Below are 57,671 nucleotides of genomic sequence, written 5' to 3'. Positions count from 1 at the left end.
TGTTCGCTTAGTTGATTTACGACCAAGGTCGGTTCAGTGCTGTCATTCACGTAAACCTTGACCTGCGGGTACGCAATTTCAATTTTTACATGAAACCAATCTTCTACCGATTCCGGTGTGGGTTTGAATTCACTTTCATAGGTGCCCGGGGAATTCTCCCGAAGCGTAAACCATTCGCCGCCGGGAATCGAAATGTACTGCACCGCGTTGGCTTTTTTTTCTGGATTTTTAAAGTTAAAGGGTCGGAAGTAGACCGCATCAAAGGTTTCATTGCCCTGCCCATGAAAGGCTAGCCCCACAAAACTTCGGCCTGGGGCATTTTTTCCCTTGACATCAAATTCAAGGGTACCATTGGTAAATTCAGAATCGTTCAGCCAGGCCATGCCGTCTTGTTCTTGGGCGTTTAAATGGATGTTGTTGTTTTCAAAGGTGCCTTCACGGTTATGAATCGTCCAATGGTCTTGGTCGGCTTCAAGAGGTTCAGTGGTTTGTGCTAGTGCGGTACCGCTCAATTGTATGGCAATGATAACCGCCAGTAATCGTAATTTTTTCATGTTTTTTGATTTTGTATAAAATTATGGGAGACTTCCTGTAAAATACGATCTAAAAAGGTTCGAAATAGGGTCAAACTTCGGTCATTCTCTGGCCAGTGCTGATTTTTTAGGCTTTTGAACTACCTTAGAGGAAGCATGTCAACTTCAGAAAAAGCGTTTTTAGAAATCTGCAAAAGGCAATTGGAGCAAAAGTTCTCCTTTGGCAATGGCAATGGGCATACCCAAAAGGACTTGGAGTTGTTATCGAACTATATCGAGGCAGAAAAGGGAGTCTACATCAGCCTTTCGACCTTAAAACGCCTTTGGAAAAACGATTTTAAACAAGGCCCACAATTGGCGACCTTGAATGCACTGGCCAGTGTTTTGGACTATGAAAATTGGCAAGACTTTAAACTGTCTAACAAAGAAGGGGCAGCTAGCCTACCTATAAAAATGGAACCCACTGGCAAAGCGGGTAGACGCCTAAAGGTATTGCTGCTGGTTGTGGTGCCCGTGGTATTGGCGTTACTGGTCTTCAATAGTTTTAAGGACAAGGGCCGGGGGGTCTTTATCAAAGGGCCAGTGTTGTTTACGGTCGATAAAACGGTCGCGAAGGGCGTACCGAACACCGCTATTTTTGAATATGACCTGAGCAATGTGGTGGCCGACAGCTTTTTTATTCAACAATCATGGAATACCTGGCGTAGGGAAGCCATACAACCCAACCAGACCGTATTTTCAAGTGTGTATTACGAATCTGGCTATCATCGGGCCAAGCTTATTGCCAACGATAGCATCATTGCCATGCAGCCAGTTCATATTTTAAGCGACGGATGGGAACCTCATGTCTATTACAGCGAAAGCGATAGTCGATTTATAGGTTTTCAAGGGGAGACCTTTGTGGGCGATGGCCAATTGCAGCTGCCCATGGAACTCTTGGAAAAGAAAAAGGTCGACACCGAACGGGACTTTGTTACCCGGGTTATCCAAAGTCGTGATTTTGGGGTGTCTTCAAATACGTTTGAATTTAAAACGAGCATGAAGCTGAACCCCATGACCAAAAACAACTGCCCTTGGATGATCATACAACTGGTTACCGAGAAGCATATCTTTTATGTAAAACTAGTACAGAACGGCTGCGAAACCTTTGCCGCCTATAAGCTTGGTGAGATTGTCAAACGGGGCAAAAGCGAAGACCTTACCCATTTGGGGGAAGACCTTTACAAATGGCAAGACATCGGCATCTCCGTAGAAGATAAAACCGCCGAAATACGCATTAACGATAGCCTAGTATATACCGAACGGTTTAAAGAAGATTTTGGAGACATCAAGGCGCTCTCCTATGTGTTTGATGGTACTGGTAGTATTGATTTTGCCGAACTCTCTGCTAGTAATGGGGAGGTGAGGAATCGGGAAGATTTTGAGAGATAATCTTTTCTAAAACAGCGACTGTTGCTTTACAGGACTTTCATGTTCCAATAGCCATTTTTTACGATGTAGGCCACCGGCATAGCCGGTTAAATCGCCATTACTACCAATAACCCGGTGGCAGGGTACGACAATCCATAAGGGGTTTTTGCCATTTGCAGCAGCTACTGCTCGAATTGCTTTTACATCACCTAATTCTTTTGAAAGTTGGAGGTAGGAGGTTGTTTTTCCAAAAGGGATGTTCAATAAGGCATCCCAAACGCGTTTCTGAAAATCCGTTCCTTGCGGGTTTAGATTTAAATCGAACTCTTGGCGTTTTCCCTCAAAATATTCTTGGAGCTGATGAACGGCGTCTTCGAGAACTTCGGGTATGATATCTTCTGACCGCTCTTCATCAAAAACGGTGATAGAGGCAATACCGTTTTCATCACCACAGATTTCAGCGAAGCCCAAAGGTGTTTTCACCACGGCAGTTTCCATTACTCTTCGTCGGGTATTTGTTCTGAGATGATGCCCAAGCGCTTGGCACGGGTTTCCCAATTTTTACGGGCCAATACCTGCAGGTCTTCGACATTGTCACTCTCATCCATGATTTCAAGTCCCAATAAGGTTTCGATAACATCTTCCATAGTGACCAAACCACTTACCGAGCCGTATTCATCAACGACCAGCGAAACATGTTCCCGTTTTTCTACGAACTTTTCAAAGAGTTCCGGTATGGGTTTGGTGCGATTGGTGACCAAAATCTCACGCCGTATGGTTGCTAATGGATTTTTACCTTCTTTATTGATGATGGCTTCCAGCATTTCGTCCTTCAAAAAGAAACCGGTAATGTTATCGGCCCGATCCTTAAAAACTGGGATACGCGAAAAGCGTAACGGTCTATTGGCCTCAAAAAATTCTTGAATGGTCATTTCTTCTGAAGCAATTTTCATCACCGTACGTGGGGTCATGATATCCTTTGCCTGTATTTCATCAAAGGTCAATAGGTTTTTAATGACTTTAGACTCCGATTCTTCAAAAACACCTTCTTCTTCTGCGATTTCGGTCATGGCCGAAAAGTCTTCACGGCTTAAAACGCTACCATGTTCGCCCTTGGCCCCAATGAGTTTGGTAAACAATTGTAAAATCCAGAGTAGGCCGGTCCATTTCATAAAAAACACCATGGCCTTCAAAGCCTTTGCAGTAAAATTTGCCAGTTGTTTCCAATAGGTGGCCCCAATGGTTTTGGGAATAATTTCGGAAGCCACCAAAATCAAAATGGTCATAATGGTTGAGACCACCCCCACCATAAGGTCTTCGGTAAATTCAATGCCAAAAACAGTTCGCGTCTGCGTGCCATAGAGTTCCGCATAGGCCACCTTGGCCTGCACCCCCACCAAAATGGCACCCACGGTGTGGGCAATGGTATTGAGGGTAAGTATGGCAATCAACGGCTTGTCGACGTCTTTTTTTAGGTTTTCCAATTCAGCAGCATACGCCTTGCCCTCGCTCTTCTTTACATTGACAAAGGTGGGCGTAATGCTCAGCAACACGGCCTCTAAAATGGAGCAGAGAAATGAAAAGAAAATTGAAATTACGGCGTAGAAAATGAGTAGGCCCATATCGGATTGATTGGGCTAAAAATAGCCAAAATTTACCTAGTTCGTTGTGCTATTTTTATGAACATAGGCCTCATAGAACAATTGCTGCAGTTTTGGACGGATGTTCAACTCGTACAGATTTCGATTTTCACGGGTTGGATAGACCCGATTCGACAGAAAAATAAAGGTGAGTTGATGTTGGGGGTCCGCCCAGACAAAAGTTCCCGTAAAACCGGCATGACCAAAGCTACTGGCACTTGCAGCTGGCGCTGGATAAGCTTGATTGATGGCCAAGGTATCATTACCGATAAGTGGCTTATCAAAACCAAGTCCACGACGGTTTTCGTTTTCGGGGTATTGAATGGTGCTAAATTCTGAAACGACCTCCTTTGATAGAAGTTGCTTGCCTTGGTGGGTACCAAAGTTTTGATATAGCGAGAGTAATTTGAACAGGTCATTAGCTGTGCCGAAGAGTCCGGCATTGCCTGATATTCCACCAAGCAGGGCGGCATTTTCATCGTGCACCCACCCTTTGGTCAGCGTATTTCTAAAAAGGGTGTCATTTTCAGTGGGTACAATCTTGTTCGGAAAACCCTTTTCGCTGGGTAAAAAACCAAGGGTGTTCGCCCCAATCGGTTGATAAAAGGTATTCTCAAGATATTGTTCATAAGCTTGACCCGTCAATTGTTCAATCAGTTTTGGGAAAATCAGAAAGGTCAAACCAGAATACCGATAGGTTTTTTCTTGTGAGACCTTTGACCTATTGATGATGCGGTACATTTTACGATTGAAGTTGCTCTTGACAAACAAATTTTCATAAGCACGTTTTTGGAACCTCAGATTGGATGTTGAGCGCACAAATCGCCTTTTGAGTTCGCCATTCTTTTTGGTGACCTTGTTTAAAAAAACAATGTAAGGCGTGAGTCCAGCCTGATGGGCCAAAATTTCACGAAGGGTGAGGGCTTTTTTATCCTTTTTCTTTTTCCAAGGCTTCCAATAATTTGAAAAAGGAGCATCCAAGTCCAGTTTTCCTTCTTCCACTAATTTCATCAAAGCTGGAAGCGGCGCGGATATTTTAGTCACTGAGGCCAAATCATAGATATCATCCTTGGCAACTTTAACCAAACTGTCATAGGTGTGAAAGCCATAGGTTTCATGAAAAACCACACTGTCTCTAAAAGCCACCAATACCTGCGTGCCTGGGAAGGCTTCATTAGTTATACCGTTCGTTATAATCGAATCAACCTTTTGATGAAGCGACTTCTCAGCCATTTGGGCATTCGAAAACTGCCCAACTAAAAGTGCAATACAGATTTGAAGTACGAATCGATTCATCTAGGTTGTTAGTTGTTGTTTTTGTTCTTCCAATAGTTGTAGTACTCTATTTTTTAGTTCTTGGGGTTCGATGATTCTGGCATAATCGCCGAACATAATGTACCAACGTGCGAAATGGTTTTGAATATCTTCGATAAGAAAGGTCATTTCAACCTCATCTTCGAAAATTTTTTCTTCTATAAAACCATAGCCTTTTCTACTGCCCTTTAAAAATTTGGAAATCTTTTTATCCACCAAAATCTTGACCTTGGTTTTTTCTCTCGGTTCCTTTTTTCGCAGTTCTTCAATAGATGGGTGCTTTTGTTCAAAAGGCGCTGAGGTTCTTGAGATTTTCTGGATTCTATCCGCTCGAAACTGTCGGTACGCTTTTCGGAGGTGGCAATAACCCATCACATACCAAAAGTTGTTTTCATTGAAAATGCCCACCGGTTCAATTGTCCGGTTTGAAGGTTTGTCTGCTTCTATAGCTTCATACAATAAGACCACTTGGGTCTTTTCGGCCATACTCTCAAACAAGACCTCCAAGGCATTTGGCACTTTATCATTAAAGATTTCCTGTGAAGGAAAAATTCGGACTTGATTCTCTAAGGTTTCTACCCAATCTTTTTCTGAACCCCGTAATACGGATTTTAGTTTTATCATGGCCGATTCATAATGCCCACCCAATGATTTATCGGTAAAGCTTTGCATCAATTTTTCAGCCGCCACAAAACTGCCCGCTTCTTCTTTGGTAAACATTACCGGAGGTAATCGGTAGCCTTCCATAATGGAATAGCCGATACCCGCCTCGCTGGCAATGGGCACTCCAGCTGCTTCCAAGGTTCGAATATCGCGATAGATGGTTCGTAGACTGACTTCAAATCGGTCTGACAATTCTTGCGCTTTCACAATGCGCTTCGACTGTAGCTGAATTAATATGGCTACAATGCGGTCAAATCGTTTTACGGTATCCATTCCCATAAGCAATCGGCTTATATTCCAAAGATAGGATTTCAAGCTAAGGTCAAAACGTCTCTTAAAATTCATCTATTGGTTCTATTAGACTTCAAAGTTCTTTAGGAAGACTGACAACCCTATGTCAACTGAAAATTTTTTTGGGTTTGAAATTTACTACTGACATAGGGCTGTCACTACCCCCATTTAATTTTACCAACAGAAACAAAATATAAAGCAACAAATCATGGAAAAAACGATTGAACAAGCAAAGGGAATACTAAGTAGAGCCGAACTTTTAGAGGGGTGGCAAGGGCACCGCAGATTGACAAGAAGGGTAATTGAAGCCTTTCCTGAAAAAGAATTTTTTGAGTTCCGAATTGGGGGCATGCGGCCTTTTGCCGATATGGTCAAGGAACTTTTGGCGATAGCTGAACCTGGTCTTCGAGAACTGGTCGAGGGCGAAAAGCAGGAATTTGACGAACATCGGGACTACGGGAATAAAAAGGCCGACTTATTGACCCAATGGGATGCTTCAACCGAAGCTATCGATACCCTTTGGGAAAAGTTGACCGATGAAAAGTTTTCGGAAACCGTAGTCTTATTTGGGCAGTATGAATTTCCCGTGTTATGGCACATCTTTTACTTTATCGATAATGAAATTCACCATCGGGGGCAGGGTTATGTATACCTACGGGCCTTGGGCATAGAACCACCATTATTTTATGAACGATAAGATGAAAACGGTTCTGGTTTTTAAAACTTCGGTTTCGAACAATGGAAAGGTGCAGGGCCTTGCGCCTTTCCTTAATCGATTGATCAACACAAACGGACGGTGGAATTTTGACTTGGAGGATTGTGACAACATCCTCCGGGTTGAAACGGAAAGTCCCGATGTGATTGCTATTGCATCCTTGTTGCAAAAGCAAGGATTCTTATGTGAGGAACTCCATTAATCATCAAAAAGCTACAACATGAGAAATTGGATATGGCAAAATACTCCTAGAGCTTCTAGACTGGCTGAGCGCTTATCGAGAAAAACGTCTTTGCCGGCTTTTTCGCCCTATTTGCCCTTGAAAAAGGAGCTTGGTTCGAATCATAACAGGCAAGAGAACAGATGCAATACTATTTAAGTCACATCCTTATCTCAGGAATGCTCTTGGTTACCAATTAAGCAATTTGGTAGCTTCTTTGGCGAAATAGGTTGCAATAATACTTGCACCCGCCCTTTTAAAGGCCATAAGTTGTTCAAGCATCACAGCATCATGGTCTAACCAACCCTTTTCGGCTGCCGCTTTGAGCATGGCGTATTCACCGGAAACTTGATACGCCGCTACGGGCACTTCAACGGCATCTTTTACTTCGCGAACAATATCCAAGTACGAAAGTCCTGGTTTTACCATAACGATATCGGCACCTTCAGCAACGTCCATTTCAGTTTCTTTCAGGGCCGCCAAGCGATTCGCTGGGTCCATTTGATAGGTCTTTTTGTCTTTGGGTACGTCTTTTATATCCACAGGCGCAGAATCTAAGGCATCTCGAAATGGTCCATAAAAAGCACTTGCATATTTTGCCGCATAGCTCATGATTCCGGTATCGGTGAACCCTTCTTTTTCTAAAGCCTCACGGATGGTTAAAATCCGACCGTCCATCATATCACTGGGTGCCACAAAATCGGCTCCCGCCTGTGCATGGGAACTACTCATTTTGGCTAGAGTAAGGGCGGTTTCATCATTCAAAATCGTTCCATCGGCGACAATGCCATCATGCCCAAAGGAAGAGTAGGGGTCAAGGGCGACATCGGTCATGACCAACATATCTGCGCATGCATTTTTTACGGTCTTGATGGCCCGTTGCATCAATCCATCAGGGTTTAAGGCTTCGGTACCTGCATTGTCTTTTAAGTTATCCGGTACCTTGACAAAAAGTAGTACGGCACAGAGGCCCATATTCCACAATTCTTTCACCTCCTTTTCTAGATTATCAAGGCTTAAGCGATAGTAATTGGGCATTGAGGCAATCTCTTCTTTGACGCCTTTTCCTTCAACAACAAACAAGGGCACCAAAAAATCGTCTGGTGTAAGTACTGTTTCACGAACCAACCTTCTTATGGATTCTGAGGCTCTAAGTCTTCTGTTTCGGATCAGTGGGTACATGTACTTTGTTTTAAGACAAAGATAAGGAGTGCTGGCAAGCTTTAGTTTCATATAAAATGACATCTTTGTTTAAATATTCAACTAACCTGCCAATTATTTGAAAAGCGCATTAACCAATCTTCGATTTAAATATGTTTGGCGGGATTATCAGGCGAAATTCTTAGATAATTTTCAGGACCATATTGTTGACAACCACTTGCATGTTGTTGCACCCCCGGGTTCCGGAAAGACGATTTTAGGTTTGGAAGTGGCCATTCGCCTAAAGGAAAATACGCTGGTTCTTTCTCCGACTTTGACGATAAGAAATCAGTGGTTATCTAGGCTTCAAACTTTTTTTACTAAAAATGCTGATTTCAAGAACTATTCTAAGGATATCAACAAGTTACAAGCCATTAATTTTTGCACTTATCAGTCTTTGTATGCTTTACATAAAAAGACAAAATCTGAATCTGCTGAGAGTTTAATTGAACATTTTACCCAAGCAAATATCAAGACCATTGTCCTTGATGAAGCCCACCATTTAAAAAATGAATGGTGGAAGGCCTTGTGGGAACTCAAGAAAATCGAAGGCATTACTGTTGTTGCGCTAACGGCAACACCACCCTATGATAGTTCGTTTTTAGAGCTTCAGAAATATTTCAAGTTATGCGGACCAATTGATGATGAGATCGCAGTACCTGACCTTATTAAAAATGGGGATCTATGCCCACACCAAGATTTTATACACTTTTCCTTGCCCGAGGAAACCATTTTAAGAAAAATTGTCTCGTACCGAACAAAAATCAATTCGTTTTTTACTGATTTACAAAAGGATACTGAGTTTATCGGTTTCTTATTGGCATCGGAATTTTATCAGAATCCTGATGACCATTTGGAAGATATTTATGAGATGCCTTCTTTTTTTTCGTCCATTCTGATTTTTTTAAATGCCTGTGGAATTGAAATAAGAAAAAATCATTTGGAATTACTAGGTATTTCAGACGATGAAATCAGAATACCGGCCTTGGACTACAAGTGGTGCCAAATTTTGCTCGAAAATATCTTAGTGACTCATAGAGATCGTTTTGTTGAAAATGAAGGGTTGATCAATACAATTGAGAACCGGTTAAAACAGATTGGGGTGATTTTTAGGGGCAGGTTGAACTTTGTAGGTGAAAACGTGCTTTATAAAGATTTGGCCACTAGTATAAGTAAGTTCAATAGTGTAAAGGAAATTCTTGAAAATGCCATAGAAAATCTTGGGCAACGTCTGAGGGCCGTGGTTTTACTGGATTATATCTGTAAAGAATTTCTTGATATTCCCTCAGGTCAAATTTCTAGACTTAATAAAATGGGAGCTGTTCCTCTATTTCACTATTTGCGTCAAAAGACTGAATTGAGTGATGAAATAGCCGTACTGACAGGGAGCATTGTTTTGGTTTCCGAGAGGATTCTTGAAAATTTATTTGAAATCGTACCCGAAGATGAACTGGCCATAAATGAATTGAAAAATTGTGATGGTCATGTTTCGGTCAAAATAAAAGGGGATAATCAACGGGTGGTTTCAGTATTGGGCAGCTTATTTGCTAACGGACATATTAAAATACTGATTGGTACAAAATCGTTATTGGGTGAAGGTTGGGATGCACCTTCAATTAATACACTCATATTGGCTTCATACGTGGGCTCTTTTGTTTCATCGAATCAGATGAGGGGTCGAGCAATTCGAATAGATCCCGGATTCGATGAAAAGGTTGGTAGAATTTGGCATTTGGCATGTTTAGACCCCACAGTAGAAAATGGTGGTGATGATGTTCGAATGTTAGCCAAACGTTTCAAGGCATTTAGTGGGGTTTCATTGGATGGAGAGCTGTACATCGAAAATGGAATGGATAGGATGAGGATTGACAGTGTGCTAAACGATTCTCAAAAAATCAATGAAACCAACCTGAAAATGTTTTCTGAAGCTAATAATCCAGAGAATATTAGTAACCGATGGAACAACGCAATAGTAAAAGGTAAAGTGCTAATTAATGCGCTTCATGTGCCTTTTCAAAAAGGCGAAAATTATACACAAAAAAAGCAGTTTTATGGTTTGAACGTTCTGAAGTATTTAGTTTATGAAGTTATTCTAGTAAGTCTATATTTCCTTCCAGAATTTCTAATCAAAAATTTTAAACTATTACTTAATAAAGGGTACGTTGCATTATTCTTCATCCTATGTTTTTTCTTGGGTATTCGAGTATTGCCAAAATTATTTAAGGCGATACGAATATTTTTCTTGTACGGGGATCAATACAAACGTGCAATAAAAATTGCTGAAATGTTGATAAAATTGACCTTGTCTACCGGGAAGGTGGTGCAGGGAGAGGAGGAAATAAAAGTTATTTCCGAACAGCATAAGGACGGTTGGTATTCGATAAATTTTGTTGGATTGTCATTACAAGATTCGTCCCTTTTAATAGGTTTTATGGAAGAACTGATTTTACCTATTGAAAACCCGAGATACTTGATCATTCAAAACAGGTTTAAACGATTGCTGGGATACAGGCAATTCTATGCAGTGCCTTCTGAATTTGGAAAGCGAAAGCAAGACGCCCAAGAATTTATCAAATATTGGAATAGGTATGTTGGTGGCGGAGAGTTGCAATATGTACGAACTAAAGAGGGAAGAAAGCTCTTGGTAGCTGCAAAACTTTCACATATCTTATATCAGTTTGTGGAGCCACCTGAAAGGGTAACCGTTTGGAAATAACTAATCTATCAAATTTCGATTTCCCCAATCAAATAGGTGATTGCTTTACCTGAAATTTCAACCCGTTCACCTAAATCTTCACAGATTAAATTACCACCCCGACTTGATAGTTGCCTTGCACTCAATTTTCTTTTGCCTAACGCTTTTGACCAATAAGGAATCATGGTGGTATGGGCAGAACCGGTTACAGGGTCTTCAGGAATGCCACATTGCGGAGCAAAGAACCTTGACACAAAATCCACTTCATCACCAGGAGCAGACACAATTACGCCGCGACAATCCAACTGGTCCAACAAGTGAAAATTTGGGGTAATCGCTTCAACTTCTTTTTGGGAATTGTAAATAAGGAGGTAGTCTGTCTTGCCTTTTATAGTCTTCAGGGGTTCTTTTCCAATGGCTTCGTTAATTGCAGCTACACCTTGAATTGCCACAGTTTCATCAACCGGAAAATCTAGGGTCAGCGAGCCATCCGACTCTTTTTTTACTGTGAGTTCGCCGCTTCGAGGTGAAAAAAACTTCACAAGGTTTTCTTGATACCCTAAATGTTCAAAAATTACATGAGCCGTGGCCAATGTAGCGTGGCCACAGAGGTCAACTTCAGTTTCTGGAGTAAACCAACGCAATTCAAATACCTCACCCTTTTTTACGAAAAATGCGGTTTCTGCAAGATTGTTTTCTTCTGCAATTTTCTGCATTATGGGTGCATCCAACCAAGAAGTCAATGGACAAACTGCTGCTGGATTGCCAGTGAAGACTTGGTCCGCAAAAGCATCGATTTGGTAAAGCTTTAATTTCATGGTGCAAAACTAAATTTTATGCCCAATCTTTTGGGTGTTTTAAGACTTCAAGTAATCTTTCTTCCTCGCTCCCTTTTTCGGGATGATGGTCGTATTGCCATTGCACATGAGGAGGAAGGCTCATTAAAATACTTTCAATGCGCCCATTGGTCCGCAAACCAAAAAGCGTACCCTTATCATGAACCAAATTGAACTCGACGTAACGTCCTCTTCTAATTTCTTGCCAATTGCGTTGCTCCAAGGAGTATTCCAGCTCCTTACGTTTGACAACAATAGGTACATAGGCCTGTAAAAAACTGTCACCGACTTCGGTGACAAAGTTGTACCAGTCTTCCATAGTCATCTCATCCGTTGCTTTGCAATAGTCGAAGAAAAGACCACCAAGACCTCGGGCTTCATTTCGGTGTGCGTTCCAAAAGTATTCGTCACAACGTTTCTTATATCTACTATAAAACTCGGCATGGTGCGCATCACAGGCATTTTTACAAGTGGCGTGAAAATGTTGGGCGTCTTCTTCAAAAAGGTAATACGGGGTTAAGTCTTGACCACCCCCAAACCATTGATCAACTATGTTGCCATTCTTATCATACATTTCAAAATAGCGCCAGTTCGCATGTACCGTAGGTACAAAAGGATTTTTAGGGTGGATTACAAGACTGAGTCCACAGGCAAAAAAATCCGCATCTGTTACACCGAAATAGTTTTGCATGCTTTCAGGTAACGCACCGTGAACGGCAGATATATTTACGCCTCCTTTTTCAAATACTGCCCCATTTTCAATAACACGGGTTCTCCCGCCACCGCCTTCAGGGCGTTCCCATAAGTCTTGGCGAAATTTGGCCACACCATCAAGTTCCTCAAGTTTTGTGGTAATGGTATCTTGAAGGGTCTCGATATAATTGTAAAACTTATCCTTAATGGTCATTTGTTATATATACCAATTGGTTTTTATATAGCTCAAGATTACTTTCTTTGGTAATCTGTGTGGCTTTTGCTGTTAGGACCAACAAGTTGGTTATAAATTCCTCTTTGCTGTATCTTGAATTGGTTTCAAAGAGCCACCTACCCACAGCGTTGTTATGATAGTCCATTGTCATTGGCAGCGATTTGCTAAAAAAGGCCTTTTCGTGCCAATCAGTTATTTTCTTGGTCCAATCCAATGCGTTCTTCAATTTTTCCTTTTTTCTGGCACAAGATTTGGCAATGAGCACATTCCAAAGTGCATGACGAAAGGCATTTGCCTGCCCATTTTGATAATGTTTTCTGCCAAAATGTTCTGAAGAAACTTGCATACACTCCTTGGTAGCTTCAAAAGTCGGCCATAAATAGCCTAGATGGGCAATTGATAATTTTAGCAATAACCACAAATTCGAAAAATCTAGACGTGCTATGGTTTTTACAATATTCATGGCTAATCTTGAAATTCGCTTTTTCGAAGTTCGTACAACTGCATATCGGCTATTGATCCATCTGCCATTTGATGTTCTTTTTGAAGTACGGTGATAAACTTGAAGCTATTTTTTTCAGCCACTTTCCTACTAGCCAAATTTGTATCGTGAATTATAGCTTGAAGAACGGTGATTTCCACATTTGTAAATGCCCATTTCGCGATTTCACCAACTATTTTGGCCATTAATCCCTTGTTTTCATATTGATAACTGATACAATACGCAATTTCAGCTTGTCCTTCTTTTTTGTGAAGTTCTTTGAGATAAACCAATCCGATAATAGAGCGGTTGGTATTCTCCTTTATGCTAAATAGAAATTCCTCTTTGTTGTTAAATTGTTTTTCTTTTTTCTGAACAAATAGTTCAGCCAAAGTTGGCGTAAGATTTTCTTTTAGGGTCTGAGGAAAAAAATCGGCCAATCTTTTTTCGTTGGCCACGACAAAGTTACAGACGCGCCAAGCATCTTTAGTTTTAATTGGACTTATACTGTAATTGTCGAATGTAATTTCCATGATCAGGATTTGTATTCTTTTACGGCCTCAATAAATGCTCCAGCATTTTCCAAAGGAATATTCGGCAGTATTCCATGCCCAAGATTGACAACATAATTGTCTTTGCCAAACTCATCAATCATCTGCTTGACCATTTTTTTAATTTTTGCTGGTGGTGATAACAAGCGGGAAGGATCAAAATTTCCTTGTAATGTAATTTTACCGCCAGATAAGTACCGGGCATTTCTAGGTGAGCAGGTCCAATCAACGCCTAAGGCTGAAGCACCTGAGTTTGCCATATCCTTTAAGGCAAACCAACACCCTTTACCAAAAAGGATAACTGGAGCCATCTTTTTCAATGCATCAACAATTTGTTGCATGTATTGCATTGAGAATTCTTGATAATCTGTAGGGGACAGCATACCGCCCCATGAATCAAAAACTTGAATGGCATTACAGCCGGCTTTTACCTTTTCTTTTAAATAGGCGATTGTGGTATCTGTTATCTTTTGTAATAAGTTGTGTGCGGTAACAGGGTCTGAAAAACAAAGCCCCTTGGCTAGATCAAAACTTTTACTTCCTTGCCCCTGAACACAATAACATAAAATGGTCCATGGAGAGCCTGCAAAGCCGATAAGTGGAATTTCATCCTCCAGCTTTTCTTTGGTCATTTTTATGGCATCAAGCACATAGCCCAGAGATTCATGAATATCTGGCACAACAACTGAATCCAAGTCTTTGGCATTTCTTATCGGATTCGGCAAATAAGGACCAAAATCTGGCTTCATTTGAACCTCAATATTCATCGCCTGCGGAATTACCAATATATCGCTGAATAGAATAGCTGCGTCCATTCCATAACGACGAATAGGTTGAACGGTAATTTCTGAAGCCAGTTCGGGGGTTTGACAACGCGTGAAGAAATCATACTTCTTCTTCAGCTCCATAAACTCTGGTAGATAGCGTCCTGCCTGGCGCATCATCCAAACTGGCGGTCGGTCAACTGATTCCCCCTTAAGGGCTCTTAGAAATAAGTCGTTTTTAATCATGTTTTAAGTTCTTTACGGCCTGAACAATTACATTTTCAATTGTTGGCTTCTTGGCAATTATAATCTTATCAGTAAATTTTCGGGCTTCGTTTGCGGTTGTGGCTCCAATACAAAAAGCGTTTCCAGTTAGTTTATTCGATTTGGTAAAGCTTATGACACCACTCGGACTAAAAAATAAGGTGCCGTCAAATTGTTGGTTAAATACTTTTGAATTTAGGAAGGTTTGATAACCTTCTATTTCAATATACCGAATGTTATATTTAGTCAATATCGTTGGTAAATCTTTTGTTTTCAAATTGCCAGCAATATGAAGAAAACTGTTATTTTGATACCTTTTTAGTATAATTTGAGCCAGTTTTAAAGAATTTTCAGCTATTTCTCGAACTTTTAGGCCGTTTTCCTCTAAAAGGGATTTTGTCTTTTCACCAACGCAAAAGACCTCTTTTTGTTTAAAATCAGGTTGCGCCTTGATATGGGAATTAACTGCATTTTGACTGGTGAAAATGTAAAAATCAAAGTCTTCTTCAGGCATTTCAAAATCAAGAAATGCAATTTTTATGGCATTGTAATGGGTAAACCCTAATCCAGCATTCAATAACAATTCTTGTTGGGAATGGGTTAATACCTTAGTTGACAGAACTGATTTCATTTTTTATTTTTTCCATCAGTTCAACGCCACCATTATTAAGAACATCATTGGCACATTGTTCGCCAATACCCTGAAATTCTGAAACGGGCACTTCTTTTTTAGTTTCGATTTTCTTCTGGCCGTCCAACGAGAATAACGCACCTTCAAAATGCAGGTGTCCATCACTTATTTTAGCAATGGCGCCTATTGGAGCTGTGCAGCCTCCTTCAAGTTTCCTCAAGAATTCTCGTTCAACCGAGGTAGCGATTGCCGTGTTGTCGTCGTTTAAGGCTGAAGAAGCGAATATGACCTCTTGATTTGATTCCAAAGCGACAAGCACCATTGCTCCTTGGGCTGGTGCGGGTATCATCCAATCCAATTCTATTGCATCTTTTGGCAGCAATTTTATACGTTGTAGTCCAGCCTTCGCGAAAATTCCTCCATTCCAGCCATTTTCAATTAGTTTGATAAGACGTGTATTTACGTTACCTCTTAAATCTACGACGTCATGGTTCGGGTATTTATGTAACCATTGGGCCCTCCTTCTCAGGCTTCCGGTAGCTACGGTTCCTTCACCCTCAAGAAAATCTGTACCAAGATGTACCAAAACATCTGTTGCTTCGGCTCGCTCAAGAACTGCTGTTTGCACAATTCCTTTAGGAAGGGCCGTTGGTACGTCTTTCATGGAATGTACTGCAATATCAATTTGGCCCTTCAGAAGTGCTACGTCTAAAGTCTTAGTAAATATTCCTGTAATGCCAAGTTCATAAAGTGGTTTGTCTAGCATTAAATCGCCATCGGACTTAACGGGCACCAATGTTGTGGCATGACCTAGGGCCTCCAGCTTATTTTGAACTGTTGTTGCCTGCCAAAGCGCCAATTCACTGTCGCGTGTACCTATACGTATGACCTTGCTCATTTCGAATCAATTTCAAGCTGAAAAATGCGTTGGATGAGCTGCAGGCTATCATCGGTATCAACAGCGGGATTTCGCAAATGGTTGGCAAACTGTTTCGTTATTTTTTGAATGATCCTATCCGAAATCATTTCGGCCTGCTCTTCGTTAAAGTCATTCAGTTTTTTGGAATGAAAGTCCAACTCCTCCGCTTTCATCTCTTTCAATTTGTCCTTTAGGGCACTAATAACTGGCGCAAATTTTCTGGTCTCAAGCCACTTAGTAAAATCTGCTTTGACTTGTTCAATAATTTCTTGTGCTTGAGGTACGAATTGTCTTCTTCTCTCAAGTGTTTCGTCGGCCATTTGCGAAAGTTGATCTAAATGGATAAGGTTGATATTGGCCAATTCCATTATATCATCGTTTACGTTCTTTGGTACTGAGAGGTCCAAAATCAATAGCGGTTTTTTTGTGTGTAGAATCGACTTTGATATCGTGGGAAGTTGTGAGCCCGTTGCCACCACTAGTATATCACATTTTCTTATCTCTGATTGAAGTTCGCCGAAAGCTTTGACATTTACTTGAAATTTACCTGCTACCCGTTCTGCTTTTTCTTTAGTCCGGTTTATGATTGTAATGTGTGAATTATCAGTGTGCTTAACCAGATTTTCACATGTATTACGACCAATTTTTCCAGTTCCGAACAGAAGAATGTTCTTATTCGATATTTCCGGCACATTAGCTAAGATGTACTTTACCGCAGCAAACGCCACTGAAGTAGCACCGGATGAAAGTTCAGTTTCATTTTTTATTCGCTTGCTGGCCTGAATAACAGAATTGCAAAGTCTTTCTACAAATGGGTTGGTCAGATCATGCTTCTTGGCTCGATAAAAGCTCTGTTTGATTTGGCTTATAATTTCAAAGTCACCTAGAATCTGACTGTCCAATCCTGTTCCTACCCGAAAAATGTGGCTAATTGCTTCCTGGTTTTTAAATATGTAGGCGACTTCTTGAAATTCTTCCACCGTACCTTCGGTATGCTCGCAAACCAGCTTTATCAATTGGAAGGGATGTTGGGCAAAACCATACAATTCTGTTCGGTTACATGTAGAAATAACCAGTAATCCTTCAACACCTTCTTTTTTAGCTGCTTCTGAAATAGCATCGATTTTCGGCACATCTAGACTAAATTTTCCGCGAAGCACGGCATCTGCCTTTTTGTAACTTAGTCCAACAGCGTAGAAGGAATGGTGTTTAGAAATAGGATAACCTTTCATTCGATTCTTTGACCCCACAAAAATAACGGGGAGTAAAACAAAAAAATAACGCTAGCGGTTCAAATAATATCCGCATTGATTAAATTAGATGCATTATTCGATAAAATCTTGCTAGTTAACGAAATGCAAGAATTTATTGTTATCACGGAATGATTATTTATAATGATTCCAGATAATATTGAAGTCTGGTTTATTTATGGAGAATTTAAAAAATATCGCTGAAGGTGCTTTTGAGAAATTAGTGCTCGAAAAAGGATTTTATATCCTGAAATTAAAAAATGAAGATGAGCGACCCTTGACTTGCAAACATGAGGTTGACAAATCCTTCATCCAAATGCACTTTTCGTTAAAGGGAAAATCCAGTTTGAGTTATAACCAGGGCAATTATTCGCTAGAGGTTAATGAAGAGAACTCTTTGCTCTTGTACAACACCCAAAAAGACTTACCTATTGATTTAGTGATGCAACCATATTCTTGGATGTTCTCAATCATAATATCAATTCGAAAATTCCATTCTTTGTTTTCAACGGATGCTGGACACATTCCTTTTTTGGACGCATCTTTTGGAGAAAAGAAATATTATGCCCAAGAGGTTTTGACCCCTGCTATGGCAGTTGTTATTAGTCAACTTATGGGTAACAGCCTTCATCCATCAATGGAATCACTATATGTTAAAGCAAAAGTTTACGAGTTGATATCGCTTTACTTCAATAAAGGAAACGATGCAGATTTGGAACAATGCCCATTTTTAGCTGATGAAGAAAACGTTCGCAAAATTAAGTTGGCCAAAGAAATAATAATCGAACGAATGGTTGAACCACCAACGCTTCAAGAACTTTCAGATGAAATAGGACTTTCGTTACGAAAGCTAAAAGAGGGTTTTAAGCAGATCTATGGGGATTCGGTCTATGGGTTTCTTCTCGAACACAAAATGGACTATGCTCGGAAGCTTTTAGAGAGTGGAAAATATAATGTCAATGAGGTTGGTCTGCGCGTTGGCTATAGCACTGCAAGCCATTTTATCACCTCATTTAAAAAACAATTTGGCACAACACCAAAAAAATACCTTTCATCGGTTTAAAACGTAAAATTGTAGAATAAAAAGTTGGAAAAAAATTAAGCTATATCCTATGCTAAGACGAAAATTTTATCAGACCATTGGATTGGGTACAGCGGGAGCTGCTATTGTTTCTGCATGTAAAGAAGATACTGCCCAACTAAGCCAAAATGAAGTTTATGGTTTTCAGATAACCCCTGAACTCAGTAAACGCATGTACGATAAAGCGCTGCAAATTACCAAGAGCAAGGTTAGGGGAGGTGAAACCGAACCCTTTTTTAAAAAGCCTTTTGTTGATGCAGCTTTTTCAGACAACATTTTTCTATGGGATTCTTGTTTCATCGTCTGCTTTGCAAAATATCATCTAGATGAATTACCGGTTTATCAAGCCTTGGATAACTTTTATGAACGTATGGAGGTAGATGGCTATATCTGTCGTGAATATCGCAAAAATGGAGAACCATTATGGTCAAAGAATCATCCGGTTTCGATAAATCCACCATTATTGGCTTGGGCCGAACTTGAAATTTATGGGGTGAAAAAAGACAAGGAAAGATTAAAATATGCTTATCCGATACTAAAGAAGAATTTTGAGTTTTTAGTCCGGACTTATCAAGGTGACGATATGCTATTTTGGGGTGACACCCTTGGTATGGGTATGGATAATATTCCGCGTTCACCCCATGGATGGACCACCGATGAGGGTAACGGAATGACCCATCATGAGTTAGGCGAAAAGTTGGGGAAAATGGGTGGTTCAACTGCTGAAGAACGGCTAAATCTTTTTATTTCTGATTACGTTGAAACCCTTCAAGGTATATGGAACGATGAAGGCCGTTTGGTCGATTTCACAGCTCAAATGGCCATGGTTGCCTTACAACTCAAATACATCGCCCAGGAAATTGAGATGCTTGAAGATGTGGCTATTTATGATTCTTTTCATGCAGAAGTAAAAGCCGCATTGAACAGTCTATGCTGGAATGAAGAGGACGCATTCTATTACGATTTGGGATATGGCGAGCAGGTACCTAGAAAGCATATTGGTATGTATTGGACATTGCTCGGAGAGTTGGTTCCTGAAGAACGAATGGACGATTTTTTATCACATTTGACCAACCCAGAAGAATTTTACCGTAGAACACCTTTGCCCGCCCTGTCTGCAGATGAAGAAGGTTATAAGGGTTGGGGTGATTACTGGCTTGGTGGTGTCTGGGCACCGACATCTTATATGGTAATCAAAGGATTAAGTAAAATAGGCAAGCATGAGTTGGCCCAAGATTTAGCCGAAAAGACATATGCTTCTGTAGCGGAAGTTTTTGAGGCAACCGATACCTTCTGGGAAAATTATGCACCTGATCTTATTTCCTATGGAATGCCAGCAAAGCTTGATTTTTGTGGTTGGACAGGATTGGTTCCAATTGCTATGTATCACGAATATATCAAAGGGGTCTGGCAACAATAATCCCGATGTTGTTTTTGATTTTTTTCAAGTAGTCAACCAAAGGTTCTTGCGTTATGGTGACTTCTCCTGAAATGGAAGCATGTAATAAATGAATACGGCCGTTTGGCATTCGAATGGCATATCCGGTATGGGTTACATCCAACCCCTTTATTGAGGTTGCTAAAGCTATGATATCACCGTCATTTAATTGGTTCTCAACGGAGGCAATGGCATCCTGCGGTATTATACAAAGCCTTTCTTTTGCGAGTTCTTGTTCAACTTCAAGTATATTTTGATAATTTACATCATCTGTTAAAAAGGGGTAAAGTTCTCGATGGGTTCCCATAAAATCAATAGGTTTTTCCAACTCAATTCCTCCTAAATCGGAACTGATTTCCTTTACCAACCCCTTCGTGCTATTGTTTCGAATCCAATCGGTAAAGTAATGTAAACGTGAAGAATAGCCTTCTAAAGCACCATATCTATACCGAATGGTTTTTAAATTGTCAACGAAGTTTTCAAAATTTGAGTTACCCGCATTCTGTAAAAGGTAAAAAGCCAGCACATTTTCAACAAAGGTGGTACAATCGAATCCACGAAGGTTTACCACTAATGATTCCCTTTCACCTATTTCGAGGGTTTTTTCTACATATGGTGTGCCCAGAAATGATTTCCCGATTTCTACGACCTTATTTTCAGTTGAATCCAGTTTCAGTTGCTGTAATTCAGAAATCTTAGCGGCAACTAAAAGACTGTCTTTTGGTGTGCAGGTAATTTGTGATAGCAGCTTACCCCAAACCATAAAAAAACAGAGGAGAAATAGATTTCTAAACATGGTATCAAAGTTATTTATTTCGGAATAATAAAGTTGTTTAACAGATGTCATGTCAATGCTCAACGAAATGGTACTTTTGCAATTCAAAAAATAAGCCATGTCTAAAGGTATATTGTTGGTGAATTTAGGCTCTCCTGATAGCCCGACGAAAAAAGACGTCAAACCTTATCTTGACGAATTTTTAATGGACGAACGTGTCATTGATGTTCCTTATGCTTTACGGAACTTGCTGGTACGGGGGATCATTCTTAACACGAGGCCAAAAAAATCTGCCAAGGCCTACTCTAAAATTTGGTGGGAAGAAGGTTCGCCGTTAATTGTTATCTCGGAACGGTTTAAGAAGAAAGTAGCCCAACAATTGGATTTACCTGTGGCTTTAGGTATGCGCTACGGTAGTGGCAGTATTAAGGAAGGCTTACAAGAGCTCAAAGAAAAAGGGGTTGATGAGGTACTTTTAGTTCCTTTATATCCCCATTATGCCATGAGTAGTTATGAAACAGTAGTTGCAAAAGCATTCGAGCAAAAGAAGATTTACTTTCCTGAAATGCACATAACAACAATGCCGGCATTTTATAAAAATCAGGATTACATTAAAGTCCTTTCTAAAAGTATAGCTGAAGAATTAAAAGGATTCGATTATGACCATATTCTTTTCTCTTATCATGGCATACCTGAACGACATATTCGAAAATCAGACCCAACCAAATATCATTGCCAAATTGACGGAAATTGCTGTAAGGTGAATTCGGTTGCCCACCATACCTGTTATCGACACCAATGTTATGATACTACCGAATTGGTCAAACGAGAACTGGCCTTGGATGATGATAAGGTAAGTACCTCATTTCAGTCTCGGCTAGCGGGTGATCCTTGGTTAAAACCTTACACTGATTTTGAATTTGAGCGACTGGCCAAAGAGGGCAAGACCAAATTGGCAGTTATCACGCCAGCTTTTGTTTCAGATTGCTTGGAGACCCTGGAAGAAATTGCCATGGAAGGCGAAGAAGAATTTAAGGAAGCTGGTGGTGAATCTTTTAAACACATTCCTTGTCTCAATGATCGTGATGATTGGGCCAATCTTATGGTAAAATGGATAAAGAACTGGGAAGCAACGGAAGTTTTACCCGTGTAGAAAAAGGTTATGATAAAAATTGTATTAGAACATCTAAAAGATTCTTTAGCGACATTGAACAATCATTCGGTTTATGCTGAATTGAAAAAAGTGGAAGACATTAAAATTTTTATGGAAAGCCATGTCTTCGCAGTTTGGGATTTTATGTCTTTGTTAAAGGCCTTGCAGTGTTCGTCGACCTGTGTTAGCGTGCCTTGGATTCCTGTTCAACAATCAAAAACGGCAAGATTTGTTAACGAAATTGTGTTGGAAGAAGAGACGGATGTGGATGTTACTGGAAATCCAAAAAGTCATTTTGAAATGTACTTGGATGCCATGCAAGAAGTCGGGGGCAACACAAGCAGGATAAAATCTTTTCTTAAGGAGTGCCCAACTGATATTGATTTAATGTTTAGTTACATAGAAGGGATACCTTATTTGAGTGGGGCGGAAAAGTCATTTTTAAAATTTACTTTTTCCATAATTCAGTGTAATGCACCACATAAGGTGGCGGCTGCCTTTACTTTTGGCAGGGAAGACATCATACCCGAAATGTTTATGAATTTGCTGCAGCAATCTTCAGCTACCGAACATTTTCCAAAATTAACATTCTATCTCAAGCGGCATATAGAATTGGATGGAGATGAACATGGTCCTTTGGCGTTAGAAATGATTAACGAATTATGTGGTTCCGATGAGCAGAAATGGGACGAGGTAATTGCTATTGGAAAAGAAGCAATAGACCAACGTATTCTTTTATGGGATGGAATACATGAAAAATTACGGTTACATAAATGCACCCAGAACCAGGCTGTAAATGTCTAAAACCACTTCAAGTGAACTAGGCACCGAACCCATAGGTAGCCTTTTGATCAAGCAGTCTGTACCCGCCTCCATTGGCATATTGGTAATGTCCTTAAACATTTTTGTTGACTCCATTTTTGTAGGAAATTGGATTGGGTCTATTGCCATAGCGGCCATTAATGTAGTACTGCCGGTTTCCTTCTTCATTGCTGCCTTGGGTATGGCAATTGGTATTGGAGGTTCCAGCATTATATCTAGGGCTCTAGGCTCAAGTAATAAGGAAAAAGCGTTGCTCACTTTTGGCAATCAGATTGCGTTGACCCTCTTGGTGACTACCGCAATGGTCATATTGGGGTTGTATTATACTGATAGCCTAATACCTGCTTTTGGGGGAAAGGGATCCATATTTGAACCTGCCAAAATCTATTATACCATCATTCTTTATGGTGTTCCATGCTTGGCACTATGTATGATGGGCAACTCGGTAATCCGAGCTGAGGGCAAACCAAAGTTTGCCATGTATGCCATGATTGTGCCATCAGTTGCCAATCTTCTTTTGGATTATATTTTCATTTATGTTTTTGATTGGGGTATGCATGGAGCTGCATGGGCCACAACCGCGGGTTATGTACTTTGCCTTTCGTACGTTACATACTTTTTTCTTTCTAAAAACTCCGAACTTAAAATTGGGCTTAGGCATTTTAAACTCAATGGTATAATCATAAGGGAAATAGGTTCTCTGGGTGGTGTTACCTTGGCAAGACAGGCGGTTACGAGTGTTATATACCTACTAATGAATAATATTTTATTCAATTTAGGAGGCGAACCTTTAGTGGCTGTTTATGCAATTATTGGGCGTATGCTGATGTTTGCTTTATTCCCGGTTTTTGGTGTTACACAGGGATTCATGCCCATTGCTGGCTTTAATTATGGAGCATTTAAGTATGATCGTGTAAGGGAATCCATTTACACCGCTATCAAATATGCGGCATTGGTCGCTTTTTTGGTTTTTGCCATTTTAATGGTCTTTCCAACAGATATCGCTGGGCTATTTCTGAGTGACAGCGCTGATTTGTCCATAGAGGACAAGCTGGCCAATGCCTATGTTGCAGAACACATTCCTTTAGCCATGCGATTGGTTTTTGCTGCGGTACCCATTATCGCAATCCAATTGATTGGAGCCGCCTACTTTCAAGCTGTTGGAAAAGCAATTCCGGCACTGTTGTTGACCCTGACAAGGCAAGGCTTCTTTTTTATACCGCTCATTTTAATTTTGCCAAACTTTATGGGGGAGCTTGGTGTTTGGATATCCTTTCCCATTGCAGATGTCCTATCAACAGTTGTAACAGGTCTTTATTTAAGAAGGGAAATTCAGAAAAATTTAATTGGAAATTAGCTCTTAATTTGAGCTGCAGCCTTGCTGATTATTTTCCATTCCCCAGCTATTTTTTTCAATAAAAAAATGTCAACATAGAGTAGGTCTCTTGAGGGTATTCTGATTTCTGCTTTGGCCGATGCGATATTTTCTGCATAATCAATTGTTAGTACTTTTCCTTCTCTGCCATTAAATTCTCCTTTAGTTCTATTCTGGAATAAGTCGGCATACTCCTTCGGATTAAGTACCCAAATTTCTTGATCTTTTTTGGAAAGATAGAGGTCTGCTTCTGAATAAAACGCGGATTGAATCAGGTCTGCGTCGTTGTACGAAGAGCCATTTATATAGTTCATCAGTGTTTTTTGTATTTCTTCCAGTTCAGATTGTGCTGAGGCCACAATTGTGAACGATACTAATATTATGGTTGCTAGTTTTTTCATGAAGTTTAGTTATTAGAAATTGATTTTGGTATAATTCGTACGAGTTGACCGTTTTCCAAATCAGTCAATAGATATAATTTTCCTTCTGGACTTTGGGCTACTTTTCTTGAACGGACCCTTGAATCCAAGAATAGTTCTTCGACACTCTTGATGGTGTCTCCTTCCAGTTGAAATCGCCATAAGCTTCCTCTTGACAGACCTGGAATAAAAAGATTATTTTTCCAATAGGGGAATTCACTCCCAGTATAAAAGCAGAGCCCGGTTGGGGCCACGGTATGGTGCCAAAACCAAGTAGGATTCGTTAACTCAGCCCTATCAAGTTTCGGAGGTTTATAGTCTTTACTTCGTAATTTCCCCGTTGTTACGTTAGGCCAACCATAATTGCCGCCGGCTTTCAATATGTTCAGCTCATCACCTTGAATGGTACCATGTTCTGTAAACCAAATACGATTGGTATTTGGTTGTAGGGCAATCCCCTGGGTATTTCGAATTCCTATGGCGTAAATGCTGGGAATGGAATTGGGACCCAACTTTGGATTATCCTCTGGAATACTTCCATCCAGATTAAAACGATGTATTTTTCCTCGAGGGTCGGTGACGTCTTGTGCAATTGGGATTTCTGGTTCATCATGTTCCCAAAACAAACGTTCGCCGACCGTTAGGTATAATTTTCCGTCTTCTCCAATTGCCATTCCGCCGCCATAATGATAGTTGATTTCGGTAAATGGTTCCGCAATTAAAATAGGTGTGATATCTGATAAAGAATCATTTTTGAATTTAGCCGAAACGAACTTGGTGGTTTTGCCTTTTCCTGGCTTTTTAGCGGCATATGAAAAATAGATAGTTTGGTTTTGCCCAAAATCAGGATGAAGCAAAACTTCATAGATTCCAGAATTGTCGCCTACATGAATAGTTCCTATGCTGTCTGTTAAATCATTTGGAAAACCTTTGATTCGGTTTTTGGTTTGTTTCAATAGGTCTATTCGGACTAAATCCCCATTTTTTTCCGTGACCAAGGCTTCGTCTTCAGACAAAAAGGCAATGCTCCAAGGCCTATTGAGCCCTTCAAAAATTACTTCTTTCTCTGGGAAAATGACTTTGTTGACTTCAATGGAAGGTTTATTTTGATTGCATGCCAAACAAAGGGTAAGCCCAAAAAGAACTGAATACCGCATAACACGTGCCATTTGATTACTGGTTAATTTCCTTTTTGTAAAGTGGATAAAACGGCTCTACAATTTTTGTTGGATGGTCATCAACCGTATGGCTTACCATAAATGAACCGCCCCACACCACATCGGGATTATTCAAAATCTGTCTGGTTATTTCTTGTATACCTGTATTGTTATTTCTTTCAATAGCTTCTGGAATGTCAACCCATTCTATCTTCTCAAATTCATCTTCCAAGTTGTTTTTAGGAACCTTAATTTTTCCGCTTTTGAATTGGGCCACGTAGTAGTTTCTGAATGTCATGTTGGGTTTGTAATCGTATTTAAAAGCAAATTGACCTCTAAGTTCTATATCCGCTAAACGAATTCCATGCTCCAGTGCCATACTATCAATGGCCTCTTTTAAGAATTGTCTTTTAGACAGATTTACATAGGGCATTCCCCAAGAATCATTTCCTCCAACCATTAAAATTTGGTTATCATCATTCTTAATGATAACCCTCAAAACCGTGAAGTTGTCTTTTCTCAAGTAGTGTGGAATCTCTTCCTTTTTTGTTTGCTGGCTGCAAGAAATAATGGACAGCAACGAGCAAAAAACAACGATTTTAAATGCGATTTGCCTCATAATTTTTGAATTAAAAAGTTTCTATTTGGCTTACCAAACAGATGAAACCTGCTTGCCCTTGTTTTACACTTGGACTCGTTTTTTTAGTATGGACAAAGAATCAATTATTCTATTTGAAAGACTTTAAGAATCATGATTTTAAAGACGAATTTTTAAAAATCATCCCATTTGTTCGCGGTATTGAGAGGGGGTCAGTTGGGTATTCGCTTTAAAAGCCAAATTGAAAGTGGTCACGTTGTTGAAACCAGAGTCGTAGGCTATACTGACGATTTTTTCAGCCTTGGTTTCAGATGCGACTAAGAGCTTTTTGGCTTTTTCAATTCGATAAGAATTGACGTACTCTGAAAAGTTCTTTCCAGTAGATTCATTGATGACCCTAGAAAGCACTTTCGTTGTCGTTCCGACTGAAGTAGCCACATCACCCAATGAAATTTTTGGGTTAAGGTAAACCGATTCTTTTTCAAAGAGTTCGGTAATGGATTGCATTAATTTCGATGTAGTATTCACATCAAGTGACTGCCCTTGGTATTTTTCCAATTGAAAGCTATGTTTTTTGAGCAGTAGGAAACTGAAAATATAAATTAGAAAAGTATAACAGATGGCACCTCCAATGTAAAAAGGGATGAGCCCAGAAACGTTTCCTATGTAAAACAAACCGATAAGGCTTACACCAATAACCAGATTTCGAAACCAAATTAAAACACCTTTTTGTGGATGGTTCCTTTGATTTATCATGAGGATTATAGCAAGAAGGCAATACACCAACAGATGAACAAAGACCCCATAATAGATGACTAAAGAAATGGTGTTGTTCGTATTAGGAATAAGCCAGCAAAATAGACTAAAAAAGAGGTAAGGAACAAAATGTAGTAGTTGTTGAGAGCTGAATTTGGTCTTTTTTTTAAATAAGGATTTACCATAGAACCATAGACTTGGACCAACAAGAAGAATGCCAGCGATGCCCAGATTTCGTTGCCAGGCAACAAGAAATAGGTATTCGTTTAAGATGGACTTGCCGATTCTAATTGTCAATCCTAATATGATAAGTCCCAAAAAAAGATGTGCTGCTCGATTACCTTTCTTAAGGGTGAAAAGATAGAAGCAAAGAAAAAGTGCCTGGGCAATTCCCAAACAACTTAGCACTAGAATTACGGAAGAAGAATCCATAAATTAAAGATAAAAATAGTCGGCTTGCGTCACATCTTTTATTTTTGAAAAAACCAAACCAATGAAGAACTCACGAAACCTTCTGATAATAGCCCTACTATTTTGTATAACCAGTTGTACTCAAAAAAAAGAACCTTGGATGAAACTTTATGTCGGAACCTACACTGATGGGTCAAGTGAGGGAATCTATACTTTAAAATTAAATCCCGAGACTGGTGAATTGGATTCTTTAGAGCTTAAAGCCAAATTGCCAAACCCTTCATTTTTGGCGTTATCAACGGAAAAGGACTACCTCTATGCGGTACAAGAAACAGCAGATTTTGATTCGCTGGGGGGTGGTGTTACGGCCTTTTCAATTAAAGATGGAATTTTAACTGAATTGAACAGTAAAGGCTCAGGTGGAGCACATCCTTGTCACGTTTCCCTTTCTGAGAATTCACAGCTGGCCGTATCAAATTATACCGGAGGCAATGTAGCGGTTTTTGATTTGAATGATGATGGTAGTTTAGGAGACCGACAGTTATTGAATCACAACCCAAAGGATTCAACAGGAATTGCCCATGCCCACAAGGCTGTGTTCACCGAAGATGGCCTTTTTGTAGCCGATTTGGGATTGGATGCTGTCAAAAGATATGGAAAGCAGCCTTATGGATGGATTCCAGCGCATCAAGCTTCGTTGGATTTAAAAGAAGGTGCTGGACCACGACATTTCACCTTTACTACTGATCAGTCATTTTTATATCTGATCAATGAGTTGAATTCAACCATAACAGTTTTTCAAAGAGATGATGAAGGAAGTTACAACCCCGTTCAAACAGAAAGTACTTTGGATGCCAACTTTGAAGGGGAAAGTTTTTGTGCTGATATTCACTTATCAGCGGATGGTAAATACTTGTACGGTTCCAACCGTGGGGAAAATACCATAGTCATTTTCACGGTGGATAAAACTTCTGGACAACTAAGTTTGGTAGGTCGGGAATCCGTTCAAGGCGATTGGCCACGGAATTTTACAATTTCTCCAGATGGAAATTTTGTTCTTGTTGCGAATCAAAAAAGTAATAATATTTCGGTATTTAAAAGAAATCAGGAATTGGGAACGTTAGAATTTTCCAATCAATTTGCAATTGGAGCTCCTGTTTGTTTGGTATTTAATTAACCAAAAAACAAGCCATGCAAATAACGACCAGGGGCCAAAGTAAACGCACCAGCGATACCTATAGCGCCTAAATAGAGGCAAATTAAGCTGATTTGATGCCCGCGAACGTTTCCTTTTTTGATGGCGAAATAGGCACGAGGTATCGACCATAAGGTCAATAGACTAAACAGATGAATCCATCCGAAATGATTGAATAATCGGCTGCCCACATAGGCTGGCATAAATAGGGTAACTACTGCTGTAAACAGCATTAAAACCATATAAATTTTACCGAGAGACCTGTGCAACGGAGTTCCCTTTTTGGCCAATAAACCATAGGCTCCCAAAAAGATACAGGGCACAATGGTGTAAAGGTGAATGAACATTAATGTTCTGTAGTCCATAGGAAGCTGCTTGTTTAATCAGTACTAGCTGAGGTATCTGCAATAATTTTCCATTCGCCATCAATCTTTTTCAGTACCAACATAAAAATTCCATTGGCATTGCCTACGGTTCGGGTGAGGTGAAATTCTCCCATTACATAATACGAGACTTCGGTAATCGGTGTAATTGCGTTAAATACAAAATCCAAAGTGCCAAAATGGGCTTCTGAAGGGTAGCTTTTTTTATAGCGTTCTAATGTGGCCTGCCAACCCTTGATGACACCTCCGCTGCCGTAAAAGGCCAAATCTTCGGATTTCCAGTAGCCTTCCATAAAGGTTTCGATATCGTAATTGTTCCAAGCGTCTTTTTGGGCAATCAATAGCGCTTTTATTGCAGCTTTATCTTGTTCTATCTGGGGTTCTTGGGCAATTATTGAAACTGGAATGATTAGAAATAAGAGTAAAAGTCTTTTCATGGTTTATCAAAATGGAATATCCCTAAAAATACTAAAAGTGAAGCTTCAGTTCTTACTTATTAAAAACTACGAGTAATCCGATTACTGCTAGAACCAAAAGAACTGTAAAGAAGATTTTCCAAAAACTATAGGGTCTAGTACCCGAAATGGTTCCATTCTCACCATTTACAAAGAAGTTGTATTCCTTACCATTATAGCGATAAGAACTTATGTAGACTGGTAATAAGATGTGCTTGAACGTTTCTTCGGACAGGTTCATCTTCATGCTGGTCACTCGTTGTGTATCACCGCCGATATCTTGACGGCACCAGCGACGCGCAATTTGTTCCGCTTCCCCTTTGGCAGCCAAATGACCTTGTTTTAAAGGAATGGTATATTTTTCAGTAACAAATCCCCTCAAAAAACTTGAGTTGAACGGCTGCAGTAATTTTAAGTTCCAACGGGCGATTTTTGATGGGACTTTGCCTTTTCGCTGCTTGGAAGCCTTGACCAAAGTATCATCAACAAATCCGGATACATTGCCAGATGCAGGGTACCATCTCGTTTTACGGACCCTTTGATTGACCATTTTGCCATTGGAATTTCGAACCCTCTTGTTTTCATAATAGTATTCACCACGTTGACCTGAATACGCAGCGCTCAATTGAGCATCAAAGGTCCAATAAGGTAAATAAAGCCCTTTGGTAAACTGGGGGTCCAAAGCTGCTTTTTTTAGATTGTTTGGCGCAAACCATAGGCTTTTGACCCACTGCTGAAATATTTGAAATGATTTCTTCTGGTCTAGCTGAAATGGGAGCACGGCCCCGGGTAGAATCCATTCCTCCTTATACTGATCTTCGAGAACCAATGGCATGCTACAATAGACACAATGCAGCGATTTGTAATTTTCTTCAATATGTTGTGTTGCCCCACAGTTTTTGCAATTTAACATTGCAATTTCTTCGCTATGCCGTTGAGCACCCATTTCTTTGAGATATGGATAAAGCTCCAACTCTTCAAAACCATTTTCATCGATTGAAATGGTTTCTTGATGTCCGCAATATTCACAAGAGATGTTTTTGGTACCTGGTAGGTACTTCATCTCAGCACCACAATTGATGCAAGGTTTTTTAAGCTCGGTCTGTTGGGTCTTTTGATTCATTAATTGCGAACACGGTGAAGCAATCTGTTCAATCTTTACCAGAGTTGAACAGTTGACTTCGTAAATATATTCCTGTTGATTACGCTCCCGGCAAAGGTGGCGGTGTATTACCTCCTAAAAAGGACTTTAATTCTTCAACTTCCTGCAAAGCAGCCCAATTTGCCATGCCCTGTTTCCAAACCAAACTGTCACGATTGATGGTTCGATTGGCAAATAACGCTTGTAGCTGTTCGAAGGAAACAGGACCTTGTTGTGCGCCGTTTACCGCATAGAAATATTGAACTGCTGTTGGCATTGGTGGTGGAACCGCGGTTCCTCCCGCCTGTGGAAAGCTCTGTGCTTGTCCCATATTGCCTCCCATCATTCCACCCATTTGTTGGGCCAAAACAAAACCCATACCCATGCCCATTCCGGCACCAGCAGTACCACCTTCGTTTTTGGCCGCTGCTTCCATGGCTTTTGCGGCTTTAAACTGGGCGAGTTTTTGCATATCAAGCTTGTCCAATCGGCTGTATTCGAAGATTTCCTTTTTTAAATCTTCAGGCATCGAGACATTTTCGATATAAAATTTTTCCAATCCAATACCAACGGATTCGAATTCAGGAGCCATCACCTCTTTACAGGTTTCTGATAATTCGGAGGTATTGGCCGCGTATAATTCAATGGGCAAGTTGGCTTCGCCAACTGTATCCGTAAATCGCGTCGCGATTAAACTTTTCAAGTGCTCGTTGATTTCAAAGTTGGTGAAGTTATTATCCGTACCAACGATATCAATAATGAATTTTCCAGCATCGGATATACGAAACGCGTAGGTGCCAAAAGCGCGAATTTCAACCAATCCGAAACGTTCGTCGCTGAGTGTAATTGGATTTTTGGTTCCCCATTTTTCATCAGTGAACAGGTGCGTATTTACAAAGTAAACTTCCGCTTTGAATGGGGAGTTAAAACCGTATTTCCATCCTTTTAATGTAGCTAAGATGGGAAGGTTTTGAGTGGTTAAATCGTATGTTCCTGGTGTGAAGACATCAGCAAGTTGGCCTTCATTCACAAAAACAGCGGTTTGCCCCTCGCGAACAATCAACTTCGCTCCGTTTTTAATTTCGTTTTGATAGCGTTCAAAGCGATGGGCAATCGTGTCATCAGTGTAGTCGAGCCATTCGACTATATCAATAAACTCATGACTGAGTTTTTCCTTTATTTTTCCAAAAATATCCATGTGTTCAGTGTTTTCTTAGTTAGAAATCTAAAGCTAACAAAAAAGCGGTTAGCCCGTAATTGATTAGTGCAAAATCAAGTCGTTTTGTTACATTGCTTCTCCATCATATTTTTTTTCAAAATGAAAAGCTATCGATTTTATCTTATATCTCTTTTTTCCCTTTTAGCAGTTGGGTGTGTTATTTCTGTTGATAAAGAAAAAGAGAAGATTGAGCAGGAAGAAGAAAAGAATTCTGCTATTGAGAACATTGATTTGACCTTAGAGCAGGCAGATATTCTCATCGCTTTACCCTTAGAATGTGTTGAACAGGAATACCCCAATAAATTGGGTCAGACTTTAGGTAGTGGTGATGATTTGGCCGAACCTAAGACTTTAAGACCTGCTTTTTACGGCTGTTTTGATTGGCATTCGGCCGTTCACGGCCACTGGTCGATGGTACGCTTGCTCAAACAGTTTCCGAATTTAAACCGCGCTGAAGAAGCAAGGGCTATTTTAAAACGTCATTTATCTGCTGAAAATATTGCCACTGAAATCGCCTTTTTTGAAGGGAAGCACAACAGAAATTTTGAACGAACATACGGCTGGGGCTGGCTACTAAAACTGATGGAAGAATTGCATACATGGGACGACCCCTTGGCAAAAGAGCTTGCCGCAAACCTAAAACCCTTGGCTGATTTGATTGCCCAAAAGTTTGTGGAATACCTTCCTAAATTGCAATATCCGGTTCGGGTTGGAACCCATACGAATACCGCTTTTGGTTTGGCGTTTGCTTGGGATTATGCAGAGACCTTAGACGACAAAGCATTACTTGAAGCCATAAAAAATAGGGCGCTACATTTCTATAAGGATGATGTCAATTGTCCACTCACTTGGGAACCTAGTGGAGCGGACTTTCTATCACCCTGTTTTGAGGAGTTGGATTTGATGCGCCGAATTTTGTCCAAAGAGGAATTTTTAACCTGGATGGACCAGTTTCTTCCACAGCTAGAAAGTGCTGATTTTAAATTGGATGTTGCTTTGGTTGGTGACCGTGAAGATGGTCAATTAGTACATTTAGATGGATTGAACTTTAGTCGGGCATGGGTATTATTTGGATTGGCCAATCAATATCCGGATGAATTTGGGCACTTAGTTTCTTTGGCCCAAGAACATGTGGCCTATTCCTTTCCAAATTTGATGGGAGATAGCTATGAAGGGGGTCATTGGTTGGGTTCCTTTGCGATTTATGCTTTACAACAACAATAATTAAATTTTCCCTGCCTTTTTCAAGAGTTCAAGAACCTCTTTTTTGGGCAATGCGTCAATGGTTCTCCCTTTATGCCCTGTTATTTTTTCTGCAGCAAAAAGAGAGTTCAAAATAGCCTCTTCTGTGGCCTCAATCGTCGCTAAAAACAAAGGTGTCATTGCTTCATTTCGTAAAGTTGGAACCGATTGAATAGGGTTGTCACTTTGATATGGAATACGACACTCCTTTGCGGTAGATAGGGCAATCACATAATCACCGCTCCCATTGCTTGCAATACCTCCGGTTCTTGCCAAACCAAGCATCGCCCGTTTGGCCAAACGTTCTAAATTTCGGGAATCTAACGGGGCATTGGTCATCACGACCATCATGCACGAACCATCAGGCGAATATTTAAAACTATCGGAATAGTGTCCCAGTTGTTTGCCCACATCAACACCCGCAATTTTCAGGATACCACCGAAATTACTTTGAACCAAAACACCAACGGTATACCCTCCCGATTTTGAAGGAAGCACCCTAGAAGATGTCCCGATGCCACCCTTGAAACCAAAACAAATCGTTCCAGTTCCGGCTCCGACATTCCCTTCTTCTACTTCGCCTGTTTGGGCATTTTCTATGGCTTGTAAAACATGGGTTCCTGTAATATGCCGGCCACGGATATCGTTTAAATAACCATCATTCGTTTCGCCAACCACAGCATTAACCGAACGAACATTCTCATTACCATTTTGATTTAAAGTATACCCTACAATAGCGTTGACTGCTGTGGCTACGCTTAGAGTATTCGTCAAAATAATAGGTGTTTCAAGGTTTCCCAATTCCTTTACTTGGGTATAACCAGCCAACTTTCCGAAACCATTACCGATGTAAATGGCGGCTGGTACTTTTTCTTGAAAAATATTTCCTGAATGGGGCAGAATGGCCGTGACACCAGTCCGTACAGAATCTCCCTGAATTATGGTGGTATGGCCTACCTTGGTTCCTAGAACATCGGTTAAGGCATTCAAAGGACCAGTTTTTAAAACCCCGATTTCCATGCCATAATCACGTAGACGGTTTTGAGCGTTTGAAATCGATACGAATAAAAATAGGCCAATCAGTATGTTCTTCATGTTTACAAAAGTTGAATTACTAAAAAACCGAGATAGGTTCCCAAGGCATTACCCAGTGTGCCCACGAGAATGGCAGGGAGCATCAGTTCTTTTCTTTCAAAAGTTTCGGCTAACGCCAGAGCAGTTGCGCCACCTCCCACATTGGCTTGACTTGCAATGGCTATCATGCTCCAATCCCTGTAAATCAATCCTCCAAGAATTATAATGACCGCCCCATGTACCAAAACGGCTAAAGCGGTGAATAAAAACAAGGTCAAACCAATTTCTTTTAGTTCGATTACAGCATTGATTTCGCAATAAGCACCAATTACTGCTAAAAAAAGAAATACCATGTACAGACCTAACGTATGGGCTCCTTTTAATTGGGATACGAATCCAGTTTGCGCCAATAGTATCCCTAGGGTAGTTAAGGTTAGAATACTAGGTATGGAGGGCAGGAATTCAGAAATGGTTTCTGCCACAAAATAGGACACCAAGCCCAGAACTAGTAACCAAGCTAAAGAAGCTAAATCGATTCCTTCAGTTTTAACTTCTTGTGCAGCTGCTGAGGTAGAATTCCTTTTTCGGTTTTCGCTCCAGAGCGGTCGAAGTACTCTTGGTAAGGCCAAGGTCACAATTATCCAAACAGTCGTTACCACGTTGTCAACAGCAATTGTTCCGGCGTACAACACACCTTGTTCTTGAAAATTATACTCTAAGGCAATGGCATTAAAATTTACGCTACCGCCTGTATACGTTCCTGTGAGCATGCCGGCCAAAATCTTAGCATTTTCTCCAAGGGTAGTTTCAGGTGTAATTACAACCCAAGCTAATAGTATTCCAGCCACAGTAGCTAACGAACCCAATACAAAAAGACCGATCATTGGCAATCCGGCTTTTTTTATGGCATTGAGGTTGACCCCCAACATCAAATAAAAAATAGAAATGGGGGCAACATACGTAAAGATTCCATCGTATAAGGGAATACTATTGGATGCTGAAGGTAACAGACCTAAATTGGCAATTACTGCTGTAAAAACAATGGCCAATAATGCCGCACCCAATTGCTTTCCCCACTTTGTCTTTTCGGCAAAAATTCCGAGGAGCACCATTAGGGCAAGCATGGACAAAACATAAACGGGGTTTTCTAAGAATGTCATTGGGCTAAAGATAGCAGAAATTGGTATTGACCATTTTTACCAATGTCCGGTGCCTGGTTCTCCCTTAAACGGGCCTACCAATTCTTTGGTAATCCAACCGGCGTAAAACCCGCCAGGCTGGGGAATAACTTTTTCTCCTCCTAGATAACAATCCAAATATTGAGGATAGAATGCCATATAGTTTGCAAGGGGTTCAAATGGAGTAAACGGATTTGGATACGACCAGGCGATGGCTCTATTTGGTGCCTTCTTCAATGCCCAATAACGAGACGAACCCTTCCATTCACATAGCGAAGTTTTTCCATCCAATTCAACTAAAACATCAAAATTTACAGCTGAGGGAGGTACATAATAGGTAGGTGGACTTGCAGTCTCTTGCACGGCTAAGGCGTTTTCAGTTCGTGCTAAGGTTTGTCCATCTGATTTTACCTCCAATAGTCGTGTTTCAGTTACCAATGCCGGTGGCCTTGGGTAATCCCATACCGAAATTTCTCCTTCTTTTGGTGGTACTGAAAAATCAGGTCTTTTTTTACCGTTGAACTGCCATTTGTTTCTGGATTGTAATAACCAGTCCGGTATTCTTTTTTTCATAGTGTTGAACTCATTTAGATTTTTCCAATTGGCTAAAAAATCGCCCTTTTTCACCCGCTCTTTGCCTTTTTTTCTTTCAATAGCGCTGCTATGCAACTCAAAAAAAACTTCGACCGAATAAAAAATGACTGATTATCGCCTAAATTCAAAAAGTCTAATTGAGTTCATTTTAAAGATAAGGTTGATTCCCACTAATTTTGTGTGAAAGACAAGTGATTTTGGAGAAGAATGTACTAGGAACTGAATTGGAGGCCTGTTGTTTTGAACCTAAAACCGGCTTTTATCGTGACGGGTTTTGTAAAACAGGCATTGATGATGTGGGGACCCATGTGGTTTGCTCCATCATGACCGAAGAATTCTTACGATTTTCAAATTCTAGGGGCAATGACCTTAGTACTCCAATTCCGTACTATCAATTTCCTGGTTTAAAACCAGGGGACAAATGGTGTTTGTGTGTTTCTCGTTGGAAGGAAGCCTATGAGGCCGGTCTGGCCCCTTTTGTCATTTTGGAAGCTACCCATGAGAAAGCCCTGAATTATGTGACTTTTGAGATGCTTCTAGAACACAAATATGTTCCCTTATAAACCTTGTAATGAAAATAAGCAAAGTCGACTACACCTAAGATGATGCAATTTCCTTTTAGTAAGAAAATAAGTTGGAGCGATGTTCTTTTTGGAATTTTCGTGGTGCTATTGCTCATTCCTCAAACCAGAAAACCAATTCAAGTTGGTCTAAATAGAGCCAAAATCTTGGTTTGGAATCCAACGATTAAACACGAATCTAAAATCGATATGGTGAAACCTTTCAATTATGACCTAAAACAATTGAATGGTGAACGAACGAGGATTAAGATAAGTCAAGGCCAACCAGTGTTCTTGAGTTATTGGGCAACATGGTGCCCGCCTTGTGTAGCTGAATTACCGAGTATTCAGAAGTTACATTCTGACTATGGAAATCGAGCCATTTTTCTATTGGTTACCAGTGAAGAACCCGAAGTTGTAAACAAATTTATGGCGCAAAATTCCTTCGATATGCCTGTCTATTTTACCTTAAATGAAGCTCCAGAAATCTTGCAATCTTCTGTCTTGCCCACCAATTATCTCATAGACGGAGATGGCAATATTCTTATCAAAGAAACTGGTGCAGCCAATTGGAATAGCAAAAAAGTACGGGATTTGCTCGATAAGTTAACTCGTGAATAATCAATTTGAGAGAAACTTGATAACCTCACCTGCTGCCATTTCCCCTGAAGCCATTGCAGCATTTAAAGAACCATTTGCCAAGTAATCACCGGCTAAAAAAATAGTATCTCCCTGACGTATTTTTTTTGGAACTTGGGAGATGTCGCTTTTGTTCGGTAACGCTTTTTTAATATTGAACTTGTGGATTAATTTACCTAGGTCAATACCACATTGTGTTTCCAATTCATAGCGCAAACGTTGCTCAAGCTCCAATTCAGTTAGCTCATGTTTTTTAACCACCGTAATTGAAATCAAGTCGTCTTGACCTTCAATCTGATGAATGTTGATGTTATTTGCCAAATCATCTTTCTCGGTCAACAAGCCGATTAAATTTACTGGAAGTTTACCGCCATTAAACTCAAAATAAAAATTCTCACATGATTTCCATGACAGGCTTTCATCGAGTTTACCATCTTCAGTTAATGGCACCGTGGAAATAATTGCCTCGGCTTTTAACCGTTCACCACTTTTCAATAAAACAAAACCATTCTGCACCTGAACTACCTCATGCTGAAATTTAAATGAGGTATTGTTCAATTGGTCCTTCAATTGATTTGAAATGGCCCCAATACCTGTATTTGGTATAGCTGCTGAACCTTGGGCAAACATTTTAAAGACGAACTCAAACATACGTGATGAGGTCTTTAATTGATGTTCTAAAAATATTCCAGCGAAAAAAGGGCGTAAAAAATTACGGGTTACCACATCTGAAAAACCATAATTCTCGATGTATTCGGCAGTTGTGGATTCAGGTTCCGCAAAGATTGATTTTAGCGATTTTCGTTTTAACCTTGAGGTGAGTTTAAAGATTTTCCATTTATCGGAAAAACTCGCTGCAACACTTGTAATCGTTGGGATAAATGAAGTGATATCACGTAGTGGGTCACCTATAAATGACCTTAATTTGTGACTGAACAATAAAGCTCCAGGCCTAAAATACCTTAAGTTGAGCGCATCATAATCCAGGTGTTTCCGTGCCATTGGATAAGCCGTCAATAATACCTGAAAACCGTGGTCCAGTTTAAAACCATTTATGCTACTGGTTTTGACCCTTCCGCCAACTGTTTCCGAAGCTTCCAACACTACAGGGGAATATCCTTTTTCTTCTAAGGTTTTTGCGGCGATAAGTCCGCTTATTCCTGCACCTATAATGATAACTTGAGCTGCTTTTTCCGGCATATTTTCCTGACTATTATGGAGTGTTCGTTTTGATCTAAAATCAACCCTTTATTCTTGTAGTAGCTTCTTAGAATACAAACTACTTCCTCTTTTTGTTGAATGTTTAAGTGTTTATGGGCAGGTCGTGCGATACGTAAATCCCATTTGGTATTGAACATATGGTCCAATGCCATTCGTAAATAGCAATGGTTCTTAAAATTTAATTCAGGATACTTTTCTTCAAGAAGTTCCGGCAAACCGGCATAAGTCTCGATGTATCCTTTAGAAAATTTCATTTGCAAAAATACACCGAACAAAAACTATTTGGAAGGAACCACGGCAATTGCTTCGATTTCTACGCCCCATTCAGGTAAGCCAAGTGCTTCTACCCCAACCAAGGTACTGGCAGGCATGTCTTCGTCACCCAAAAGTTGTTTTCGAATCATTCGAAATGTATCTAAGTGGGCCGGCTGGTAATCAACGATATAGGTATTGTACTTGACTACGTTTTTAAAGGAAGCTCCAGAGACTTCAAGTGTTTTAAAGAGGTTGTTCAAGGCATCTCTAAATTGGGATTCAAAATTCTGACCGGTTCCAACTTGACCTGAAATATGAATGGTTTTGACTCCATTGACTTCTACAGCTACTGCTTGGGAATAACCGGGGCCAGGATCAATAAAGGTCTTTGTAATTTTAGTTTTGGTAGTTCTTGAGGAGGTTTCCGAGTAAGAAATGCATCCAACAAAGGACAGTAAGATACCGGCTAGAATTAATTTTTTCATTGCGTTTTCTTTTAATTTTAGGATATAGCTTTTACGATGATTTCAGGGTTACAAATAGAATCCAATAAATATATTTTCTTTTATCAATTGACATTCGCATCTTTTTTTGAAAAGTACAATGGTTTATCTTTAATGTAACAACCTGATTCATGACCTTTTTCCTTTTTCAAGGTTTTCCAGAGTTTAATAGCTACAGTACCCCATTATTGATTTTGGGGCTTCAAGGATTATTGCTTGCTATTCTTTTGTACCGAAGGTTTTTGAACAAACGATTGTTACCTGATATTTTTTTGGCGGCCATATTGTTGATTATGTGCTATCACCGTACTACCTATACTATAGGTTTTATGGGTTGGTATGACACCTTCAGAAACACCAAAATAAATTACTATTTGGTAGCTATGGATTTGTTGATGGCACCTTTACTTTTCTTCTATGTCAAAAGTATTTTAAACCCAAAATTTAAGTTGCTTCGCAAACACATTTGGCATGCAATGCCTTGGATACTATTCTTTTTAACCAAACTGTTCATTTTAATTTACGACTCACAACAACCCGGCTTTGATGAAAATCAAAATGGCTATCTAGTTGTCAATTTTCAATGGCCCTACCTAAACACCATTGTATCCATTTTTTCATCGGCCCAAATGTTGTTGTACCTCGCTTTTTCATTTCAATTGTATTTTCAATACAAAAAGGAAATCAAGCAGTTTTTTTCCAATACCACTAAAAAGGAATTGAATTGGGTATTGACTTTTTTACTCTTGTACTCTTTTATATTTCTTTATGGAATTGTACAGGTATTTATTGATTCGTTCGTTTTTGAAATGAGTTGGACCCAAAAATGGTGGATTCAGTTTTTTTCTGCCTTGGTTCTCTTATATTTTGGAGTGAAAGGGTACTTCACTGATTTTAGTTTTCTTAAGGATTTTCATCCAACTGAAAATCAAAATGAAAAGTCAAATCTTAAAGAGCTTAAAGGCGGATTCGATGATAAAAAGGCAGAAATAAGTGCTTTATTTCAAAAAGAACAGTTATACCTCGATCCAGAATTGAATCTGGCCCAACTATCCAAACGAATGTCTTTGAATAGAATTGAAGTATCCGAATTGATAAACAATGGCTTCGGGAAAAACTTCAACGATTTTGTAAATCATTATCGTATTGAACAATTTAAAGAACGTTTAAAAAAAGGAGATCACCAACAAATGTCATTGGTAGGTATCGCCTTTGATTGTGGATTTAACAGCAAGGCTACGTTTAATCGTGTCTTCAAAAAAGTAGTGCAACTTACACCAACTCAATACCTGGAATCCCTTTCATAGCAAGGTCTTAAATAATTTGAGACGCCTAATTATAGAATGAGTCGTCAGCCGGTTTCAAAAGTTCCACATTTGCTGCATGAATCATTTAAAACTTAAAATCATGAGAAAAACAACAGTAGTTTTCGTAGCACTTTTAGTATTAATCGTTGGATTGGGCTATGCTCAAAAATCAGACCTTCAAATTCCACCCAAGTCATCTTTAGAGTTGGATTATGCAGATTATGAAATGTATGAATTACAACTTAAGAACAAGATGAGCAAAGGCCTCGAAATAAAAGTCGTTGATAAACAAAGTGGGGAATTTGTTCGAGGCTTCGGTCTTGGTCCTGTCGGTAAAGTAGAAGTAATGGTAGAAGGGTCATCAAAAATCATCTTTACCAATACCTCTAACAAAATGGCGAATCTTTCCATTTCGTTTCGGGAGATGGATGCCAAAATGGTTGAAAAAGGCCAACAAGGGCTAATCAGCTTTACCTTGGTCAATAGCAGTTCTGAGTCTATTCCTTTGATTATTCCAAATGTGATGAATCCGAATTTATCTCCAAATTCCAACAGCGGTGTTGATTTGGGAATCGGTCAGGAATTGATTTTCAGAAATAAAGGAAAGCGATATGTGTTATTTACGGTTGACGAAACCATTAAAAATGGAGATAAAATCGACGTTTATAAATTACTTCAAGAGCGTAAAAAGGAATTGGGATTGAAGTAAAAGTCCGTGCATTTAAAAAAGCCCTTGATTTGAACGTCAAGGGCTTTTTTTAATTCCTTATTCTTGATAATATCTTCTAGGAATACCTTCATTTCTCTCTTCTACTCCCATTTTCAAAATAGAAAGACCAACAACCACCGAGAAAATCAAAACTAAAAATTGTAAAAGCTTAATTTTTTTGTTCTTCTCTTTAATTATCAAAATCAAGTTAAAAATAACCATGCCTAAAAAGAATAGCAGTATCACGATTCCAATAAATGGATTGAGACCACTAAAGAACTTTGCAAAGAATCCTATAATAGTTCCAATTAGAATTGATAGTAATGTTGGGATGAACTTCAAACCAGGGTTTGGTTTTAACTTCTTTAGAAATCCCTGTACATTCCAGATAAATACTTGTTCGCTTCCTCTTCGGAAAATTTGGCATTGGAAGCGTCCCAATGCAAGGTTTGATTCGGAAAACGACCCGCAATTACTCCAAGTAAGATTGTCTCTGTCAATCGGGCAGCATATGAAAATGGTGCTGAACATTTCCCCTTGCCCAAACACGCATCAACAAATTGGTGATAGTGCTTAGGAGCATCTGCAGCATAATTTCGCGAAGGTTCACTGAGATTGAACTGCTTGGTCAATTTTTCAATATCCTTCGAAATATCAACGTATTTGCCTTTTTTGATTTTGCGTGGTAATTGCATGAAATGCGGTAGGAGCAATCTTCCTTTGGTTCCAACAAACATTGCCCCTTGTTCTGGCAGCTGACCTTCTGCTGCTACTTTGGCATCAAGAGATATATCGGTTTTGGTGTTTTTCCCATTTTTATCGGCCATAGTCTTTTGACCAGGTAGCATTAAATCTTTATGGGCATTTGGCATTCCAGGGCCATCGTACCAAATCCATTTAAGGGTTTTTCCGGTGTATTCCGTACCTGGAAATTCATAGGTTACCACATTGTTTTCTGGATAACCAAATCCATTGGGTTCACGACATTCATTTTTAATAGTCATCGGTACATCAAGTTGAAGTGCATTGTAAGGGGTATCCATTATATGCACACCCATATCACCCAAAGTGCCACAACCGTAATCCATCAGTTTTCGCCAATTTCCGGGATGGTAATAGCCTTCTTTATAGGGTCGTTTGTTGGATGTGCCCAACCAAAGATTCCAGTCCAACTGAGCGGGCACTTCATCTTCCCCTTCTGGTACTGCTCCATTGTAACCCCATGATTTAGGGCTCCAAGCATGCACGGTATGCACTTTGCCTATAATCCCATCTTGAATTAACAGGGTGGCCAGCATGTAGTCATAAAATGAATGAACTTGAATACCCATTTGAGTAACCAAGCCCTTATCTCGAGCAACCTTGTCCATTTCACGAGATTCAGAAACATAGTGTGTTAATGGCTTTTGGCAATACACATGCTTTCCTTTATTCATTGCGAATAATGAGGCTGGTGCATGTGTGTGATCTGGTGTCGAAACGATTACTGCATCGATTTCATCTGCCATCTCATCTAACATGACACGATAATCAAAAAATACCCTAGCACCAGGGTGTTTTTTTCTTGCTGAAGAAAGGTTTATGGCATCGACATCGCATAGGGCGACAACTTCAACTTCAGGGTGCGATGCAATATCCCTTAAATCTTCACCACCCATATTTCCAACACCAATATGTGCGGTACGTAATTTTCCTTCAGGTGATTTTGAAACCGTTTGTGCATTTAATATGGAAGGTGCTGCCAACATACCAAAGGCGCCTATTCCACTTTTCTTTAAAAAATCTCGTTTGTTCATTTTGGTTGGTTATAGTCTTTTAATCTTGATGTTTTTAAACCAGATTGGACTGGCATGATCTTGCAATGCGATGTATCCTGTCTTGTACTTTGCATAGTCGGGAGCATTATCCCATTTTCCTGAGTTCTTTTTGGCTTGCCAGTCTTCTGACCAAGGAACAAATTCCAACAGTTTTTTACCATTTAACCAATGCTCTACTTTTTCTGGGGTAAAAACAATTTTTGACGAGTTCCATTCCCCGACCGGATTTAGTTCTTTTTGAGATTCATCGGCAACATGCATGGCATAATCTGCACCTGTCATTTGCCAGTCTTGTAGTAATTCAGGATTTTCTGCTCCAAATTGAGAATTGTAGCCCACCAAATCATGGATATTGGCATAATTTTCATCATCAATCAATTGATATTCAGGGGCCACGACCGGTGGCCCAGCATAGCCTTCTTTAACATGGTAAAAGACACCACTATTACCGCCCTCGGGAATTTTCCATTCGAGATACAATTCAAAATTGTCAAATTCCTCAGCCCCATAGATAATATCCTTACCTCCTTCATAGTCTTGTTCCAAGCCTAATTCGGTATCAAAAGTTAGGGTTGAATCTTTTATGGTCCAACCGGGGGGCAACGAATCCATTCCATAACCGCGCCAACCTTTTGTTGAAGTTCCGTCAAACAAATAAACCCAGTCCGATTCCGATTCAAGGGCCACGGGTTCGGCAGATGGTTCAGTGGATTCTTTTGGATTGTTTTTGCATGCAAGGCCTGCAAGAAGTATTAAGGCAAAAAGTGCTGATTTTTTCATGGTAAAGGTTGAATAGAATTGATTAAAGTACGAAATATTGAGGAAAAGAATTTCTTCCTTTTTCACTACATTTAGTGTTCGACTAATTCAAAAGAACACCACCTATGAAATCCTTTACGTTAAGGGCGAGCATATTCATGTTTTCGCTTTTGTTATTCCCATTTTTTTCTGATGCACAACGCAGAAATTCTAGACAGTCTTCACCAGATATTCCGAGTGAATTGTATTCGAGCCTAGAGTATCGATCTATAGGTCCACACCGAGGTGGGCGTTCGGCTGCTGTAACTGGAGTGCCAGGTGAACCTAACTTGTTTTATTTTGGAGCCACTGGCGGTGGGGTCTGGAAAACTTTGGATGGGGGCCGTACCTGGGCCAATATCTCCGATGGTTATTTTGGAGGAAGTATCGGAGCGGTTGAAGTGGCGAAAAGTGATCCCAATGTGATTTATGTTGGTGGTGGTGAAAAAACCCTTCGCGGAAATGTATCCAGCGGGTATGGAATTTGGAAAACAGAAGACGCTGGAAAAACATGGGCTTTTGCAGGTTTAAAGAACAGCCGGCATGTTCCACGTATACGCATTCATCCTACTGACCATAATACGATTTATGCGGCCGTATTAGGTAATATCTATAAACCCACCCAAGAACGCGGTATATATAAATCGACCGATGGCGGTAAAACATGGCAGAAAAAGCTGTTTGTCAATGACCAATCTGGTTTTGTTGATTTGACCTTTGACCCCAACAATCCTAGAATATTGTATGCTTCTTCATGGAGGGCCCAACGGACACCATATTCCTTAAGTAGTGGAGGTGAGGGTTCTGCACTATGGAAGAGTACCGATAGTGGTGAAACCTGGACCGAGATTTCGAAAAATGAGGGCTTTCCAAAGGATACCTTGGGTATCATTGGTGTTTCAGTATCTCCAGTTAATTCTGAACGTGTATTTGCTATCGTTGAGAACAAGGAAAAAGGAGGGCTTTACCGTTCGGACAACGGTGGGAAAACGTGGACACAAATCAATAGCGAACGTAAACTGCGTCAACGAGCTTGGTATTACACTCGCGTATATGCGGATACCGAAGATGAAGATGTAGTTTATGTTTTGAACGTTCGATACCACAAGTCTACTGATGGAGGTAAAACTTTCAATACGTTCAATGCTCCCCATGGCGACCACCATGATTTATGGATTGCACCTGAAAATTCACAACGCATGATCATTGGTGATGATGGCGGAGCACAAGTTTCCTATGATGGTGGTGAGACCTGGAGCACATACTATAACCAACCTACCGCACAGTATTATCGCGTTACTACGGATAATGCTTTTCCGTATCGTATTTATGTTGCGCAGCAAGATAATTCTACCCTTCGGGTTAATCATCGTTCAGATGGCAGATACATTACCGAAGATGATTGGGAACCGACCGCAGGTGGTGAGTCTGCCCATTTGGCCATTGACCCAACGAACAATGATATCGTTTATGGCGGAAGTTATGGTGGATTTTTAACTCGTGTAAACCACGATGCAGGCACGGTTCGTGGTATTAATGTATGGCCTGATAATCCCATGGGATATGGCGCTGAGGGAATGAAATATCGTTTTCAATGGAATTTCCCCATCATTTTTAGTAAACATGATCCTAAAAAATTATACACCTTCTCACAACATGTGCATTTAAGTACGAACGAAGGGCAGAGTTGGGAATTGTTAAGCGATGACCTTACCCGTAACGACCCTGATAAATTGGTGAGTAGTGGTGGTCCAATTACTCAAGATAATACGGGTGTAGAGTACTATTGTACCATCTTTGCCGCCAATGAAAGTCCATTAAAGGAAGGCTTGATGTGGGTTGGTAGTGACGACGGATTGATTCATATTACCCAAGATGGAGGTGCAAATTGGAGCAATGTTACGCCCGCCGGTATGCCTGAATGGATGATGATCAATAGCGTTGAACCTTCTGCTTTTGATGAAGGCACTTGCTATGTTGCTGGAACTCGCTATAAACTCGGTGATTTCACGCCATATCTCTATAAGACTACGGATTATGGCAAGACATGGACCAAAATTACCAACGGTATAGAAAGCGAGCACTTTACCAGGGTAGTACGCGAAGATCCAAAACAAAAAGGACTCTTGTATGCGGGTACCGAAACAGGCATGTATATTTCGTTCAATGATGGTGCAAAATGGGAGAAGTTTCAATTGAATCTTCCTATCGTCCCAGTGACCGATTTGGCCATTAAAGACAATAATTTAATTGTTGCTACCCAAGGGCGCAGTCTTTGGTTAATCGATGACCTAACTGTTCTGCACCAAACAAAGCCAGCTGATGCAAATGTGGGCATGAAGTTGTTCGCCCCTAAAGATAGTTACCGAACTAAAGGTAGGGCGGCTAGCAAACCAAGTTTGACCGCTGGACAAAATCACCCGAATGGGGTGGTAACACATTTTTATTTAAAAGATATGTCCGAGAAAGACAGCATCAGTTTGACCTACACTTCAATGGCAGGTGATACCTTGGCCAACTTCAGTACGTTTACGAAAGAAAAGAAAAACAAACTGAAAGTAGAAAAAGGAGGGAACACTCACGTTTGGAATACGCGTGGAACAGGTGCTGAAAAACTTCCAGGTATGATTTTTTGGGCTGCAGGTTTTGATGGTGCAAAGGCAGTACCTGGCAGTTATAAGGTTCATTTGAACAAAAACGGAGTTAGCCAAAGCCAGACGTTTAAAATCATTGCCGATCCAAGAGCTGAGGTTTCAGTTGCAGATATGCAAAAGCAATTTGATTTTATCACCAGCATAAATGAGACTGTAAATAAGGCTCATGAATCCATTAAAAAAATTCGGGCCATTAACGAAAAATTAGATGCTTTTACCAAACAGCATAAGGATAACGAGTCGACAAAAGGCCTCGTGGAAAAGGCCAAAAAGATGAAAGAGAGTTTTGGTGAAATTGAAAAGGCATTATACCAAACTAAGAACAGAAGTAATCAAGATCCATTGAACTTTCCGATTCGTTTGACCAACAAACTAGCCCATCTAAACAGACTCGTTGGGATAGACGATTTTCCACCAACAGCCCAAGATATTGCGGTAAAAAATGAGATGACCACAAAAATTAATGCACAGCTTGACACTTTTGATAAGTTGGTGGCTGAAGAAATGAAAGCATTTAACACCGAATTCAACCAACTAGGATTGGACTATTTATCCATAGAAGACTAATAATTTGTAATGAAAAAAGTACTTTTTATCGCAGCCCTCTTTTTTGGGGCACTGGCCGTCGCACAAACGGCCGAGGAATATTTTAAACCCTTGAAATTTAGAAATATTGGACCGTTTCGAGGAGGACGTTCGGTTTCAGCGTCAGGTGTAATCGGTGACCCTATGACGTATTATATGGGTACCACCGGAGGGGGTCTATGGAAAACCGAGGATGCCGGTCAACGGTGGAAGAATATTTCAGACGGCTTTTTTGAAATGGGCTCTGTGGGAGCAGTAGCCGTTTCAACCCATAACCCAAATATTGTATATGTGGGTATGGGAGAACACGCACCACGTGGCGTAATGACTTCTTACGGTGATGGTGTATATAAATCCACAGATGCAGGTAAGACATGGAAACATTTGGGGCTTGAAGCCACGCATCATATTTCACGGATTATTATCCATCCCACCAATCCAGATATTGTATATGTAGCTGCTCAAGGCCAATTGTACGGACCCAATAAAGAACGCGGAATCTACAAGTCCACCGATGGCGGAAAAACTTGGAAGAACACCCTTTTCGTCAACAATTTAACCGGCTGCGCTGAACTTTCAATGGATGCCAACTATCCTGAAATTATGTATGCCGCCATGTGGGAACATCAGCGAAAACCAAATATGGTCGTTAGTGGTGGAGAAGGTAGTGGACTATATAAGTCGACCGATGCCGGAGAAACTTGGACAGAAATGACCACAGGGTTACCAAAGGAAAAAGGAAAAATGGCAATTTCCGTGAGTCCAGTAAATTCAAATAAGGTTTACGCTTTGATCGAAAGCGACAGCAACCAAGACAAAGGTGGACTATTTGTTTCAAACAATGCTGGTAAGTCTTGGAGTTTGGTCAGCGGTGATAACCGGTTAACCCAACGTGCTTGGTACTATATTGAGGTTTTTACGGACCCAACCGACGAAAATATTGTTTACGTATTGAGCGCCCCTGCGCTACGGTCAATGGATGGCGGGAAAACTTGGAAGCGATTAACAGGTACCCATGGCGATTACCATGATTTATGGATAAACCCCAATAACAACAGGAATATGGTGATTGCCAATGATGGGGGAGCTGCAGTAAGTTTTGACTTCGGCAAAACCTGGTCTTCTCAGGTTAATATGCCTACAGGGCAGTTTTACCGAATCAATACCGACAATCTATTTCCTTACAACATTTATGCAGGTCAACAAGATTACTCCTCGGCCATGGTTGCCAATATGTCTGTTGGGAGGGGTGGTATAACCATGTCTGACTTTAGTCCTTCTGCTGGAGGAGAAAGTGCCTTTTTGGCCTTTGATCCGGACAACCCTAGGTATGTAATGGGCGGAAGTTATTTAGGTACCATCAATGTTTTGGATATGGAATCTAAAGCAACCACTTCCGTTATGGCGGCACCGATTCAGTATTTGGGTAGGGAAGCCCGTGATATGAAATATCTGTACAATTGGAATGCCCCAACCTTACGTTCACAACATGAGGATAATACTTTTTACCATGGCGCCCAGTTGTTATTGAGAACCCGTGATATGGGGGTGACCTGGGAGGAAATGTCCCCCGATTTAACACGTGATATCGATGCCAAACAAGGTAATGGTGGTGGGCCATACACTAATGAAGCCGTAGGCGCTGAGAACTATGGAACCCTGGCCTATGTATTGGAATCACCGCACGAAGCAGGTGTTTTCTACACCGGCAGTGACGATGGTTTTGTTCATATAACCAAAGACAATGGGGAAAGCTGGCAGAACATAACTCCTAAAAACTTAGGGGAATCTTTAGTCAACGCAATTGAGGTTTCTCCGCATGACAAGGCAACCGTTTACATTGCTACCACCAAGTACAAGTTCAATGACCATACCCCAGCCATTTATAAAAGCACGGACTATGGAAAAACATGGACGAGTATTAATTCCGGAATTCCTGTTGGAGCTTTTACTCGTGTAGTACGCGAAGATCCAGTGCGCAAAGATTTGCTATATGCAGGTACTGAAAAAGGACTATATCTTTCTTGGGATGGAGGTAAAAGTTGGAAACAATTTCAATTGAATTTGCCTAAAACTCCAATCACTGACATTAAGATTCACGATGGGGATTTAATCGTGGCGACTTCAGGAAGGGCCTTTTGGATCTTGGACGATTTGACCATGTTATCTCAATACGATGCTGCACAAAAGGGCATGAAATTATACCAGCCCAATGATGCCATGAACGGTTCTTGGTACGGTCCTATGAATGGTAATACCGATAATTTTGATGGCATGAGCACGCTGTCTGGGGTAAACCCAGCTAATGGAATGGTGCTTTACTATGAGCTTCCGAAGCTGGCTGATTCTATTGCATTGACCATGGATGTTTTAGATGCTTCAGGCAATGTCGTTAGAAGCTTTTCTTCGGAAAAGGATAAGGATTATGTCCCACACAATGGTGGCGGACCCAGACCGGCACCTAGATTGCCTAAAAAAGAAGGTTTAAACCGTTTTGTTTGGGATATGAAGACCCCGATTTTGCCAGGCATTCCCGGAGCGTATATCGAATCTCGATTCAGTGGACATGTGGTTCCTCCAGGAAGCTATACCGTGCGATTGAAGGCGGGTGATATGTCAAAAACCGTTGAAGGAAAGATTGTTGCAATGCCGACGTATAAGACGACTACAGCGCAATATACAGAGTACCATTCGTTTATGAACGATATGGAAAAGCGTCTGACCGAAATGCACAATACCGTGAATTCGTTATTTAAAGTTCAGAAACAGCTAAAAGCAGTTCTTGAAGACGTTACGGATGAAACAGTCAAAGCCGAAGGCAAAAAGCTATTAAAAGAATTGGACGCATGGGATAAAGACATGATACAGCGTAAATCAAAAGCCTACGATGATGTTGAAAATTTCCCGAATAAATTTACTGCTGAATACCTGTTCTTAATTGATGCAACGAATAGTACCATACCAAGGGTCAACCAGCCATCAAAAGATAGGAAAGCAGAGCTTGATGCGCAGTGGACAACATTAAAATCTAGAGCAAGTAAGCTCACAAAAACCGCAATACCAGAATTCAATAAGAAGCTTTGGGATGCTGGTGTGGGCGCAATTAGAATTTAGGTTATGATTACTGGTTGATGGTGGCTACAATGTGTAATTTTACCATCAACCAGTATCATTTATAATTTACCCTTTGGAATATTACAACTATATAAAGGCCTTACACCTCATTTTTGTGGTCACCTGGTTTGCTGCACTATTTTATATCCCAAGACTTTTTATCTATCACATCGAGGCAAATGACAAACCTTCGCCTGAACGCGAAATCCTGACGAATCAGCTTAAGTTGATGACCAAGCGTTTGTGGTTCATTATTGGTTGGCCTTCCGCAATTTTATGTACCCTTTTTGCATTGGTATTGCTGCATTTGAATTCAGGCCTCATCTATCAACCTTGGATGCAAGTCAAGCTTGGGTTTGTTGTGGCATTAATTGCATATCACTTTAAATGCCATCAAATATTTAAGCAACTACAGCGTGATGAGGTCAACTACTCTTCCCGTTTTATGCGCATATTTAATGAAGCCACCTCTTTGATTCTATTTGCAGTGGTATTCTTGGTCATTCTTAAAAGTGCGGTAAATTGGATTTACGGTGTCGTTGGAATTTTTGCTCTTGCAATTCTATTAATGCTGGGTATTCGATTCTATAAAAGGGTGCGGGAAAAGAATCCGGAAGCTTAAATAAGTTAAAGGATAAATTCAGTTAAATTATATTTTCCTACTATTAAGTGGTTTTGATGACATAGTTTAGTTGGGTTCCTAATTTGTTTGATTTAAAAATCATATCATCTATATTCAATTGTTGGCACACATATGAAAAACCCGATTCAAAATTGGATTGATTCTAACAAAGAGGTTAAAGATATTCTGAAAGAAATAGAGAATTCGAAAATCTCTCCTAGCGACCAAGCTGAACTGGCGATGGACAAACTTTGTTCGTTGTTGGACTTGCCAAAAATGCCAGAAGACACATCACGATACGAAGATTTTTATGAAAAAAATGGAATAGAAGAAAGCCGCTCTGTTTTTCAAGAGAATGCATTGCTAAAATATTTTCACCCAGAAGAAGATCCACGAAGTTTAATTATTACAGCTATTTATAATCTGAAAAATTTGATTGGTGTGGATTTAGACGAAGTGATAGTCAGGGAGTTTGGAGAAAAATTTAAAGATGATTATCTCATTGGCTTCAAGGGAAATGGAATTGATGGAGAAATCGTATTTCCGCAAAAAGAGGGAAAAAGCTGGTTTGATTTAGGGTGTATTACTGTTACAAAAATTATAAATCTGGAAAAATAAATACGTGTGCCAATACGGTGTATAATTAATTGCAAGGATTTCCCAAAATGGAAATCCTTGCAATTAACAATCTTCGGTAGAGGCGGACATTTTCCGTTGGAAAAGTCCGCAACTAATCATACACATCACCGTTCGGAAATCGCTCTCATCTCACTTTTATATCTGAATTTGAACCTTGGATTCGAATTCTTTTTGGTGCGATTCTTGTTACCTTTAGTTTTCAAAAATTTCACTTGAAAAAACTCTCCCTTCGTTCTAGAATTTTTGTAACCATGATTCTTTTGGTGGTCATTGCTTCGGTTTTGATAGCTGGGGTGACCATATACCAATACCGTGAACAATCAAGGGATTATCACCAAGAACGTTTAGAGCGCAAAGAAGAGCAGGTCTTGCAAAGCATTGATTATGTGCTTCGTGAGACAACTTATGAGCCAACGACCGAAAACTTAAAGTATATTTTTAGGGATGAAATCTACAAGATTGCAGACGTTCAAAATCTGAATTTCAATATCTATGATTTAGATGGAGGCCTTGTAAAAAGTTCCAAACCTGCTTTTGAAGCAGATTCGGTTGCCAACTGCCTCGATGCCGAAATTTTGAACAATCTTGAAATAAGTGGGACCAAGCGATTCGTTGAAGAAAAGAAAGCTGCAGGCGCAAATTTTCAGGCTTCCTACTCTTATATAAATAGTCCTAATTTCAAACCAATAGGCATTGTTAACCTTCCCTATTTTGAAGATAACACCTTCAACGATATGGAACTTCGGGAGTTTCTTGTTCGATTGGCAGGTGTATATCTGGTCATGCTGATTTCGGCAATTATTTTATCCTATTTCATTTCAAAATACATTACGCGTTCATTGGAGACTGTTGCAAATAAACTACACCTCACAAACCTGACTAGGCGTAATGAGAAAATCATATTGGAAAACCCAACGGATGAGATTGGTAAGTTGGTCAACTCTTACAATGATATGATTGATGAGTTGGAAGAGAGTGCGGCGAAATTGGCACGTAGTGAACGTGAACAAGCCTGGCGTGAAATGGCAAAACAAGTTGCACATGAGATTAAAAATCCCTTAACGCCTATGCGCCTAACAGTTCAAAGCTTCGAACGGAAATTCAATCCTGAAGATCCAAAGGCAGAAAAAAAGGTGAAAGAGTTTTCAAAAACCCTGGTGCAACAAATTGATACCATGACCAATATTGCATCGGCGTTTTCAAACTTTGCCGATATGCCTGCACAGCAAAATGAAACATTAAATGTTGTTCAGGTAACCAAGTTGGCGCTGGACATTTTTCATGAGCCCTACATACATTTTCTGGCGGACGAAGAAGAGATAATCGCCAAATTGGACCGAACACAGCTTATAAGGGTCGTTACGAATTTGGTCAAAAATGCTATTCAGGCCGTTCCAGAAGTTGAAAACCCGAGAATTTTGGTTACTGTGGCTTCAAAGGAAAATTTTGCAAAGATTTCAGTAGCTGACAATGGTATTGGAATTGAAGATGAGCTCAAACACAAAATTTTTGAACCTAAGTTTACCACTAAATCGAGCGGCATGGGACTTGGACTGGGAATGGTGAAAAATATCGTAGAAAACTACAACGGTTCAATCGACTTTACTTCCCAACAAGGAAAAGGTACCGTCTTCACAGTTAAATTTCCAAGGGAATAGTTTCGCCAGATGCTAGATGTTGGAGGCTGAAGATTGAATGTTTAATTTTATGATTCATCGCGCATCGCGCAACTAACACCTTTCATCAATGACCTACGAGAATATCTATATTGAAGAAGAAAATGCCATTGCCACCATCACCATTGATAGGCCTAAAAAACTCAATGCACTGAACAAGCAGACCATAGCCGAACTGCATGAAGCTTTTAAAGAACTTGACGAAGACAAAGAAACGAAGGTCATTATTTTAACGGGTAGCGGTGAAAAGGCTTTTGTTGCAGGGGCCGATATATCTGAATTTTCTGATTTTGATGTGGAACAAGGAGGTCAATTGGCAGCAAAAGGCCAAGAATTACTTTTTGATTTTGTTGAAAATCTATCCACTCCGGTCATTGCTGCAGTAAACGGTTTTGCGTTAGGCGGTGGTTTGGAATTGGCAATGTCTTGTCATTTTAGAGTTGCCAGTGATAATGCGAAAATGGGACTCCCTGAAGTTACCTTGGGCTTGATTCCCGGTTATGGGGGCACCCAACGTTTACCACAATTGGTAGGTAAAGGAAGGGCAATGGAAATGATTACTACAGCTGCTATGGTTTCGGCTGAACAAGCGCAAAGCTATGGCTTGGTTAATTATGTGGTTGCCCAAGAAGAATTATTAGCGCTTTGTCGAAAATTAGCTGGAAAAATAGCTAACAACTCTTCCGTGGCCATAGGACAGGCAATAAAAGCGGTCAATGCGGGTTATAACAATGATTTGAATGGCTATGCCGTTGAGATTGCTGCTTTTGGTAACTGCTTTGGTACCGATGATTTTATAGAAGGTACTTCTGCTTTCTTAGAAAAACGAAAGGCAAATTTCCCGGGGTCATAGTCGAAACCCCAAACAATGAAAAACCTACTTTTTGCCATTTTTATGGTTTTTTCGACCGCATTTGGTCAAAAAATGCCTGTTTCCTACGATTTTGGAGAGAAATTCAATGACCGTCATAAGTATTCCAATCTCGTGACCATTTCTGAAGATGGTGATGGTGGTTACCTTTTGGTTCGTTCCTATTTTCAAGGATTGATTCTTAAACCCAGAGGGTATATCATCGAGCGATATGATGCGGATTTAAACCTTGTATCGGAATACAATTATAAGTTCAACGGAATGCAATTCGTTGATGGGTTTTTTCATAATGGCATTTTGAACCTTTTGTTTTTCAATTACGATTTTGAAATGGAGCAATACGAATATTGGGTACACCAGAGCTCGGTGCTGAATTATGATTTTAAGCCCAAACGTTTAATGGCCATTAAATCACAGGTAGTTCAAGGTGCTTTTGGTAAGAACTACTACAATAGAAATTTCAAAAAAGGCTTTTCAACCATATTGTTGTTTGATAAGGAAAAGAACGGCTTCTTAATCAGCACACATCATAAAAGGGGTAAACTCAATAAGCACACACTACATCTTTTTGATACAAATTTGAACAAACGTTGGGAGCATGACTTCAGCAATGAGGTTGAAGATAAAAACTATGCCTTTGAACAATTGGCTTTATCTGAAAATTTGGACTACGCCTACATCGTTGGTAAAGCCTATTTCAAGAAAAAACGTTTTGAGGCAACGGAGCGCAAGTTTCAATATGAGGTAATCAAAGTTTCCCAGAACGAAGCAAAAACCCAACAATTTTTAGAACCGGGCAAGTATCCTGAAGCGTTGTATCCGCTTTTTAAGAATGAAAAATTGGTCTGCGTTGGTTTTTATGCCAATCGAAAGGACAATCGATATAACGGTTTGACGTACTATGAATTGAATCCTGCAAGCCTTTCAGTTGAACAAGAAAAATATCATCCGTTTACACCTGAATTTATGAGTGATAAATTTGGTCGTGAGGATGACAAGGAAATTAAAAACTTGGTTTTTAAAGGCGTTGAACTCACAAGTAATGGAGAGATTATATTCAATGCCGAAGAATACTTTGTTACCGAAAGTATGCAACGCACCGGTGCGGGTCAACGTATTAAAGTCGAACGTTTTCACCATAATGATATCGTTAGTGCAAAATTGAATGCCGCTGGTGATATGGAATGGGTTCGTAACATTAACAAGTTGGAAGTTACGCAGGGAGATGGGGCTTATGCCTCATACAGTTCTTTTTTCAATAATGGTAAAACCTATTTCTTTATTTGTACTGCATCTGAAAACCCACAACTTTTAGGCAACGAGCGCATTGTCTTTAAACAAGGTTTAGGTAGAAATCGAAATGTTTTTACCATTTCATTGGATGAAAATGGAAAATTGGATTACGAAAAAATAATCGATGCCAAAGACGCAAGACTTCCATTAATGGTTTCAAAACCATTCGTGAACAAGAATGAAGGCCAACTCCTTTTTTATGCCAAACAAGGAAATAAAAAACAGTTGGTTGAAGTTGAATTTGAAGATTAAATATTAGGAATAAATCCATAAATTTGGATTAAATCCTAATAAGTGTCAAAACAAGATTTTTTAAAGGGAAGAGGAGCCCAAAAGAACGTCCATAACCGTTTCTTAAAAGATGTCTACGAGAAGCGCGAAGATTTCCTGGAATATTGCCGTATTGAAGGTGAAGATGCGGAACGCATAAAGACTGAATACCTACCCATATTTCCAAAAACTATTGTTAATAAGGTCATTAGCCCTGATGTGGGCATGCAGTACAGCATGAATCCCTATCAAGGGTGCGAGCATGGTTGTATTTACTGCTATGCAAGAAATGCTCATGAGTTCTGGGGATATAGTGCCGGACTTGATTTTGAACGAAAGATTCTAATTAAAAAGACGGCCCCCCAACTTCTTGAAACCCATTTAAAAAAGAAGTCATGGCAGGCAGCAACAATTGTTTTATCCGGGAATACGGATTGCTATCAGCCTGCGGAACAAAAGTTTCGGATTACCAGAAAATGCTTAGAGGTATTTTACAAGTACCGACATCCAGTGGGTATCATCACCAAGAATGCATGGATACTTCAAGACTTAGATATCCTTAAAGAACTCAATAAAGAACAGTTGATAGGCGTCAATATTTCAATCACTTCACTTTCTGAAAAAACACGAAGACTACTGGAACCTAGAACGGCATCCATCAAAAGACGTCTTCGAGCGATTAAGATCTTATCAGAAAATAACATACCGGTAAATGCAATGCTTGCACCAATGATTCCAGGAATCAACAGCCATGAACTATTAAAACTAGCGAAAACAGTTTCAGAACACGGGGCACTATCCTTTGGTTTTACCGTGGTTCGCTTGAATGGTGCAATTGGAGAATTGTTTGCAGACTGGATTCATAAGACGATGCCCGATAAAGCTGAAAAAGTACTGCATTTGATTCAAGATTGCCATGGAGGAACTTTAAATGACAGCCGTTTTGGAGTGCGCACTCGTGGAGAAGGTAAGGTCGCTGAACAAATTCATGAAATGGCCAGATTGGCCAAACGCAAATACTTTGCGGATAAAAAATTTCCTAAACTGCGAACCGATTTGTATGAGCAATACAAAAGTGGGCAGATGAACTTATTTTAAATGACTTAGGCTATTTCGCCGCGGTGCGGTTTTAGAGCGTCCCTAACCTGAATCATATTTTCTTTATTGACCACTAAATAGGCGGTACAGTGAACATCGTTAATTTCTTGAACCCCAGAATCAACCATTTCCAAGTTTTCCATGGTCATATATTCTCTGAGATGGGTCAAATGATGTTCTGCCATAGGTTTGGCATCTCCACTTCGAATATCCCAAATGAGTTTAATATGTTCTGGCATCGCTAAGATTTATAATGCAAATGTATTTTGTAATCAATTCTTGCCCAAGTAGAAGAACGAAAGAACTAGGCGTGTATTAAAAATGAAGTCAATTAAATTTATTTTGAAATTGTAGTTTTAAAGAAAACGCAGTAGATGGATTTATCGGCTTGGAAACAAAAGGGGACTTACTTTAATTATAACGGACATAATATTTTTACAGTTGAAGAAGGAAAAGGGGAGACCCTTTTGTTAATTCATGGTTTCCCTACTGCTTCATGGGATTGGCATAAATTATGGCCAGAATTGACCAAACAATTCCATGTGCTCACTTTTGACATGCTCGGATTCGGATTTTCAGATAAACCGAAGAAATATGCCTATTCCATTGTTGACCAAGCCAATTTGATAGAGGCGTTATTGACTTTAAAAAAAGTACAGCAACTTCATATTTTCTCGCATGATTATGGTGATTCCGTAGCGCAAGAATTATTGGCACGATTTCAGGAAAGGCAGCAAAAAAGTGAGGAGGGTCTTATCCTAAAATCCATTTGTCTTTTGAACGGTGGTATTTTCCCCGGTGAGCATCGCCCGCTGCTCATACAAAAATTACTAATGGGGCCGTTCGGTTCTTTAATCGCACAAGCCTTTACTCGCAAAAAATTGGCCAAGAATTTTAGAAAAATATTCGGCCCCGAGACACAGCCAACTGAAAATGAGTTGGACTCCTTTTGGGAGTTAATGACATACAATGAAGGCAAGAAAGTATTCCATTTGCTTATTCGCTATATGAAAGAACGAATGGTTAATAAGGTGCGTTGGGAAGATGCCCTTATTCAGGCCCGTATACCCCTTCGTTTTATAAATGGAAATATGGACCCTATTTCCGGTAAGCACGTTGCAGACTTTTATAGATCGAAGGTTAAAGAAGCTGATGTAGTGGACTTACCTAAGATTGGTCATTTTCCATTAATTGAGGCACCAAATGAAGCCTTGCACCATTACATGAATTTTGAAAAAGATTTGTGATAAAAGGGAACGATATTTATCG

General features: G+C 40.0%; 57 protein-coding genes (1 of these 57 cut by a window edge). 24 read left to right on the top strand and 33 right to left on the bottom strand.

Going from position 1 to position 57,671, the window contains the following annotated elements:
- Positions 1-554, bottom strand: partial view of a 3-keto-alpha-glucoside-1,2-lyase-like domain-containing protein gene (locus HCU67_RS04005; RefSeq protein ID WP_168551288.1) — the 5' portion only. Its footprint begins 85 nt before the window's first position; the window shows 554 of its 639 coding nt (coding positions 1-554); its start codon is at positions 552-554; its stop codon lies beyond the left edge, outside the window.
- A 114-nt stretch (positions 555-668) separates the two neighbouring features.
- On the opposite strand from HCU67_RS04005, the gene HCU67_RS04000 reads away from it, so the two are divergent.
- The gene (locus HCU67_RS04000; protein WP_210423618.1) at positions 669-1,964 is read left to right on the top strand and encodes a hypothetical protein; all 1,296 of its coding nucleotides are present in this window, start codon (positions 669-671) and stop codon (positions 1,962-1,964) included.
- A 6-nt stretch (positions 1,965-1,970) separates the two neighbouring features.
- Here HCU67_RS04000 and HCU67_RS03995 read toward each other — a convergent pair whose 3' ends face one another.
- The 4 genes from HCU67_RS03995 to HCU67_RS03980 are packed head-to-tail and all read right to left on the bottom strand — an operon-like array spanning position 1,971 to position 5,839.
- Complete coding sequence (locus tag HCU67_RS03995; RefSeq protein WP_168551286.1) at positions 1,971-2,441, bottom strand: methylated-DNA--[protein]-cysteine S-methyltransferase; 471 nt, start codon at positions 2,439-2,441, stop codon at positions 1,971-1,973.
- A complete protein-coding gene (locus tag HCU67_RS03990; protein ID WP_168551285.1) occupies positions 2,441-3,565 on the bottom strand; it encodes a CNNM domain-containing protein in 1,125 nt (374 codons plus the stop codon). The genes HCU67_RS03995 and HCU67_RS03990 overlap by 1 nt, the downstream gene beginning before the upstream one ends.
- Before the next feature lie 36 nt (positions 3,566-3,601).
- Complete coding sequence (locus tag HCU67_RS03985; protein ID WP_168551284.1) at positions 3,602-4,879, bottom strand: serine hydrolase domain-containing protein; 1,278 nt, start codon at positions 4,877-4,879, stop codon at positions 3,602-3,604.
- Entirely contained in the window at positions 4,880-5,839 is a 960-nt protein-coding gene (locus HCU67_RS03980; protein ID WP_168552049.1) for a helix-turn-helix transcriptional regulator, read from the bottom strand.
- A gap of 220 nt (positions 5,840-6,059) precedes the next feature.
- On the opposite strand from HCU67_RS03980, the gene HCU67_RS03975 reads away from it, so the two are divergent.
- The gene (locus HCU67_RS03975; protein ID WP_168551283.1) at positions 6,060-6,548 is read left to right on the top strand and encodes a DinB family protein; all 489 of its coding nucleotides are present in this window, start codon (positions 6,060-6,062) and stop codon (positions 6,546-6,548) included.
- Positions 6,538-6,768, top strand: a complete 231-nt coding sequence (locus HCU67_RS03970) for a hypothetical protein (RefSeq protein ID WP_246865697.1) — start codon at positions 6,538-6,540, stop codon at positions 6,766-6,768. Before HCU67_RS03975 ends, HCU67_RS03970 begins: the two co-directional genes overlap by 11 nt.
- Before the next feature lie 207 nt (positions 6,769-6,975).
- Here HCU67_RS03970 and hemB read toward each other — a convergent pair whose 3' ends face one another.
- A complete protein-coding gene (hemB, locus tag HCU67_RS03965) occupies positions 6,976-7,968 on the bottom strand; it encodes a porphobilinogen synthase (RefSeq protein WP_168551282.1) in 993 nt (330 codons plus the stop codon).
- A gap of 97 nt (positions 7,969-8,065) precedes the next feature.
- On the opposite strand from hemB, the gene HCU67_RS03960 reads away from it, so the two are divergent.
- Positions 8,066-10,702: a DEAD/DEAH box helicase family protein gene (locus HCU67_RS03960; protein ID WP_168551281.1), complete on the top strand. Its 2,637-nt coding sequence runs from the start codon at positions 8,066-8,068 to the stop codon at positions 10,700-10,702.
- An 8-nt stretch (positions 10,703-10,710) separates the two neighbouring features.
- On the opposite strand, the gene HCU67_RS03955 is transcribed toward HCU67_RS03960, so the two are convergent.
- Genes HCU67_RS03955 through hemA form a run of 8 tightly spaced genes read right to left on the bottom strand, consistent with a single transcriptional unit; the run spans position 10,711 to position 17,287 of the window.
- Positions 10,711-11,499 (bottom strand): PhzF family phenazine biosynthesis protein, encoded by a 789-nt coding sequence (locus HCU67_RS03955; protein WP_168551280.1) that lies wholly within the window; start codon positions 11,497-11,499, stop codon positions 10,711-10,713.
- A gap of 16 nt (positions 11,500-11,515) precedes the next feature.
- A complete protein-coding gene (gene hemF / locus HCU67_RS03950; protein ID WP_168552047.1) occupies positions 11,516-12,418 on the bottom strand; it encodes an oxygen-dependent coproporphyrinogen oxidase in 903 nt (300 codons plus the stop codon).
- Complete coding sequence (locus tag HCU67_RS03945) at positions 12,414-12,908, bottom strand: DUF6973 domain-containing protein (protein ID WP_168551279.1); 495 nt, start codon at positions 12,906-12,908, stop codon at positions 12,414-12,416. Before HCU67_RS03945 ends, hemF begins: the two co-directional genes overlap by 5 nt.
- 2 nt (positions 12,909-12,910) lie before the next feature.
- Complete coding sequence (locus HCU67_RS03940; RefSeq protein ID WP_168551278.1) at positions 12,911-13,459, bottom strand: GNAT family N-acetyltransferase; 549 nt, start codon at positions 13,457-13,459, stop codon at positions 12,911-12,913.
- Between the two features lie 2 nt (positions 13,460-13,461).
- A complete protein-coding gene (hemE, locus tag HCU67_RS03935; RefSeq protein ID WP_168551277.1) occupies positions 13,462-14,487 on the bottom strand; it encodes a uroporphyrinogen decarboxylase in 1,026 nt (341 codons plus the stop codon).
- A complete protein-coding gene (locus tag HCU67_RS03930) occupies positions 14,480-15,136 on the bottom strand; it encodes a uroporphyrinogen-III synthase (RefSeq protein WP_168551276.1) in 657 nt (218 codons plus the stop codon). The genes hemE and HCU67_RS03930 overlap by 8 nt, the downstream gene beginning before the upstream one ends.
- Complete coding sequence (hemC, locus tag HCU67_RS03925) at positions 15,114-16,034, bottom strand: hydroxymethylbilane synthase (RefSeq protein ID WP_168551275.1); 921 nt, start codon at positions 16,032-16,034, stop codon at positions 15,114-15,116. The genes HCU67_RS03930 and hemC overlap by 23 nt, the downstream gene beginning before the upstream one ends.
- Positions 16,031-17,287 (bottom strand): glutamyl-tRNA reductase, encoded by a 1,257-nt coding sequence (gene hemA / locus HCU67_RS03920; RefSeq protein ID WP_168551274.1) that lies wholly within the window; start codon positions 17,285-17,287, stop codon positions 16,031-16,033. The genes hemC and hemA overlap by 4 nt, the downstream gene beginning before the upstream one ends.
- A gap of 196 nt (positions 17,288-17,483) precedes the next feature.
- On the opposite strand from hemA, the gene HCU67_RS03915 reads away from it, so the two are divergent.
- Positions 17,484-18,368, top strand: a complete 885-nt coding sequence (locus HCU67_RS03915) for an AraC family transcriptional regulator (RefSeq protein ID WP_168551273.1) — start codon at positions 17,484-17,486, stop codon at positions 18,366-18,368.
- 49 nt (positions 18,369-18,417) lie between these two features.
- Positions 18,418-19,806: an MGH1-like glycoside hydrolase domain-containing protein gene (locus tag HCU67_RS03910; protein ID WP_168551272.1), complete on the top strand. Its 1,389-nt coding sequence runs from the start codon at positions 18,418-18,420 to the stop codon at positions 19,804-19,806.
- Here the strand turns inward: HCU67_RS03910 and HCU67_RS03905 are convergent.
- Positions 19,784-20,620, bottom strand: coding sequence for an N-acetylmuramoyl-L-alanine amidase-like domain-containing protein (locus HCU67_RS03905; RefSeq protein ID WP_168551271.1), 837 nt, complete (start codon positions 20,618-20,620; stop codon positions 19,784-19,786). The two genes, HCU67_RS03910 and HCU67_RS03905, sit on opposite strands and share 23 nt — an antisense overlap.
- Positions 20,621-20,717: 97 nt before the next feature.
- On the opposite strand from HCU67_RS03905, the gene hemH reads away from it, so the two are divergent.
- From hemH to HCU67_RS03890, 3 genes are read left to right on the top strand one after another with little or no spacing between them, the layout of a single operon-like run.
- Positions 20,718-21,752 carry a ferrochelatase gene (hemH, locus tag HCU67_RS03900; RefSeq protein WP_168551270.1) on the top strand — a complete coding sequence of 345 codons (1,035 nt, stop codon included), beginning with the start codon at positions 20,718-20,720 and terminating at the stop codon, positions 21,750-21,752.
- 9 nt (positions 21,753-21,761) lie between these two features.
- Positions 21,762-22,556, top strand: a complete 795-nt coding sequence (locus HCU67_RS03895; RefSeq protein ID WP_168551269.1) for a DUF3050 domain-containing protein — start codon at positions 21,762-21,764, stop codon at positions 22,554-22,556.
- Positions 22,549-23,931 (top strand): MATE family efflux transporter, encoded by a 1,383-nt coding sequence (locus HCU67_RS03890; protein WP_168551268.1) that lies wholly within the window; start codon positions 22,549-22,551, stop codon positions 23,929-23,931. Before HCU67_RS03895 ends, HCU67_RS03890 begins: the two co-directional genes overlap by 8 nt.
- Here HCU67_RS03890 and HCU67_RS03885 read toward each other — a convergent pair.
- From HCU67_RS03885 to HCU67_RS03870, 4 genes are all read right to left on the bottom strand, one after another.
- A complete protein-coding gene (locus tag HCU67_RS03885; RefSeq protein WP_168551267.1) occupies positions 23,928-24,350 on the bottom strand; it encodes a nuclear transport factor 2 family protein in 423 nt (140 codons plus the stop codon). The two genes, HCU67_RS03890 and HCU67_RS03885, sit on opposite strands and share 4 nt — an antisense overlap.
- Positions 24,351-24,355: 5 nt before the next feature.
- Positions 24,356-25,537: a PQQ-dependent sugar dehydrogenase gene (locus HCU67_RS03880; protein ID WP_168551266.1), complete on the bottom strand. Its 1,182-nt coding sequence runs from the start codon at positions 25,535-25,537 to the stop codon at positions 24,356-24,358.
- A 4-nt stretch (positions 25,538-25,541) separates the two neighbouring features.
- Positions 25,542-26,144, bottom strand: a complete 603-nt coding sequence (locus HCU67_RS03875; RefSeq protein ID WP_168551265.1) for an NUDIX hydrolase — start codon at positions 26,142-26,144, stop codon at positions 25,542-25,544.
- Positions 26,145-26,303: 159 nt separating this feature from the next.
- The gene (locus HCU67_RS03870) at positions 26,304-27,311 is read right to left on the bottom strand and encodes a helix-turn-helix domain-containing protein (protein ID WP_168551264.1); all 1,008 of its coding nucleotides are present in this window, start codon (positions 27,309-27,311) and stop codon (positions 26,304-26,306) included.
- A 61-nt stretch (positions 27,312-27,372) separates the two neighbouring features.
- On the opposite strand from HCU67_RS03870, the gene HCU67_RS03865 reads away from it, so the two are divergent.
- The gene (locus HCU67_RS03865) at positions 27,373-28,467 is read left to right on the top strand and encodes a lactonase family protein (RefSeq protein WP_168551263.1); all 1,095 of its coding nucleotides are present in this window, start codon (positions 27,373-27,375) and stop codon (positions 28,465-28,467) included.
- Here HCU67_RS03865 and HCU67_RS03860 read toward each other — a convergent pair.
- From HCU67_RS03860 to HCU67_RS03845, 4 genes are all read right to left on the bottom strand, one after another.
- Complete coding sequence (locus HCU67_RS03860) at positions 28,464-28,850, bottom strand: DUF2306 domain-containing protein (protein ID WP_168551262.1); 387 nt, start codon at positions 28,848-28,850, stop codon at positions 28,464-28,466. The two genes, HCU67_RS03865 and HCU67_RS03860, sit on opposite strands and share 4 nt — an antisense overlap.
- Positions 28,851-28,864: 14 nt before the next feature.
- Positions 28,865-29,305, bottom strand: coding sequence for a YybH family protein (locus HCU67_RS03855; RefSeq protein ID WP_168551261.1), 441 nt, complete (start codon positions 29,303-29,305; stop codon positions 28,865-28,867).
- A gap of 52 nt (positions 29,306-29,357) precedes the next feature.
- Entirely contained in the window at positions 29,358-30,446 is a 1,089-nt protein-coding gene (locus tag HCU67_RS03850; RefSeq protein ID WP_168551260.1) for a TFIIB-type zinc ribbon-containing protein, read from the bottom strand.
- A 79-nt stretch (positions 30,447-30,525) separates the two neighbouring features.
- Entirely contained in the window at positions 30,526-31,662 is a 1,137-nt protein-coding gene (locus HCU67_RS03845; protein WP_168551259.1) for an SPFH domain-containing protein, read from the bottom strand.
- A gap of 120 nt (positions 31,663-31,782) precedes the next feature.
- Here HCU67_RS03845 and HCU67_RS03840 point away from each other — a divergent pair, with 120 nt between their 5' ends.
- On the top strand, positions 31,783-32,907 hold the full coding sequence (locus HCU67_RS03840; RefSeq protein ID WP_168551258.1) for a DUF2891 domain-containing protein: 1,125 nt from the start codon (positions 31,783-31,785) through the stop codon (positions 32,905-32,907).
- Here the strand turns inward: HCU67_RS03840 and HCU67_RS03835 are convergent, their stop codons facing one another.
- Genes HCU67_RS03835 through HCU67_RS03825 form a run of 3 tightly spaced genes read right to left on the bottom strand, consistent with a single transcriptional unit; the run spans position 32,908 to position 35,750 of the window.
- Complete coding sequence (locus tag HCU67_RS03835) at positions 32,908-34,020, bottom strand: DmpA family aminopeptidase (RefSeq protein WP_168551257.1); 1,113 nt, start codon at positions 34,018-34,020, stop codon at positions 32,908-32,910.
- A 2-nt stretch (positions 34,021-34,022) separates the two neighbouring features.
- On the bottom strand, positions 34,023-35,159 hold the full coding sequence (locus HCU67_RS03830) for a DUF819 family protein (protein ID WP_246865696.1): 1,137 nt from the start codon (positions 35,157-35,159) through the stop codon (positions 34,023-34,025).
- 36 nt (positions 35,160-35,195) lie between these two features.
- Complete coding sequence (locus tag HCU67_RS03825) at positions 35,196-35,750, bottom strand: DUF427 domain-containing protein (RefSeq protein WP_168551256.1); 555 nt, start codon at positions 35,748-35,750, stop codon at positions 35,196-35,198.
- Positions 35,751-35,968: 218 nt separating this feature from the next.
- Between HCU67_RS03825 and HCU67_RS03820 the strand changes: the two genes are divergently transcribed.
- A complete protein-coding gene (locus tag HCU67_RS03820; protein ID WP_210423616.1) occupies positions 35,969-36,334 on the top strand; it encodes a DUF2237 family protein in 366 nt (121 codons plus the stop codon).
- 39 nt (positions 36,335-36,373) lie between these two features.
- The gene (locus tag HCU67_RS03815; RefSeq protein ID WP_168551255.1) at positions 36,374-36,952 is read left to right on the top strand and encodes a TlpA family protein disulfide reductase; all 579 of its coding nucleotides are present in this window, start codon (positions 36,374-36,376) and stop codon (positions 36,950-36,952) included.
- On the opposite strand, the gene HCU67_RS03810 is transcribed toward HCU67_RS03815, so the two are convergent.
- The 3 genes from HCU67_RS03810 to HCU67_RS03800 are packed head-to-tail and all read right to left on the bottom strand — an operon-like array spanning position 36,953 to position 38,931.
- On the bottom strand, positions 36,953-38,170 hold the full coding sequence (locus HCU67_RS03810) for a protoporphyrinogen/coproporphyrinogen oxidase (RefSeq protein WP_168551254.1): 1,218 nt from the start codon (positions 38,168-38,170) through the stop codon (positions 36,953-36,955).
- Positions 38,137-38,445, bottom strand: coding sequence for a hypothetical protein (locus HCU67_RS03805; protein ID WP_168551253.1), 309 nt, complete (start codon positions 38,443-38,445; stop codon positions 38,137-38,139). Before HCU67_RS03805 ends, HCU67_RS03810 begins: the two co-directional genes overlap by 34 nt.
- A 24-nt stretch (positions 38,446-38,469) precedes the next feature.
- Positions 38,470-38,931, bottom strand: a complete 462-nt coding sequence (locus tag HCU67_RS03800; protein ID WP_168551252.1) for a RidA family protein — start codon at positions 38,929-38,931, stop codon at positions 38,470-38,472.
- A 149-nt stretch (positions 38,932-39,080) separates the two neighbouring features.
- On the opposite strand from HCU67_RS03800, the gene HCU67_RS03795 reads away from it, so the two are divergent.
- Both HCU67_RS03795 and HCU67_RS03790 read left to right on the top strand, forming a co-directional pair.
- Positions 39,081-40,256, top strand: a complete 1,176-nt coding sequence (locus HCU67_RS03795; protein WP_168551251.1) for a helix-turn-helix domain-containing protein — start codon at positions 39,081-39,083, stop codon at positions 40,254-40,256.
- Positions 40,257-40,356: 100 nt separating this feature from the next.
- Complete coding sequence (locus HCU67_RS03790; protein WP_168551250.1) at positions 40,357-40,965, top strand: hypothetical protein; 609 nt, start codon at positions 40,357-40,359, stop codon at positions 40,963-40,965.
- Between the two features lie 57 nt (positions 40,966-41,022).
- Here the strand turns inward: HCU67_RS03790 and HCU67_RS03785 are convergent, their stop codons facing one another.
- Genes HCU67_RS03785 through HCU67_RS03775 form a run of 3 tightly spaced genes read right to left on the bottom strand, consistent with a single transcriptional unit; the run spans position 41,023 to position 43,562 of the window.
- The gene (locus tag HCU67_RS03785; RefSeq protein WP_168551249.1) at positions 41,023-41,307 is read right to left on the bottom strand and encodes a hypothetical protein; all 285 of its coding nucleotides are present in this window, start codon (positions 41,305-41,307) and stop codon (positions 41,023-41,025) included.
- 23 nt (positions 41,308-41,330) lie between these two features.
- The gene (locus tag HCU67_RS03780; protein ID WP_168551248.1) at positions 41,331-42,761 is read right to left on the bottom strand and encodes a Gfo/Idh/MocA family protein; all 1,431 of its coding nucleotides are present in this window, start codon (positions 42,759-42,761) and stop codon (positions 41,331-41,333) included.
- A 9-nt stretch (positions 42,762-42,770) separates the two neighbouring features.
- Entirely contained in the window at positions 42,771-43,562 is a 792-nt protein-coding gene (locus tag HCU67_RS03775) for a 3-keto-disaccharide hydrolase (protein ID WP_168551247.1), read from the bottom strand.
- A 104-nt stretch (positions 43,563-43,666) separates the two neighbouring features.
- On the opposite strand from HCU67_RS03775, the gene HCU67_RS03770 reads away from it, so the two are divergent.
- The 8 genes from HCU67_RS03770 to HCU67_RS03735 all read left to right on the top strand — a co-directional run bounded on the left by HCU67_RS03770 (position 43,667) and on the right by HCU67_RS03735 (position 56,402).
- Positions 43,667-46,801 (top strand): WD40/YVTN/BNR-like repeat-containing protein, encoded by a 3,135-nt coding sequence (locus HCU67_RS03770; protein ID WP_168551246.1) that lies wholly within the window; start codon positions 43,667-43,669, stop codon positions 46,799-46,801.
- Between the two features lie 9 nt (positions 46,802-46,810).
- Entirely contained in the window at positions 46,811-49,933 is a 3,123-nt protein-coding gene (locus HCU67_RS03765; protein WP_168551245.1) for a VPS10 domain-containing protein, read from the top strand.
- Between the two features lie 73 nt (positions 49,934-50,006).
- The gene (locus HCU67_RS03760) at positions 50,007-50,555 is read left to right on the top strand and encodes a CopD family protein (protein ID WP_168551244.1); all 549 of its coding nucleotides are present in this window, start codon (positions 50,007-50,009) and stop codon (positions 50,553-50,555) included.
- Positions 50,556-50,687: 132 nt separating this feature from the next.
- Positions 50,688-51,173, top strand: a complete 486-nt coding sequence (locus HCU67_RS03755; protein ID WP_168551243.1) for a hypothetical protein — start codon at positions 50,688-50,690, stop codon at positions 51,171-51,173.
- 272 nt (positions 51,174-51,445) lie between these two features.
- Positions 51,446-52,852: a sensor histidine kinase gene (locus HCU67_RS03750; RefSeq protein WP_168552044.1), complete on the top strand. Its 1,407-nt coding sequence runs from the start codon at positions 51,446-51,448 to the stop codon at positions 52,850-52,852.
- Between the two features lie 88 nt (positions 52,853-52,940).
- Positions 52,941-53,723, top strand: coding sequence for an enoyl-CoA hydratase/isomerase family protein (locus tag HCU67_RS03745; protein ID WP_168551242.1), 783 nt, complete (start codon positions 52,941-52,943; stop codon positions 53,721-53,723).
- A 15-nt stretch (positions 53,724-53,738) separates the two neighbouring features.
- Complete coding sequence (locus HCU67_RS03740) at positions 53,739-55,286, top strand: hypothetical protein (RefSeq protein ID WP_168551241.1); 1,548 nt, start codon at positions 53,739-53,741, stop codon at positions 55,284-55,286.
- Positions 55,287-55,328: 42 nt separating this feature from the next.
- Positions 55,329-56,402 carry a PA0069 family radical SAM protein gene (locus HCU67_RS03735; protein WP_168551240.1) on the top strand — a complete coding sequence of 358 codons (1,074 nt, stop codon included), beginning with the start codon at positions 55,329-55,331 and terminating at the stop codon, positions 56,400-56,402.
- A gap of 5 nt (positions 56,403-56,407) precedes the next feature.
- Here the strand turns inward: HCU67_RS03735 and HCU67_RS03730 are convergent, their stop codons facing one another.
- Positions 56,408-56,641, bottom strand: coding sequence for a hypothetical protein (locus tag HCU67_RS03730; protein WP_168551239.1), 234 nt, complete (start codon positions 56,639-56,641; stop codon positions 56,408-56,410).
- Positions 56,642-56,776: 135 nt separating this feature from the next.
- On the opposite strand from HCU67_RS03730, the gene HCU67_RS03725 reads away from it, so the two are divergent.
- Entirely contained in the window at positions 56,777-57,649 is an 873-nt protein-coding gene (locus HCU67_RS03725) for an alpha/beta fold hydrolase (RefSeq protein ID WP_168551238.1), read from the top strand.
- Positions 57,650-57,671: the final 22 nt, after the last annotated feature.

Origin of the sequence: Croceivirga thetidis (genome assembly GCF_012272815.1) — a bacterium.
Lineage (GTDB): Bacteria > Bacteroidota > Bacteroidia > Flavobacteriales > Flavobacteriaceae > Croceivirga > Croceivirga thetidis.
The sequence above is the reverse complement of the archived record's forward strand: the minus strand, read 5'-3'. Positions and strand labels throughout refer to the sequence as shown.

Coding starts and splice junctions, on each gene's coding strand:
- HCU67_RS03995 (WP_168551286.1), bottom strand. CDS start 2,441: ATGGAAACTGCCGTGGTGAAAACACCTTTGGGCTTCGCTGAAATCTGT.
- HCU67_RS03990 (WP_168551285.1), bottom strand. CDS start 3,565: ATGGGCCTACTCATTTTCTACGCCGTAATTTCAATTTTCTTTTCATTT.
- HCU67_RS03985 (WP_168551284.1), bottom strand. CDS start 4,879: ATGAATCGATTCGTACTTCAAATCTGTATTGCACTTTTAGTTGGGCAG.
- HCU67_RS03980 (WP_168552049.1), bottom strand. CDS start 5,839: ATGGGAATGGATACCGTAAAACGATTTGACCGCATTGTAGCCATATTA.
- HCU67_RS03975 (WP_168551283.1), top strand. CDS start 6,060: ATGGAAAAAACGATTGAACAAGCAAAGGGAATACTAAGTAGAGCCGAA.
- HCU67_RS03970 (WP_246865697.1), top strand. CDS start 6,538: ATGAACGATAAGATGAAAACGGTTCTGGTTTTTAAAACTTCGGTTTCG.
- hemB (WP_168551282.1), bottom strand. CDS start 7,968: ATGTACCCACTGATCCGAAACAGAAGACTTAGAGCCTCAGAATCCATA.
- HCU67_RS03955 (WP_168551280.1), bottom strand. CDS start 11,499: ATGAAATTAAAGCTTTACCAAATCGATGCTTTTGCGGACCAAGTCTTC.
- HCU67_RS03945 (WP_168551279.1), bottom strand. CDS start 12,908: ATGAATATTGTAAAAACCATAGCACGTCTAGATTTTTCGAATTTGTGG.
- HCU67_RS03940 (WP_168551278.1), bottom strand. CDS start 13,459: ATGGAAATTACATTCGACAATTACAGTATAAGTCCAATTAAAACTAAA.
- hemE (WP_168551277.1), bottom strand. CDS start 14,487: ATGATTAAAAACGACTTATTTCTAAGAGCCCTTAAGGGGGAATCAGTT.
- HCU67_RS03930 (WP_168551276.1), bottom strand. CDS start 15,136: ATGAAATCAGTTCTGTCAACTAAGGTATTAACCCATTCCCAACAAGAA.
- hemC (WP_168551275.1), bottom strand. CDS start 16,034: ATGAGCAAGGTCATACGTATAGGTACACGCGACAGTGAATTGGCGCTT.
- hemA (WP_168551274.1), bottom strand. CDS start 17,287: ATGAAAGGTTATCCTATTTCTAAACACCATTCCTTCTACGCTGTTGGA.
- HCU67_RS03915 (WP_168551273.1), top strand. CDS start 17,484: ATGGAGAATTTAAAAAATATCGCTGAAGGTGCTTTTGAGAAATTAGTG.
- HCU67_RS03910 (WP_168551272.1), top strand. CDS start 18,418: ATGCTAAGACGAAAATTTTATCAGACCATTGGATTGGGTACAGCGGGA.
- HCU67_RS03905 (WP_168551271.1), bottom strand. CDS start 20,620: ATGTTTAGAAATCTATTTCTCCTCTGTTTTTTTATGGTTTGGGGTAAG.
- hemH (WP_168551270.1), top strand. CDS start 20,718: ATGTCTAAAGGTATATTGTTGGTGAATTTAGGCTCTCCTGATAGCCCG.
- HCU67_RS03895 (WP_168551269.1), top strand. CDS start 21,762: ATGATAAAAATTGTATTAGAACATCTAAAAGATTCTTTAGCGACATTG.
- HCU67_RS03890 (WP_168551268.1), top strand. CDS start 22,549: ATGTCTAAAACCACTTCAAGTGAACTAGGCACCGAACCCATAGGTAGC.
- HCU67_RS03885 (WP_168551267.1), bottom strand. CDS start 24,350: ATGAAAAAACTAGCAACCATAATATTAGTATCGTTCACAATTGTGGCC.
- HCU67_RS03880 (WP_168551266.1), bottom strand. CDS start 25,537: ATGGCACGTGTTATGCGGTATTCAGTTCTTTTTGGGCTTACCCTTTGT.
- HCU67_RS03875 (WP_168551265.1), bottom strand. CDS start 26,144: ATGAGGCAAATCGCATTTAAAATCGTTGTTTTTTGCTCGTTGCTGTCC.
- HCU67_RS03870 (WP_168551264.1), bottom strand. CDS start 27,311: ATGGATTCTTCTTCCGTAATTCTAGTGCTAAGTTGTTTGGGAATTGCC.
- HCU67_RS03865 (WP_168551263.1), top strand. CDS start 27,373: ATGAAGAACTCACGAAACCTTCTGATAATAGCCCTACTATTTTGTATA.
- HCU67_RS03860 (WP_168551262.1), bottom strand. CDS start 28,850: ATGGACTACAGAACATTAATGTTCATTCACCTTTACACCATTGTGCCC.
- HCU67_RS03855 (WP_168551261.1), bottom strand. CDS start 29,305: ATGAAAAGACTTTTACTCTTATTTCTAATCATTCCAGTTTCAATAATT.
- HCU67_RS03850 (WP_168551260.1), bottom strand. CDS start 30,446: ATGAATCAAAAGACCCAACAGACCGAGCTTAAAAAACCTTGCATCAAT.
- HCU67_RS03845 (WP_168551259.1), bottom strand. CDS start 31,662: ATGGATATTTTTGGAAAAATAAAGGAAAAACTCAGTCATGAGTTTATT.
- HCU67_RS03840 (WP_168551258.1), top strand. CDS start 31,783: ATGAAAAGCTATCGATTTTATCTTATATCTCTTTTTTCCCTTTTAGCA.
- HCU67_RS03835 (WP_168551257.1), bottom strand. CDS start 34,020: ATGAAGAACATACTGATTGGCCTATTTTTATTCGTATCGATTTCAAAC.
- HCU67_RS03830 (WP_246865696.1), bottom strand. CDS start 35,159: ATGACATTCTTAGAAAACCCCGTTTATGTTTTGTCCATGCTTGCCCTA.
- HCU67_RS03825 (WP_168551256.1), bottom strand. CDS start 35,750: ATGAAAAAAAGAATACCGGACTGGTTATTACAATCCAGAAACAAATGG.
- HCU67_RS03815 (WP_168551255.1), top strand. CDS start 36,374: ATGATGCAATTTCCTTTTAGTAAGAAAATAAGTTGGAGCGATGTTCTT.
- HCU67_RS03810 (WP_168551254.1), bottom strand. CDS start 38,170: ATGCCGGAAAAAGCAGCTCAAGTTATCATTATAGGTGCAGGAATAAGC.
- HCU67_RS03805 (WP_168551253.1), bottom strand. CDS start 38,445: ATGAAATTTTCTAAAGGATACATCGAGACTTATGCCGGTTTGCCGGAA.
- HCU67_RS03800 (WP_168551252.1), bottom strand. CDS start 38,931: ATGAAAAAATTAATTCTAGCCGGTATCTTACTGTCCTTTGTTGGATGC.
- HCU67_RS03795 (WP_168551251.1), top strand. CDS start 39,081: ATGACCTTTTTCCTTTTTCAAGGTTTTCCAGAGTTTAATAGCTACAGT.
- HCU67_RS03790 (WP_168551250.1), top strand. CDS start 40,357: ATGAGAAAAACAACAGTAGTTTTCGTAGCACTTTTAGTATTAATCGTT.
- HCU67_RS03780 (WP_168551248.1), bottom strand. CDS start 42,761: ATGAACAAACGAGATTTTTTAAAGAAAAGTGGAATAGGCGCCTTTGGT.
- HCU67_RS03775 (WP_168551247.1), bottom strand. CDS start 43,562: ATGAAAAAATCAGCACTTTTTGCCTTAATACTTCTTGCAGGCCTTGCA.
- HCU67_RS03770 (WP_168551246.1), top strand. CDS start 43,667: ATGAAATCCTTTACGTTAAGGGCGAGCATATTCATGTTTTCGCTTTTG.
- HCU67_RS03765 (WP_168551245.1), top strand. CDS start 46,811: ATGAAAAAAGTACTTTTTATCGCAGCCCTCTTTTTTGGGGCACTGGCC.
- HCU67_RS03755 (WP_168551243.1), top strand. CDS start 50,688: ATGAAAAACCCGATTCAAAATTGGATTGATTCTAACAAAGAGGTTAAA.
- HCU67_RS03750 (WP_168552044.1), top strand. CDS start 51,446: ATGATTCTTTTGGTGGTCATTGCTTCGGTTTTGATAGCTGGGGTGACC.
- HCU67_RS03745 (WP_168551242.1), top strand. CDS start 52,941: ATGACCTACGAGAATATCTATATTGAAGAAGAAAATGCCATTGCCACC.
- HCU67_RS03740 (WP_168551241.1), top strand. CDS start 53,739: ATGAAAAACCTACTTTTTGCCATTTTTATGGTTTTTTCGACCGCATTT.
- HCU67_RS03730 (WP_168551239.1), bottom strand. CDS start 56,641: ATGCCAGAACATATTAAACTCATTTGGGATATTCGAAGTGGAGATGCC.
- HCU67_RS03725 (WP_168551238.1), top strand. CDS start 56,777: ATGGATTTATCGGCTTGGAAACAAAAGGGGACTTACTTTAATTATAAC.